58 protein-coding genes and 2 other annotated features (1 of these 60 running past the window's edge) are annotated in these 57,671 nt (G+C 37.0%); of the genes, 50 read left to right on the top strand and 8 right to left on the bottom strand.

All coding sequences use genetic code 11. The features are described from left to right. Nucleotides 1-87: the beginning of a recombinase family protein gene (locus CER22_RS23280; protein ID WP_088609699.1), read on the bottom strand. It extends 477 nt beyond the left edge of the window; only the first 87 of its 564 coding nucleotides appear in the window; its start codon is at nucleotides 85-87; its stop codon lies beyond the left edge, outside the window. Between the two features lie 458 nt (nucleotides 88-545). Here CER22_RS23280 and CER22_RS23275 point away from each other — a divergent pair, with 458 nt between their 5' ends. From CER22_RS23275 to CER22_RS23260, 6 genes are all read left to right on the top strand, one after another. After that, a complete protein-coding gene (locus CER22_RS23275; protein WP_088609698.1) occupies nucleotides 546-911 on the top strand; it encodes a hypothetical protein in 366 nt (121 codons plus the stop codon). Nucleotides 912-1,331: 420 nt separating this feature from the next. Continuing rightward, nucleotides 1,332-1,670, top strand: a complete 339-nt coding sequence (locus CER22_RS23270) for a hypothetical protein (protein WP_142293541.1) — start codon at nucleotides 1,332-1,334, stop codon at nucleotides 1,668-1,670. A 25-nt stretch (nucleotides 1,671-1,695) separates the two neighbouring features. Then, a complete protein-coding gene (locus CER22_RS33195) occupies nucleotides 1,696-1,839 on the top strand; it encodes a hypothetical protein (RefSeq protein ID WP_179211928.1) in 144 nt (47 codons plus the stop codon). 50 nt (nucleotides 1,840-1,889) lie between these two features. Further along, complete coding sequence (locus tag CER22_RS23265) at nucleotides 1,890-2,096, top strand: hypothetical protein (RefSeq protein ID WP_088609696.1); 207 nt, start codon at nucleotides 1,890-1,892, stop codon at nucleotides 2,094-2,096. Nucleotides 2,097-2,354: 258 nt separating this feature from the next. Continuing rightward, nucleotides 2,355-2,522: a hypothetical protein gene (locus CER22_RS33190; RefSeq protein WP_179211929.1), complete on the top strand. Its 168-nt coding sequence runs from the start codon at nucleotides 2,355-2,357 to the stop codon at nucleotides 2,520-2,522. 114 nt (nucleotides 2,523-2,636) lie between these two features. After that, nucleotides 2,637-3,389 (top strand): HNH endonuclease signature motif containing protein, encoded by a 753-nt coding sequence (locus tag CER22_RS23260; RefSeq protein ID WP_088609695.1) that lies wholly within the window; start codon nucleotides 2,637-2,639, stop codon nucleotides 3,387-3,389. Nucleotides 3,390-3,436: 47 nt separating this feature from the next. Here CER22_RS23260 and CER22_RS23255 read toward each other — a convergent pair whose 3' ends face one another. Continuing rightward, entirely contained in the window at nucleotides 3,437-3,643 is a 207-nt protein-coding gene (locus CER22_RS23255) for a hypothetical protein (protein WP_088609694.1), read from the bottom strand. 630 nt (nucleotides 3,644-4,273) lie between these two features. On the opposite strand from CER22_RS23255, the gene CER22_RS23250 reads away from it, so the two are divergent. Beyond that, complete coding sequence (locus CER22_RS23250) at nucleotides 4,274-4,474, top strand: hypothetical protein (protein WP_000124458.1); 201 nt, start codon at nucleotides 4,274-4,276, stop codon at nucleotides 4,472-4,474. An 85-nt stretch (nucleotides 4,475-4,559) separates the two neighbouring features. Here the strand turns inward: CER22_RS23250 and CER22_RS23245 are convergent, their stop codons facing one another. Next, nucleotides 4,560-5,174, bottom strand: a complete 615-nt coding sequence (locus CER22_RS23245; RefSeq protein WP_000473869.1) for a PH domain-containing protein — start codon at nucleotides 5,172-5,174, stop codon at nucleotides 4,560-4,562. 518 nt (nucleotides 5,175-5,692) lie between these two features. On the opposite strand from CER22_RS23245, the gene CER22_RS23240 reads away from it, so the two are divergent. The 7 genes from CER22_RS23240 (at nucleotide 5,693) to ysxC (ending at nucleotide 15,130) form a co-directional block, all read left to right on the top strand. After that, nucleotides 5,693-5,941 (top strand): hypothetical protein, encoded by a 249-nt coding sequence (locus tag CER22_RS23240; RefSeq protein WP_001983650.1) that lies wholly within the window; start codon nucleotides 5,693-5,695, stop codon nucleotides 5,939-5,941. Between the two features lie 197 nt (nucleotides 5,942-6,138). After that, nucleotides 6,139-7,137, top strand: a complete 999-nt coding sequence (locus tag CER22_RS23235) for a hypothetical protein (RefSeq protein ID WP_000358261.1) — start codon at nucleotides 6,139-6,141, stop codon at nucleotides 7,135-7,137. Nucleotides 7,138-7,446: 309 nt separating this feature from the next. Then, entirely contained in the window at nucleotides 7,447-8,724 is a 1,278-nt protein-coding gene (tig, locus tag CER22_RS23230) for a trigger factor (protein ID WP_000729261.1), read from the top strand. A 262-nt stretch (nucleotides 8,725-8,986) separates the two neighbouring features. Further along, nucleotides 8,987-10,246, top strand: coding sequence for an ATP-dependent protease ATP-binding subunit ClpX (clpX, locus tag CER22_RS23225; RefSeq protein ID WP_000472285.1), 1,260 nt, complete (start codon nucleotides 8,987-8,989; stop codon nucleotides 10,244-10,246). A 106-nt stretch (nucleotides 10,247-10,352) separates the two neighbouring features. After that, nucleotides 10,353-12,023 (top strand): ATP-dependent protease LonB, encoded by a 1,671-nt coding sequence (gene lonB / locus CER22_RS23220; protein WP_000119166.1) that lies wholly within the window; start codon nucleotides 10,353-10,355, stop codon nucleotides 12,021-12,023. Nucleotides 12,024-12,206: 183 nt separating this feature from the next. Continuing rightward, nucleotides 12,207-14,537 (top strand): endopeptidase La, encoded by a 2,331-nt coding sequence (gene lon / locus CER22_RS23215; RefSeq protein ID WP_000097312.1) that lies wholly within the window; start codon nucleotides 12,207-12,209, stop codon nucleotides 14,535-14,537. Further along, nucleotides 14,534-15,130: a ribosome biogenesis GTP-binding protein YsxC gene (gene ysxC / locus CER22_RS23210; RefSeq protein ID WP_000869124.1), complete on the top strand. Its 597-nt coding sequence runs from the start codon at nucleotides 14,534-14,536 to the stop codon at nucleotides 15,128-15,130. Before lon ends, ysxC begins: the two co-directional genes overlap by 4 nt. 36 nt (nucleotides 15,131-15,166) lie before the next feature. Here the strand turns inward: ysxC and CER22_RS23205 are convergent, their stop codons facing one another. Both CER22_RS23205 and CER22_RS23200 read right to left on the bottom strand, forming a co-directional pair. Then, nucleotides 15,167-15,583, bottom strand: a complete 417-nt coding sequence (locus CER22_RS23205; RefSeq protein WP_048541345.1) for an organic hydroperoxide resistance protein — start codon at nucleotides 15,581-15,583, stop codon at nucleotides 15,167-15,169. A gap of 2 nt (nucleotides 15,584-15,585) precedes the next feature. Further along, nucleotides 15,586-16,038 (bottom strand): MarR family winged helix-turn-helix transcriptional regulator, encoded by a 453-nt coding sequence (locus CER22_RS23200; RefSeq protein ID WP_088609693.1) that lies wholly within the window; start codon nucleotides 16,036-16,038, stop codon nucleotides 15,586-15,588. Nucleotides 16,039-16,453: 415 nt separating this feature from the next. On the opposite strand from CER22_RS23200, the gene hemA reads away from it, so the two are divergent. The 32 genes from hemA to pheA all read left to right on the top strand — a co-directional run bounded on the left by hemA (nucleotide 16,454) and on the right by pheA (nucleotide 49,889). Continuing rightward, nucleotides 16,454-17,788 (top strand): glutamyl-tRNA reductase, encoded by a 1,335-nt coding sequence (gene hemA, locus CER22_RS23195; protein WP_088609692.1) that lies wholly within the window; start codon nucleotides 16,454-16,456, stop codon nucleotides 17,786-17,788. A 17-nt stretch (nucleotides 17,789-17,805) separates the two neighbouring features. Further along, nucleotides 17,806-18,639, top strand: coding sequence for a cytochrome c biogenesis protein (locus CER22_RS23190; RefSeq protein ID WP_000008998.1), 834 nt, complete (start codon nucleotides 17,806-17,808; stop codon nucleotides 18,637-18,639). Between the two features lie 15 nt (nucleotides 18,640-18,654). Beyond that, the gene (gene hemC, locus CER22_RS23185) at nucleotides 18,655-19,584 is read left to right on the top strand and encodes a hydroxymethylbilane synthase (protein WP_088609691.1); all 930 of its coding nucleotides are present in this window, start codon (nucleotides 18,655-18,657) and stop codon (nucleotides 19,582-19,584) included. Between the two features lie 2 nt (nucleotides 19,585-19,586). Continuing rightward, complete coding sequence (gene hemD / locus CER22_RS23180; protein ID WP_088064513.1) at nucleotides 19,587-20,339, top strand: uroporphyrinogen-III synthase; 753 nt, start codon at nucleotides 19,587-19,589, stop codon at nucleotides 20,337-20,339. A gap of 20 nt (nucleotides 20,340-20,359) precedes the next feature. Continuing rightward, nucleotides 20,360-21,349 carry a porphobilinogen synthase gene (gene hemB, locus CER22_RS23175; RefSeq protein ID WP_088064512.1) on the top strand — a complete coding sequence of 330 codons (990 nt, stop codon included), beginning with the start codon at nucleotides 20,360-20,362 and terminating at the stop codon, nucleotides 21,347-21,349. Next, on the top strand, nucleotides 21,349-22,638 hold the full coding sequence (gene hemL / locus CER22_RS23170) for a glutamate-1-semialdehyde 2,1-aminomutase (RefSeq protein ID WP_088609690.1): 1,290 nt from the start codon (nucleotides 21,349-21,351) through the stop codon (nucleotides 22,636-22,638). The genes hemB and hemL overlap by 1 nt, the downstream gene beginning before the upstream one ends. Before the next feature lie 109 nt (nucleotides 22,639-22,747). Further along, nucleotides 22,748-23,725: a stage VI sporulation protein D gene (gene spoVID / locus CER22_RS23165; protein ID WP_048541357.1), complete on the top strand. Its 978-nt coding sequence runs from the start codon at nucleotides 22,748-22,750 to the stop codon at nucleotides 23,723-23,725. Between the two features lie 62 nt (nucleotides 23,726-23,787). Beyond that, nucleotides 23,788-24,813: a spore coat protein YsxE gene (ysxE, locus tag CER22_RS23160; protein ID WP_088064510.1), complete on the top strand. Its 1,026-nt coding sequence runs from the start codon at nucleotides 23,788-23,790 to the stop codon at nucleotides 24,811-24,813. Nucleotides 24,814-24,971: 158 nt separating this feature from the next. Then, nucleotides 24,972-25,204, top strand: a binding site (T-box leader). Between the two features lie 37 nt (nucleotides 25,205-25,241). Then, the gene (locus CER22_RS23155) at nucleotides 25,242-27,887 is read left to right on the top strand and encodes a valine--tRNA ligase (protein ID WP_088609689.1); all 2,646 of its coding nucleotides are present in this window, start codon (nucleotides 25,242-25,244) and stop codon (nucleotides 27,885-27,887) included. A gap of 91 nt (nucleotides 27,888-27,978) precedes the next feature. Further along, nucleotides 27,979-29,280: a bifunctional folylpolyglutamate synthase/dihydrofolate synthase gene (locus CER22_RS23150; RefSeq protein ID WP_088609688.1), complete on the top strand. Its 1,302-nt coding sequence runs from the start codon at nucleotides 27,979-27,981 to the stop codon at nucleotides 29,278-29,280. 165 nt (nucleotides 29,281-29,445) lie between these two features. Next, on the top strand, nucleotides 29,446-30,408 hold the full coding sequence (locus CER22_RS23145) for a stage II sporulation protein B (RefSeq protein ID WP_088609687.1): 963 nt from the start codon (nucleotides 29,446-29,448) through the stop codon (nucleotides 30,406-30,408). A gap of 221 nt (nucleotides 30,409-30,629) precedes the next feature. After that, the gene (locus CER22_RS23140) at nucleotides 30,630-31,205 is read left to right on the top strand and encodes a Maf family protein (RefSeq protein ID WP_088609686.1); all 576 of its coding nucleotides are present in this window, start codon (nucleotides 30,630-30,632) and stop codon (nucleotides 31,203-31,205) included. A gap of 47 nt (nucleotides 31,206-31,252) precedes the next feature. After that, entirely contained in the window at nucleotides 31,253-31,930 is a 678-nt protein-coding gene (gene radC, locus CER22_RS23135; RefSeq protein ID WP_046958808.1) for a DNA repair protein RadC, read from the top strand. A 157-nt stretch (nucleotides 31,931-32,087) separates the two neighbouring features. Then, entirely contained in the window at nucleotides 32,088-33,107 is a 1,020-nt protein-coding gene (gene mreB / locus CER22_RS23130; RefSeq protein ID WP_000466737.1) for a cell shape-determining protein MreB, read from the top strand. 41 nt (nucleotides 33,108-33,148) lie between these two features. Then, nucleotides 33,149-34,000: a rod shape-determining protein MreC gene (gene mreC, locus CER22_RS23125; protein WP_088609685.1), complete on the top strand. Its 852-nt coding sequence runs from the start codon at nucleotides 33,149-33,151 to the stop codon at nucleotides 33,998-34,000. A 14-nt stretch (nucleotides 34,001-34,014) separates the two neighbouring features. Continuing rightward, nucleotides 34,015-34,560 (top strand): rod shape-determining protein MreD, encoded by a 546-nt coding sequence (gene mreD, locus CER22_RS23120; protein WP_088609684.1) that lies wholly within the window; start codon nucleotides 34,015-34,017, stop codon nucleotides 34,558-34,560. 35 nt (nucleotides 34,561-34,595) lie between these two features. Beyond that, on the top strand, nucleotides 34,596-35,282 hold the full coding sequence (gene minC, locus CER22_RS23115; RefSeq protein ID WP_000391511.1) for a septum site-determining protein MinC: 687 nt from the start codon (nucleotides 34,596-34,598) through the stop codon (nucleotides 35,280-35,282). A gap of 2 nt (nucleotides 35,283-35,284) precedes the next feature. Further along, a complete protein-coding gene (gene minD, locus CER22_RS23110) occupies nucleotides 35,285-36,082 on the top strand; it encodes a septum site-determining protein MinD (RefSeq protein WP_000503312.1) in 798 nt (265 codons plus the stop codon). Between the two features lie 133 nt (nucleotides 36,083-36,215). Then, entirely contained in the window at nucleotides 36,216-36,962 is a 747-nt protein-coding gene (spoIVFA, locus tag CER22_RS23105) for a stage IV sporulation protein SpoIVFA (protein WP_088064478.1), read from the top strand. Then, nucleotides 36,955-37,815, top strand: coding sequence for a stage IV sporulation intramembrane metalloprotease SpoIVFB (gene spoIVFB / locus CER22_RS23100; RefSeq protein ID WP_088064477.1), 861 nt, complete (start codon nucleotides 36,955-36,957; stop codon nucleotides 37,813-37,815). Before spoIVFA ends, spoIVFB begins: the two co-directional genes overlap by 8 nt. A 67-nt stretch (nucleotides 37,816-37,882) precedes the next feature. Continuing rightward, the gene (locus CER22_RS23095) at nucleotides 37,883-39,271 is read left to right on the top strand and encodes an Rne/Rng family ribonuclease (RefSeq protein WP_088609683.1); all 1,389 of its coding nucleotides are present in this window, start codon (nucleotides 37,883-37,885) and stop codon (nucleotides 39,269-39,271) included. Between the two features lie 77 nt (nucleotides 39,272-39,348). After that, nucleotides 39,349-39,426, top strand: a sequence feature (ribosomal protein L21 leader region). Between the two features lie 14 nt (nucleotides 39,427-39,440). Next, nucleotides 39,441-39,749, top strand: coding sequence for a 50S ribosomal protein L21 (gene rplU / locus CER22_RS23090; protein ID WP_000270907.1), 309 nt, complete (start codon nucleotides 39,441-39,443; stop codon nucleotides 39,747-39,749). A gap of 11 nt (nucleotides 39,750-39,760) precedes the next feature. Further along, nucleotides 39,761-40,105, top strand: a complete 345-nt coding sequence (locus tag CER22_RS23085; RefSeq protein ID WP_002001054.1) for a ribosomal-processing cysteine protease Prp — start codon at nucleotides 39,761-39,763, stop codon at nucleotides 40,103-40,105. Nucleotides 40,106-40,108: 3 nt separating this feature from the next. Then, nucleotides 40,109-40,399: a 50S ribosomal protein L27 gene (rpmA, locus tag CER22_RS23080; RefSeq protein WP_000944957.1), complete on the top strand. Its 291-nt coding sequence runs from the start codon at nucleotides 40,109-40,111 to the stop codon at nucleotides 40,397-40,399. A gap of 63 nt (nucleotides 40,400-40,462) precedes the next feature. Further along, nucleotides 40,463-41,011 (top strand): sporulation initiation phosphotransferase B, encoded by a 549-nt coding sequence (locus CER22_RS23075; protein ID WP_001003578.1) that lies wholly within the window; start codon nucleotides 40,463-40,465, stop codon nucleotides 41,009-41,011. Further along, nucleotides 41,011-42,294, top strand: coding sequence for a GTPase ObgE (obgE, locus tag CER22_RS23070; protein WP_000497119.1), 1,284 nt, complete (start codon nucleotides 41,011-41,013; stop codon nucleotides 42,292-42,294). The genes CER22_RS23075 and obgE overlap by 1 nt, the downstream gene beginning before the upstream one ends. A gap of 137 nt (nucleotides 42,295-42,431) precedes the next feature. After that, a complete protein-coding gene (locus CER22_RS23065; RefSeq protein WP_088609682.1) occupies nucleotides 42,432-43,139 on the top strand; it encodes a response regulator transcription factor in 708 nt (235 codons plus the stop codon). Further along, nucleotides 43,129-44,211 carry a HAMP domain-containing histidine kinase gene (locus CER22_RS23060; RefSeq protein WP_088609681.1) on the top strand — a complete coding sequence of 361 codons (1,083 nt, stop codon included), beginning with the start codon at nucleotides 43,129-43,131 and terminating at the stop codon, nucleotides 44,209-44,211. Before CER22_RS23065 ends, CER22_RS23060 begins: the two co-directional genes overlap by 11 nt. Nucleotides 44,212-44,304: 93 nt before the next feature. Continuing rightward, on the top strand, nucleotides 44,305-45,081 hold the full coding sequence (locus tag CER22_RS23055; RefSeq protein ID WP_000114530.1) for an ABC transporter ATP-binding protein: 777 nt from the start codon (nucleotides 44,305-44,307) through the stop codon (nucleotides 45,079-45,081). After that, a complete protein-coding gene (locus CER22_RS23050) occupies nucleotides 45,056-46,978 on the top strand; it encodes an ABC transporter permease (RefSeq protein ID WP_088609680.1) in 1,923 nt (640 codons plus the stop codon). The genes CER22_RS23055 and CER22_RS23050 overlap by 26 nt, the downstream gene beginning before the upstream one ends. Before the next feature lie 49 nt (nucleotides 46,979-47,027). Beyond that, complete coding sequence (locus CER22_RS23045) at nucleotides 47,028-48,941, top strand: ABC transporter permease (RefSeq protein ID WP_088609679.1); 1,914 nt, start codon at nucleotides 47,028-47,030, stop codon at nucleotides 48,939-48,941. Between the two features lie 96 nt (nucleotides 48,942-49,037). Continuing rightward, a complete protein-coding gene (gene pheA / locus CER22_RS23040; RefSeq protein WP_088123453.1) occupies nucleotides 49,038-49,889 on the top strand; it encodes a prephenate dehydratase in 852 nt (283 codons plus the stop codon). A gap of 112 nt (nucleotides 49,890-50,001) precedes the next feature. On the opposite strand, the gene CER22_RS23035 is transcribed toward pheA, so the two are convergent. From CER22_RS23035 to CER22_RS23025, 3 genes are all read right to left on the bottom strand, one after another. Next, on the bottom strand, nucleotides 50,002-50,649 hold the full coding sequence (locus CER22_RS23035) for an MOSC domain-containing protein (RefSeq protein WP_048541383.1): 648 nt from the start codon (nucleotides 50,647-50,649) through the stop codon (nucleotides 50,002-50,004). 83 nt (nucleotides 50,650-50,732) lie between these two features. After that, nucleotides 50,733-51,275: a transcription repressor NadR gene (locus CER22_RS23030; RefSeq protein ID WP_000812272.1), complete on the bottom strand. Its 543-nt coding sequence runs from the start codon at nucleotides 51,273-51,275 to the stop codon at nucleotides 50,733-50,735. Beyond that, nucleotides 51,275-52,417: an IscS subfamily cysteine desulfurase gene (locus CER22_RS23025; RefSeq protein ID WP_000973754.1), complete on the bottom strand. Its 1,143-nt coding sequence runs from the start codon at nucleotides 52,415-52,417 to the stop codon at nucleotides 51,275-51,277. Before CER22_RS23025 ends, CER22_RS23030 begins: the two co-directional genes overlap by 1 nt. Nucleotides 52,418-52,569: 152 nt before the next feature. Between CER22_RS23025 and nadB the strand changes: the two genes are divergently transcribed. From nadB to exsA, 4 genes are all read left to right on the top strand, one after another. Continuing rightward, nucleotides 52,570-54,099 carry an L-aspartate oxidase gene (gene nadB, locus CER22_RS23020; RefSeq protein WP_088609678.1) on the top strand — a complete coding sequence of 510 codons (1,530 nt, stop codon included), beginning with the start codon at nucleotides 52,570-52,572 and terminating at the stop codon, nucleotides 54,097-54,099. Nucleotides 54,100-54,118: 19 nt separating this feature from the next. Continuing rightward, a complete protein-coding gene (gene nadC / locus CER22_RS23015) occupies nucleotides 54,119-54,952 on the top strand; it encodes a carboxylating nicotinate-nucleotide diphosphorylase (protein WP_087985320.1) in 834 nt (277 codons plus the stop codon). A 30-nt stretch (nucleotides 54,953-54,982) separates the two neighbouring features. Then, a complete protein-coding gene (gene nadA / locus CER22_RS23010) occupies nucleotides 54,983-56,089 on the top strand; it encodes a quinolinate synthase NadA (protein ID WP_088609677.1) in 1,107 nt (368 codons plus the stop codon). A gap of 226 nt (nucleotides 56,090-56,315) precedes the next feature. Beyond that, nucleotides 56,316-57,671: spore coat assembly protein ExsA (gene exsA / locus CER22_RS23005; RefSeq protein WP_088609676.1), on the top strand; the 1,356-nt coding region annotated here is incomplete at its 3' end.

Here is a 57,671-nt window from a genome sequence, read left to right as displayed (position 1 = left end):
AGTTGCTCCTTTGTTTGTAAGCTCTTCAATCTGTACTGACAGGTCTTGCCCCTTAGAGGATACACGAGCATATCCGAATACTGTCATTTGTCACCGCTCCTTTTGTCAGTAAGTTTTGTCATGTTAATAAGGTTGATTCTATCACTCTAAAATCATACTGTCAAATCTGTTGAGTTTTGTCATAGTGACAAGTATCATCTATGTATATCAGACGGGAAGCCTAGTCTATAACTCTAAAGTTGATTCATGTAGCTATGAGTTGCTAACTATAATGTATTGCTTATGTACTAACACATATAGTATAACTTCATACAGTCACCATATGAGCTGATACCACCGATACGACCGACCGCACACTCATTGAGCTCCACGAACTTGACGAAAGCCGATGTGGAGGAGGCTGACAGGTCTTATCAACAAAGGAGACACTGATGCATCTCTCACATTGAGGAGAGGGTGACGGAGGAGTCGATGCAGTCTTAAATGAGTCTGTCCAAAGAACTTATTGTTCTGTGCGGTCACGACCTTCATTGCTTTCAGAGAGGATGGGAGCGATTGCGGGAAAGTTTGGAGAAGTGGCGAGAAAGTCGGGAAAGAAAAAAGAATTTGTGGGAGCTTTGAGAAAAACTTTTGAAAATATCACAAAAAGAAATAAAAAATTTGCTGAATCTTATTTGAGCGATTTGCTGACGAAAATTTCTTTGGAGAAGCGGAGAAGAAAAAACTTTCGGGGAAGGCACAGGGGGTGCGATCAGAAAGACAAGCCTTCCGACCATCCACTACCAACCTATAGAATATCCCTTAACGTGATTGGCGAATTTCCCCTAAAATTTTTAGCCTCACGTGTTAGCAATCTTTTTGAAAAGCACTCATTTACGAGATGTGTAGACAGTTGTATACTTAATATGTAAGGTTACTTGATGGATTTACTCACTGTATGGTAGCAGCTGAATACCTACATTCTATCAACTTTAAAGCTTACCGCACATTAACCACCTTGCCCCCTTGTAGAACCCTCGCCGTTTGAGGGCTTCATAAAGTTATTGAGTTCATGTCAAGTGAAGGCTGGCTCTGAATTATCAGCGAAATGTTTGCTCAATAGCTTTATAATGCGTTCAATCGTATCTATATAAACTGAAAAATTATTGTAAACTTCTTCTGAAACTATCAAGCTGACGGATATATCTTTTCTGATTTTTCTTATACACAGATAGGTAAATTTTGTAAGTTATATCCCGTAAGTTTGATGGTTAACTAAAGGCATTCATCACGACCTCGCAAGAGTGTTTTTTATTTAATCTAATCGTAGACAACTGTATATGAGGAAAGGAATGATACACATTAAGACTGATACACGTTTACCCTTCGTACCACCCACTACTAGGAGAAACCTTCGTTTTCTCCTCTTCATGGTTCATCATAACGGATTATCTCTTTCAGAATTACTTCGCAAAGCTGATATTCCAAGACCTTCGTTTTATAAAGTCATTGAAGGGAAAAGTTCACTGATACAAGCGGAAGAGATTACACAGAAGATTATGAGCATAATCCCCGAGCATAATTACACCTATGTTAAACAAGCAAATGAAATTCTTGATAAAGCGGAAGCGGTTGCTGGAAAGATTGATCTTAGATTGAACGGCAACAAAGCAATAATTTCAGAAAGATAAATAACTAATAAAGGATGATTACGAAATGAATTTCAACGACCAACAACTTCAAGATTTTTTTACTGGGACACCGCTAGGGAAGAGGTTACTAGCTGAGGCTAAAAAGAAACAAGCTGAAATAGAAGTGAAAAGAAAATATAAAATAATTGCCGAAATTATATTGACCTAATTGCCGAAATTAGTTAGTATAGACCTTGTAAGGGGAATAGAGGTGATGACATGAATGAGACCACTCAAAAATTTTACGAACGGATTCAAGAAGAGCTCAACTTACAAGACATCAAGCAAGCGAAGAGCGTTTACAGGTTTTATACTTCATTAAAGGGAGTTTCTAAGATCGTAGGCGAGGAAGAATTGCAGCGCCTTGTAGATAGAGCTAAGAAGGGTGAGCCGTTACTTTCTGAAGATAGACGCTTTAAGGGATGATAAGTAGTCCCTTAATCTTATTCGCTAATTGCCGAAATTACAAAACAGTAAAAAAGCCAATCTTCGACCGACCAAAGTAGAGAGATTGACTTGAAAGGAGACAAACAATCATGTCCAACGGAATGTTTTTAATGATTTGCTTCTTAGCTCCATTTTTAAGCATAGCATTAGTGGAATGTATTCGTAAAGTAGTAAGACAGGTTATCTAAAGAGTTAACATTCGTAAATAAAAATATAAATCGAAAGAGGGAAACTAATTTGCATACATTATCGAGATTGCTAGAAGCGCAGGATCAAGTAAGAGAATTGTATAAGGACGGACTTATGGGTGATTACTCATTTGGGGAGATATCTGAATACATCGAGGGATTGATTGAGGACGTATATGAAGAAGAGAAGGAAGCTCAGAAGTTAGGCGTCAGCTAAGTAATGCCTAAAAATTCCTATTCTTTTAGTTGAATTTTACGGGATATGTGTTACTTTAACGGATCTATCCTGTATGTAACCATGTAAGGCTTGTTATTACGAGGAGGTTTTAATATGAAGAATGAACAGTATGAAAGTACACTACTAAAGCTTAAAGGGGTTGAGCCGATAACTACAGCAGAGTTAATGGAGAAGTTTGGCATCGAAAAGGAAAGTTACTTTGTGATCCGTGTAGAAGAGGTGAATTTCTTCAAAGGTGATGTCATGAAAGATGAATGGTTGAAACATCCTTTCTATGAAGGGTACTGGGGCAGTAGTATGGGCAGAGTCTTCCGTGAAGCTTATGAGAGAAAAGGCAGAAAGTATAAGGCTTCACTCTTAGATATTGGAATTCATAATACTGGTAGAAATGGATACTTGGGAGTACATGTGAACAGAAAGAAGAAATATCTTCACCGCTTTATTGCAGAATGTTTCTTACAAGCAGAAATACCGGAGGATTACATTGTTGACCATAAGAATAATAATCCTGAAGACAATAGAGCAGATAACCTTCAGCTGCTAACGACTAAGCAAAATAATCGTAAAGGACTCTTTGAAAACACAGGGCGTACTTGGGCGGAACTTTGGGGGATTTTCGAAATGACAAAGAACGGTCATACACCTGAAAGTATTGCATCTATACGTTACCCTGAAGATGACTTAAAGGACATTATCTCGGAGGTTGAAAGTATTCTAGCTTCTAGTGTGCTTCGTAAGATGTATGAAGCCGTCCCACCTCATGCAGACCCTTTAGAAGAAGTATTTACTTTGTGGGAAGACTTGAAAGAACGTGGTGAGGTTAACGTGACGGATAGAGAAGGGTAAGCGATCTACAGATTGGTATAGCCTTTAGAGAGAAGGCTCCAAAGACTTCATTCTTTGTTATTAGGGGATTCAGTTTTTGGAGTCGTCTTCTTAGATTCCTCCTGATCTATCTCATTCTTTCGTTCCATGTTCCTTAAAATTCGTACAAACTCCTCAACAAAAGCTTTAGTGTCGAATTCTCCTTCAGTCGTTACTATTATATCTCTCTTGACTGTAGTTTTTTGCATCTTTCCGTCTTTTCTTTTTTTACTCATATTGAATCACTCCTTTAGATTTATATTGTGGATTTTACCATTTTGAGTGGAGAGTGGACTTGAGAAAGTTTTGCCTTGACGGTAGCCTATATAATAAGGTAAGATTTTCTCAAAAGGTCACTTGACCGAAAACTGGAATGTTTCAAAACTGAATTGTATTGGCTATTATGACGCAAGTTTTATAGATTGGTTCGGGAGTTCGAATCTCTCCTGGGACGCTAAAAAAACCTTGTTATCTTTTGATAACAAGGTTTTTTGTTTGTTTAAAAATTGATGTATGTGCAAGAGGTGTAAAAAATATAAAGTAACATATGATAATTATTATATACAATAGATTAAAGTGCATTAAGAAAAGAGCGCTATTTATGCGCCCTATTTCTCTTGTTTAATTTAAAGAATCAATAGGCTTATGATGAAACTTAAATCCATATCTATATTATCCCAATTGTTCACTTAGAATGTTATAAAACTTTTTACCATTCTAGTACGATTAAGCAGCCGTTATCGGAACTTATCCCCGACAGTGTGTTACAATTAATAGAAGCGGAAAACGAGAATCTCCAATTGACTGGACGTGTGATTGGTTGGACAGTTTAAGAAGGTTGTATAAAAAAGGGAGATGGCGCAAAGATGGCTAGATCAAATGAGAATGATTTAACAGAGAAATTGGCAGAAGGTCACCGGAAATATGGTGATGGCAACTTTACAGTACAGAACATCGGTGATGAAACTAACCCAGATTGGACTGTCGTAAAAAATGTGAGGAAGGGATCGGCAGGCATTCGTGAAGGAGAAGATATATTAAGACTGCGATCGAAATATATAAAATAGTACGGGAATGGGCGGAGTAGGAGTTCAAATCTCTCCTGGGACGCTAAGAAACCCTTGTTATCTTTTGATAACAAGGGTTTCTTGTTTAGTTATTAATAAACTTCTCAAATACAAAACCATAATCTTTCACGTTATATTGTTTCTTCGTATCAACGAGCCAGTTAAAGGCGATCTCGTTCATTTCTTTAAATTGTTCTGCTAAATTTACTTGTGCGTTTGAAATACGGCTGAAAGCGTTAGATGCCATATCTAGACTTTTATGTGCATACTGTAATGTAATATCGTTGTCGTATGAAATTTCTTCTATTTTAAGTAAAGCCTTATATAAATCTTTTAATTCTTCAATATGTTTTTTATGAACATCAATTGAATAATGCTCATCCCCCATCTGGAACTTAATTTCTACGTCTAAATCAATCGTTCCTGCAGTTTCAAGTGCTACGTTTTTAATTTGATACTTACTATAACTAAAGCGGCGTAGTGTACGTTTTTTACTTGTTGCACTTGTACCATCTAGGTGGATTAATCCTTTGTTTGTGAAACAATATTCATCTGATTTTGATTTGATTAAAAAATAAATTTTCTCCCCATCTTCATGCATCACGTAATCATCAGCATCAACTTTATCGTAATCTTTCGGTGTAATGACAGAACCTACATCGCTTAGCCCTAATACATCTGCAGCCATTTTTTTAAACATACATAATCCCCCTTTTAAATTAAATTCTTAATTGTATAAAAATATATTAACACGATATCAATAAAGTGTTTTCTTATAATTAAAAACATTTGAAGGTAAGTTAAGAAAAGTAACAAATAATTATTTCAACCCTAAGTTATTTAGTAAATCTATCAGTTTAAGAGTGGATTCTCCGAAAAATAACCAGGAGAAAAAGTTAATTTTGCAAGTAATTATAGAGAAATTCCGTGAAAACCTCTCAAGTAATATGAGGTTTTTTTCTATCCATTTTGAAATCTTACAATTCTGTAAGGTAACTGTAAGGAATTTCGATGGTAACAAATTGCTAATCCTCTATAATAAAGGTAACAACGATAAAACGAGGAGGAAGAAATGATGAAAGGATTAATTGTAACGGGTTTAACAGTTGCTTTTGGATTTGTAGCGTATGAGAAATTAACGTATGTAGTTGATGTTGTAAAACATTTAATCGCTTAGTAAAAAAACTGCCATGAGAGGGAAAGGGAATGAGTGAATGAATGGAATGGTTATTTGGAATTATAGGTACTTGTAGTGTAGTGTTATTGTTCTTTGTCCCGAGTGGTATACTTAGTTCGACAACGAGTTTGTTCTTCTTAAGTTTGTTTGCTTGTACGATGCTTATTATTATGTTTTTAATGAAGCGAAGTAAACCAATCTTCTATTTTAGCATGATTGTTATGGCAATTATTGTTCTCCAAATTATTACCCTTGTTATATACCCCACTATTATAAAAGCTTTCCATTAATGATGAATCCTCTGCTTTAATTGCTGAGGATTTTTATTTGTACATTTTTAATTTTTAGTAAGGATTTGTTTATATCGAAATATAAAAATTAAATATTTCCATATTTCAAACAAAGGGTTTTGGGATGTTGTGTTCTTATTACTCATTTGATATATTTACTTTAAAGATAATTAAAATCTAGAAAAAGAGGCGGACGTATGGATAAAAAAGAAAATACGGTCGTATTGTTTCCACAACTATCAGAGCGATATATTGATGAAGGTTTTTTAGCACTGAAAGAGCGGAAATTCGAAGATGCATTGCGCTGCTTTGAAATATTACGTCAGTATAATGCAGAAACGGAACAAACGGAACTCGCTTCTGTTATTTGTTTGTTAGAATTAAAACATATGGAAGAAGCGAAAGACAAATGTGAACAGTTACTTGAAACAGGAGCTGTATTATTTGGTGATATTCTTGAAACATATGTGACGATTTTAGTTCAAACAAATGATTATGAAGGTGTCATTGAAATCGTTGAAAAGGTTTTGCAAACGAAAGATGTAATGCCTGAGCAAAAGGAAAAATTAGCACAGCTCGCTTTATTTGCAGAAGGTATGTTAAGTGAAGTAGATACGTCACTAGTCGATTCGAATTTTGAATTGGATGAGTTTACTAATGAAATGTTTGGAGAAAACTTTGGACAAAAGCTAAGAGCGATTCAGCAACTTTCGTTAAAAGACTTGGATCTTGCATTACCTATTTTAAAGAAATTTTTAATAGACGAAAAACAGCACCCTTATTTGAAAACTTCTATTTTATATAAAATGATAGAAAATCAAATAGAAGAAGAGATAGAGGTAGAAAAGTTTGGGAATACGATTAAGGTGATTCCAGCATTTACAGGTCATAATGAGGAGCAATCCGATAACATTATACATACATTATCAAGCCGATTAGAGCAAAATTATCCCGATATATTTGATGCGATGGTTACATATTGGAAAGAATTGCGAATTAGCGTTTTCCCATTCGCTCTATTAATGGATAAAGTGGAGATTTGGGCTGCTGTTTTAGAGAGAATTGGAAGAAAGCGTTTCGGATTGACTATTGATGAAGAAGAGCTTATGACAGCGTATAATATTGAATTAGAAGAGTTTCATATTGCCTATCAATGGTTATTACGTGTTGAAAGAGAAGGATATTTGCCCGTATAATTATGAAAAAGAATCGTTCGGTTCTTGAAACGAGCATATTCTATGTTATAATGTAAGGGTTGCAAAAGGCAGAAATCTGCCTGTTTGTAAGAGAAGAGAAGTGTAAATCTCTTACTTAATATGTTTCATATTATTCTCGAACAAAATATACCGTAGTTGTCTTTTAGACAATTAGTAGATTGAAACATTATATCTGAAAGCTTTTGCTAGAGGATTATTTGTACTTTTGTTATTTCAAAAAAGAGATAATGAAGATTTTAATCTATAGAGGTATGTGCATACATTATTATAGTTGGAGGGAAAGAATAAATGGCTGCAAAATGGGAAAAATTAGAAGGTAACGTAGGCGTTTTAACAATCGAAGTTGATGCTAAAGAAGTAAACAACTCTATCGACGCTGCGTTCAAAAAAGTAGTACAAACAATTAACGTACCAGGTTTCCGTAAAGGGAAAATGCCTCGTCCGTTATTCGAACAACGCTTTGGTATCGAATCTTTATACCAAGATGCTTTAGATATCATCTTACCAAAAGCATACGGTGAAGCGATCGATGAAGCTGGTATCTTCCCAGTTGATCATCCTGAAATCAACATCGAGAAGTTCGAAAAAAATGCTAACCTTATCTTCACTGCAAAAGTTACAGTGAAGCCTGAAGTTAAATTAGGCGAGTACAAAGGTTTAGCAGTAGAAAAAGTTGAAACAACTGTAACTGACGAAGATGTAGAGAATGAATTAAAATCTTTACAAGAGCGTCAAGCTGAACTAGTTGTTAAAGAAGAAGGAACTGTTGAAAACGGTGATACAGCTGTAATCGACTTCGAAGGTTTCGTTGATGGCGAAGCATTTGAAGGCGGAAAAGGCGAAAACTATTCTCTTGCAATCGGTTCTGGTACTTTCATCCCTGGTTTCGAAGAGCAAGTAATTGGTCTTAAATCTGGTGATTCTAAAGAAGTTGAAGTATCATTCCCAGAAGAGTACCACGCTGCTGAATTAGCTGGTAAACCAGCTACATTCAAAGTAACAATTCACGAAATCAAAACAAAAGAACTTCCTGAGTTAAACGACGAGTTCGCTAAAGAAGCTGACGAAGAAGTTGCAACTCTTGATGAATTAAAAACAAAACTTCGTACAAACTTAGAAGAAGGCAAAAAGCACGAAGCTGAGCACAAAGTACGTGACGAAGTAGTAGAATTAGCTGCTGCTAACGCTGAAATCGAGATTCCAGAAGCTATGATCGACACTGAGTTAGATCGTATGGTTCGTGAATTCGAGCAACGTTTAAGCCAACAAGGTATGAACCTTGAGCTTTACTACCAATTCACAGGTACTGACGCTGACAAGTTAAAAGAGCAAATGAAAGAAGACGCTCAAAAACGCGTAAGAATCAATCTTGTTCTTGAAGCTATCATTGAAGCTGAAAACATCGAAGTTACTGAAGAAGAAGTAACTGCAGAAGTTGAAAAAATGGCTGAAATGTACGGTATGCCAGTAGACGCTATCAAGCAAGCTCTTGGAAGCGTAGACGCTTTATCTGAAGACCTTAAAGTGCGTAAAGCTGTAGACTTCTTAGTAGACAACGCTGCATAATAAAATAACAAGGCGCGATTTTAATCGTGCCTTGTTTTATAAATATAGAAATATTTATAAAACTTTTCGATGAAGAAGGAAAACTTCCTTTACAAGTCGAATATACATATTTCAAAAGTTTTAAAAATTTTTTATTTGTACATAACTAGTCATATTATTTGTATTTCTCGCCACGTAGTGACATAATATGTATTTACATACGATACATTTATCGTGTACATACGAAGGCAAGAGGTTAGCACTTTGTAAGGGGTGTGAAAATATGTTTAAATTTAATGATGAAAAAGGTCAATTAAAATGTTCTTTCTGTGGTAAAACACAAACGCAGGTTCGAAAGTTAGTTGCAGGTCCAGGTGTTTACATTTGTGACGAGTGTATCGAACTTTGTACTGAAATTGTACAAGAGGAGCTTGCGAAGGACGAAGAAGTAGAATTCAAAGATGTACCGAAACCGGTAGAAATTCGTGAAATCTTAGATGAGTATGTCATCGGACAAGATAACGCGAAAAAAGCACTAGCGGTAGCGGTATATAACCATTACAAACGCATTAATTCTAACAGTAAAATTGATGATGTAGAATTAGCGAAGAGTAATATTTCACTTATTGGGCCAACTGGTAGTGGTAAAACATTATTGGCACAAACATTAGCGCGTATTTTAAATGTTCCATTTGCAATCGCGGACGCAACATCTTTAACAGAAGCTGGATATGTAGGGGAAGATGTAGAAAACATCTTACTAAAATTAATCCAAGCAGCTGATTATGATGTAGAGAAAGCGGAAAAAGGAATCATTTATATTGATGAGATTGATAAAGTGGCACGTAAGTCCGAAAATCCATCAATTACACGTGATGTATCTGGTGAAGGTGTACAGCAGGCACTTCTGAAAATTTTAGAAGGTACTGTAGCGAGCGTTCCACCTCAAGGTGGTCGTAAGCATCCGCATCAAGAGTTCATTCAAATTGATACAACGAACATCCTATTCATTTGTGGTGGAGCGTTTGATGGCATTGAGCCAATTATTAAACGTCGCCTTGGTGAGAAAGTAATTGGATTTGGTGCTGAGAAGAAAAATGCTGATGTAAATGAGAAGCATGTTTTATCTCACGTTTTACCAGAGGATCTTTTAAGATTCGGTTTAATTCCGGAGTTTATCGGTCGTCTTCCAGTTATTGCGAACCTAGAGCCGCTTGATGAAGATGCTCTTGTAGATATTTTAACGAAACCGAAAAATGCACTTGTTAAGCAATTCCAAAAATTATTGGAGCTTGACGATGTTGAGTTAGAGTTTGAAGAAGGTGCACTAGTTGAGATTGCGAAAAAAGCAATTGAACGTAAAACAGGTGCTCGTGGACTTCGTTCTATTATTGAAGGCTTAATGCTTGATGTAATGTTCGAACTTCCATCTCGCAAAGATATCGAGAAGTGTATTCTGACGAAAGAAACAGTAGCTGATAATGAACCGCCGAAATTGGTGTTACAAGACGGTACTGTACTTGATACAAAAACATCTGCATAGTGCGAAGAAGAAACAGCAATTTTTATAATTGCTGTTTTTCTTTATGTTTAGCTATGTTCCTCCGCGGAAATACTAAATGATAAAACATTGCGGGAGGAAATAAATTATGAGCTGGACAAATATATTTTTACTTGTTCAACTTGTTTTTGGTGTAATTGTCGGATTGTATTTTTGGCATTTACTTCGAAATCAGCGAACACAAAAAGTTTCAATTGATCGAGAATCGAAAAAAGAATTAGAACAGCTTCGTAAAATGCGTGAGATTTCTTTAACAGAGCCGCTTGCGGAGAAGGTACGTCCTACATCCTTTTTAGATATTGTAGGGCAAGAGGACGGGATTAAGTCGTTGAAAGCGGCTCTTTGTGGTCCGAATCCGCAACATGTAATTATATATGGTCCGCCAGGTGTCGGGAAGACAGCGGCAGCACGCCTTGTATTGGAAGAAGCGAAACGCAATCCGAAATCTCCATTTCGTACGAATGCAACATTTATCGAACTTGATGCGACGACAGCAAGATTTGATGAACGTGGTATTGCAGACCCATTAATTGGTTCAGTCCATGATCCGATTTATCAAGGGGCAGGTGCAATGGGGCAAGCGGGTATCCCACAGCCGAAAAAAGGGGCTGTAACAGATGCGCATGGTGGTATTTTGTTCATTGATGAGATTGGTGAATTACATCCAATTCAAATGAACAAAATGTTAAAGGTGTTAGAAGATCGGAAAGTATTTTTGGAAAGTGCGTACTATAGTGAAGAAAATTCGATGATTCCAACGTATATACATGATATTTTTCAAAAAGGTTTGCCAGCCGATTTTCGCTTAGTTGGGGCGACGACACGTTCGCCAGAGGAGATTCCTCCTGCTATTCGGTCACGCTGTTTAGAAGTGTTTTTCCGTGAGTTAGATACAGAAGAGATTCAAAAAGTAGCGAAGAATGCAGCTGATAAAGTGGAAATGCAAATAGGTAAAAATGGTGTTGAAATGATCGGGATGTATGCAAGAAATGGACGAGAAGCAATTAACCTTGTACAAATTTCTGCTGGTATGGCAATAAATGAAGAACGTTCTTTCATTAAAGATGAAGATATAGAGTGGGTTGTTCACTCTAGTCAACTTACACCGAAATATGAAAAACGTATTTATCCTATTCCGAGAATCGGTCTTGTAAATGGACTTGCTGTATACGGACCAAATACAGGCGCGTTATTAGAAATTGAAGTAACAGCAATCAAGGCGAAAGATAAAGGGTCGGTAAATGTTACCGGGATTGTGGAAGAGGAAAGTATTGGTAGTCAAACGAAATCCATTCGCCGTAAAAGTATGGCGAAAGGTTCTGTAGATAATGTATTAACAGTACTTCGTTCTCTAGATGTGTTGCCAGAAGGGTACGATATACATATTAATTTTCCAGGTGGTATCCCAATTGATGGGCCTTCGGCAGGTATTGCTATGGCAACAGGTGTATATTCAGCAGTGCATCGTACGTATGTGAGTAATGAAGTAGCGATGACCGGTGAGATAAGTATACACGGGGAAGTGAAACCTATTGGTGGTGTGTACGCAAAAATAAAAGCTGCGAAAAAAGCAGGTGCTAAGAAAGTCATCATTCCTGCTGAAAACATGCAACCGTTTTTGTATACAATAAAAGGAATTGAAATCATTCCTGTTCGTAAGTTAAAAGAAGTATTTGAGCTAACATTTATGCAGGAAAATATGCATCGAGACCTTGATATACATACTACTGTAGACGAAACAGATGCACAATCAATGTGAGAATGAACGATAATAAAATTTGCCAGACTTCGTTTAAGTTTGTATGCTTAAGCGGAGTCTTTTTCCTTTTTAAAAGGGAGAAAAAACGAGGGATTTACAATTGCGGAAAATCTCTGCAATTGCATCTAGATGTATTGTAATATAAAATAGTTGAACAGGAGTTTAATTTATTATGGAGGTGCTATGTCTAGTATGAATACGAATGAAAGAATCGTACCCCTCCTACCATTAAGAGGCGTTCTCGTATATCCAACGATGGTTCTGCATCTTGATGTAGGACGTGATAAATCGATACAAGCACTAGAGCAGGCGGCAATGGATGAAAATATCATCTTTTTAGCGATGCAAAAAGAAATGAATATCGATGATCCGAAAGAAGATGACATATATAGTGTAGGTACAGTGGCGAAAGTGAAGCAAATGTTAAAATTGCCGAACGGTACGCTTCGTGTCCTTGTAGAGGGTTTACATAGAGCTGAAGTAGTAGAGTTTATCGAAGAAGAGAATGTAGTGCAGGTTTCTATCAAAACGGTAACTGAAGAAGTGGAAGATGATCTAGAAGAGAAAGCTCTTATGCGTACATTACTGGAGCATTTCGAACAATATATTAAAGTTTCGAAAAAAGTTTCAAATGAAACATTTGCAACGGTAGCTGATGTGGAAGAGCCAGGAAGATTAGCTGATTTAATTGCTTCTCACTTGCCGATTAAAACGAAGCAGAAACAAGAAATCTTAGAGATTGTATCTGTGAAGGAACGATTACATACACTTATTTCAATTATTCAAGATGAACAAGAGTTACTTAGTTTAGAAAAGAAAATTGGACAAAAAGTGAAACGTTCAATGGAGCGCACGCAAAAAGAATATTTCTTACGTGAGCAAATGAAGGCGATTCAAACTGAACTTGGTGATAAAGAAGGTAAGGGCGGGGAAGTTGAAGAACTTCGTGAGAAAATTGAACAATCAGGAATGCCTGAAGAAACAATGAAGGCTGCACTGAAAGAATTAGACCGTTATGAAAAGTTACCAGCAAGTTCTGCGGAGAGCGGTGTTATTCGTAATTATATGGATTGGTTATTAGCACTTCCGTGGACAGAAGCGACAGAAGATATGATTGATCTTGCTCATTCTGAAGAGATTTTGAACAAAGATCATTACGGGCTTGAGAAGGTAAAAGAGCGCGTACTTGAATATTTAGCTGTGCAGAAGTTAACGAATTCATTAAAAGGACCTATCCTTTGCTTAGTAGGACCTCCTGGGGTCGGGAAAACATCGTTAGCGCGTTCGATTGCAACATCATTAAATCGTAATTTTGTCCGTGTATCCCTTGGTGGTGTACGTGATGAATCTGAAATCCGTGGTCACCGTCGTACGTATGTTGGAGCGATGCCAGGACGCATTATTCAAGGTATGAAAAAGGCGAAAACAGTTAATCCAGTCTTTTTATTAGATGAGATTGATAAAATGTCTAACGACTTCCGTGGAGATCCATCAGCGGCATTACTTGAAGTGTTAGACCCAGAACAAAACCATAACTTCAGTGATCATTACATTGAAGAACCGTATGATCTATCGAAAGTTATGTTTGTAGCAACTGCGAATACACTTTCAAGTGTTCCAGGTCCGTTGCTTGACCGTATGGAAATTATTTCAATTGCTGGCTATACAGAACTTGAAAAAGTTCACATTGCCCGTGAACATTTATTGCCGAAACAATTAAAAGAGCATGGCTTACGAAAAGGTAATTTACAAGTACGTGATGAAGCGCTTCTTGAAATTATTCGTTATTATACACGTGAGGCCGGTGTTCGTACGCTAGAGCGTCAAATTGCAAAAGTTTGTCGTAAAGCAGCAAAAATTATCGTTACAGCAGAACGTAAGCGTATTGTAGTAACAGAGAAAAACATTGTTGATTTACTTGGTAAGCACATATTCCGTTATGGGCAAGCTGAAAAAACAGACCAAGTTGGTATGGCAACAGGGTTAGCGTATACAGCAGCAGGCGGTGATACACTTGCGATTGAAGTGTCTGTAGCGCCAGGTAAAGGGAAATTAATTTTAACAGGGAAACTTGGGGATGTTATGAAAGAATCCGCACAAGCAGCGTTTAGCTATATTCGTTCTCGTGCAGAAGAACTTCAGATTGATCCGAATTTCCATGAGAAAAATGATATTCATATTCATGTTCCAGAAGGAGCAGTTCCAAAAGATGGACCGTCAGCAGGTATTACGATGGCAACGGCACTTATTTCTGCACTAACAGGTATTCCTGTAAGTAAAGAAGTGGGGATGACAGGTGAAATTACACTTCGTGGTCGTGTATTACCAATTGGTGGTTTAAAAGAAAAAACATTAAGTGCTCACCGCGCAGGCTTAACAAAAATTATTTTGCCAGCAGAAAACGAGAAAGATTTAGATGATATTCCAGAAAGCGTAAAAGAAAACCTTACGTTTGTGCTTGCATCTCATTTAGATGAAGTATTGGAGCACGCATTAGTAGGAGTGAAACAATGAAAGTAACAAAAGCAGATATTGTAATTAGTGCTGTTAAACCAGAACAATATCCAGACAGTGATTTACCAGAAATTGCATTAGCAGGTCGTTCAAATGTCGGGAAGTCTTCCTTTATTAATAAAATTTTAAATCGTAAAAAGTTAGTACGTATTTCTTCTAAACCAGGGAAAACGCAAACGTTGAACTTTTTCTTGATCAATGAGATGATGCATTTTGTTGACGTTCCAGGTTATGGATATGCGAAAGTATCTAAAACAGAGCGCGCAGCATGGGGCAAAATGATTGAGACTTACTTTACAACACGTGAGCAATTAGACGCAGCTGTATTAGTAGTTGATTTACGTCACCAACCAACAAATGATGACGTGATGATGTATGATTTCTTAAAGCATTATGAAATCCCAACAATTATTATTGCGACGAAAGCTGATAAAATTCCGAAAGGGAAATGGCAAAAGCATTTAAAAGTTGTAAAAGAAACGCTTGCTGTTGAAATTGGCGATGAAATCGTTCTATTCTCTTCTGAAACAGGACTTGGAAAAGAAGAAGCGTGGAAGGCAATTCATAGAATGACAAAAACAAAAAACGCGTGACGAATGTCGCGCGTTTTTTTTATTTACTAAATTTTTTTATCGTACGTTTAATGTAACCTCAATATTACCTCTTGTTGCTTTCGAATAAGGACATACACCGTGAGCGGCTTCTACAAGTTCTTGTGCTTCGTCATGAGAGACGCCAGCAACATGTACATCAAGTACAGCAGATAGGCCGAAACCACCATCTGTATCTTTTCCGATAGAAACGTGAGCAGTTACTTCTGTACTTTCTACTTTCACACGTTTTGTACGAATGACAAGTTGTAATGCACTATCAAAACAAGCGGCATAACCAGCAGCAAATAGTTGTTCTGGATTCGTTGCCTCTCCGCCTGCACCACCTAGTGCTTTCGGCATTTTTACATCAAGATTTAATATGCCATCATCTGAAATTACTTTTCCGTTTCTTCCACCTGTAGCAGTTACTGAAGCAGTATATAATTTATCCATGTTTATTCCCCTTTTCTATCATTAATTGTTTTCATTGTTTCAATTAGTTTATTTAATTGAATTAATAAAGAACGATATTCTTGTTCTGTAATTCCTAAATTTGTTGTCATTGTTGTCGGCAATGAACAAGCCTTTTCTTTTAAGTCTTTACCTTGTTCTGTTAATTTAATACAAACTTTGCGCTCATCTTCTTTGGAACGAACGCGTTTTACAAGTTTTAATGATTCCATTCGTTTTAACATAGGTGTTAACGTACCGGAATCTAAAAATAGACGTTCTCCAATTTCTTTTACTGTTAGTCCATCTTGCTCCCATAGTACGAGTAAAGTAATGTACTGGGGATACGTAATACCCATATCTTCTAAATATGGTCGATAAAAGCGGGTAACTTCTTTAGAACAGGCGTAAATAGAAAAACAAAGTTGGTTATCTAGATGTAAAGAATTCTCTGTCATACATAACTCCTTTCTAGTTAAGTTGTGCACAATTTAATTTTATAAAATCAATATAACGAAAAAGAAATACAATGTCAAATACATTGTATTGAGAAAGTTTGTGCTACAATTTGGAACAATCATACATATTTTTCTTCATGATGAAAGAAGATAGGAAAGATGATGTTATAATTCATATGGAATAGTTTCCATCACTTGATTATGAGGGCTTTTTTTGGTAACGTACAAATAGAGTTATTAATTTATAATCATTATAAAGTAGAAAGTCTTTATTAGTTTTACTGAATCTCCTTTATTACATACGGAGAATAAATAAAAAATAATCGGTTGTTCACACGATTGTCAGATTCATAAGAGGAAAGTTGTATTATGATAGTAGATAAAGTGATAAAACGGGTGAAGGGGGACATGCTGCGTGCATATTCTTGTTGTTAGTGTAAATTATCGAACAGCCCCTGTAGAATTTCGTGAGAAACTCACATTTCAGGCAGCAGAGCTAGAGCAAGCAATGACTACATTACAAAATCAAAAGAGCGTGTTAGAGAATGTCATTGTATCAACTTGTAATCGCACTGAGATTTACGCTGTTGTCGATCAATTACACACGGGACGGTATTATATTAAGAAGTTTTTAGCTGATTGGTTTCAGCTTGAAATAGAAGAAGTCGCACCATATTTAATTATTTTTGAACAAGACGGTGCAATAGATCATTTATTCCGCGTGACGTGCGGTTTAGATTCTATGGTAGTTGGAGAAACACAGATTTTAGGCCAAATAAAAGATAGCTTTTTAGAAGCGCAACAAGTAAAAGCGACAGGCACAATTTTTAATGAGTTGTTTAAGCAGGTGGTTACGTTAGCGAAACGTGCGCACTCAGAAACGACGATTGGTGAAAGTGCGATGTCTGTTAGCTATGCTGCTGTTGAGCTCGGAAAGAAAATATTTGGTGAGTTAACAGATTGTCATGTGCTTATTCTTGGTGCTGGTAAGATGGGTGAGCTGGCACTGCAAAACTTATATGGAAGCGGTGCTCGAAAAGTAACCGTCATGAATAGGACGTTTACGAAAGCGGAAGTAATGGCTGAGAAATATATGGGACATGCAAAGCCTTTAAGTGAATTGCAATGTGCATTATTAGAAGCAGATATTTTAATTAGTTCAACTGGTGCATCTGAATATGTCATTACGAAAGAGATGATGACAAAGGTAGAGAAAATGCGCTCTGGTCGTCCGTTATTTATGGTGGATATTGCAGTGCCACGTGATATTGATCCAGCGATTGATGAACTAGAAGGTTCTTTCTTATATGACATTGATGATTTGCAAGGAGTAGTGGAAGCAAATCGTGCTGAGCGTTTGAAAGAAGCAGAGAAAATTCAATTTATGATTGAAGAGGAAATTGTTTTATTTAAAACGTGGTTAAGTACACTTGGTGTTGTTCCGTTAATAGCAGCTCTTCGTGATAAGGCACTTGCTATCCAAAGTGAAACGATGGAAAGCTTGGAACGAAAAATACCGAATCTTAGTGACCGTGAGAGAAAAGTAATTAGTAAGCATACGAAAAGTATTATTAATCAATTATTAAAAGACCCAATTTTAGTAGCGAAAGAAATTGCTGCTGAAGAGGGAGCAGACGAAAAATTAGCGTTATTTGCAAAGATTTTCGACTTAGAAATGGAAGATGTAGAGAGTTGTGCGGAAGAAGTAGAACATAAAAGAGCGTGGACACCATCCGTTCCATCTTTATAATTTGGAAGGATGATCGGATGAGTTTTTTAAATAACAGTATTATTTATCATATTGCAATTATTTTATATGCTTGTAGCATTAGTTTATATTTTATAGATTATTTCCAAAGTAACCGAAAGGCGAACCGATTTGCTTTTTGGTTACTTTCGATTGTATGGGTTCTGCAGTCTATCTTTATGTTACTTAGGGCTACAGATTCAGAAACGAACCCTATATTAACTTTATTATCAGGGATTTATTTTTATGTTTGGCTATTGATTACGATGTCGTTAGTCATTAATCGATTTATGAGAATTGACTTTCTAGTCTTTTTTACAAATGTTGTCGCATTTGGCGTAAGCGCTTTTTCTATTTTTACACCGCTCGGAAAGATGTCGCCGGTACTGGCAGAGCAATTAGTTTCAGAACTTGTATATGTACATGTCGGTATGGCTATTATTTCTTATGCAACTTTCACTGTATCGTTCATTTTTTCTATTATGTATTTATTGCAATATCGCCTATTAAAAAAGAAAAAATGGAATGCGAGATTAAGAAGGTTAGGGAATTTACCGAAGCTAGAATCGATGTCTTACGGATTAAATTTATTTTCTGTTCCATTTTTCTTATTAGCTATTTTATTAGGATGCATATGGGGATATACGAAATTGGATAATTTCCATTGGTATGATACGAAAGTGATTGGGTCTTTTGTCGTTCTATTTGTATATTGTGCTGGCCTATATTTACGAGTGGCAGATGTGTTGCAAGGGAAGAAAATCGTGCAGTGGAACATCGGAGCATTTCTCGTAATGCTAATCAATATTTTTCTATTAAGCAGTTTATCCAACTTCCACTTTTGGTATTTATAATGAGGAGAGAGAATTATGCGCAAAATTATTGTAGGGTCACGAAAGAGTAAATTAGCATTAACGCAAACAAACTGGTTTATTGATCAGTTAAAAGCACTAGGTTTACCATATGAATTTGAAGTGAAAGAAATCGTCACAAAAGGTGATGTTATTTTAGATGTTACTCTTTCAAAAGTAGGCGGAAAAGGCTTGTTTGTTAAAGAGATTGAACATGCGTTACTTACGAAAGAAATTGATATGGCTGTACATAGTATGAAAGATATGCCGGCCGTACTTCCAGAAGGATTAATGATTGGTTGTACACCGAAGCGTGTTGACCCTCGTGATGCTTTTATCTCAAAAAGCGGAGCAGCGTTTAAAGAGTTAGCAGAAGGCGCTATTTTAGGTACGAGTAGTTTAAGACGCAGTGCACAATTATTAGCTGCGAGACCAGATTTACAAGTGAAGTGGATTCGAGGAAATATCGATACACGTTTACGTAAATTACAAGAAGAGGATTACGATGCAATCATTTTAGCAACAGCTGGATTACAAAGAATGGGCTGGGATAATGAAGTTATTACAGAACATTTAGATGAGACGTTATGTGTACCTGCTGTAGGACAAGGTGCATTAGCGATTGAATGCCGTGAGGATGATAAGGATTTACTACAGTTGTTAGCGCATATGAATGATGCAGTAACAGAAAGAACAGTGGCGGCAGAACGAGTATTTCTTCATAAACTTGAAGGTGGCTGCCAAGTTCCGATCGCTGGATATGCAACTCTTACAGAAAATGATGCAATCGAATTAACAGCTCTTGTCGGTTCTATGGACGGTTCTATTTTATTGAAAGAGATAGTAGTAGGAACTAATCCAGAGGAAGTAGGATTAGAGGCTGCGGACCGTTTAATTAAACAAGGCGCCAAAGAACTCATTCTTGCTGCAAATAAGGGGCAACAATAAATATGAACGCTCTCGCTGGCAAAACGGTATTAATTACACGTGCCCAGCATCAAGCGAAACAAATGAGTGTAGCGGTGAAAGAAAAGAGCGGAATTCCATTGGAAATTCCGCTTTTGCGTATGGAAGGTATGTCTCATAGGCAAATTCAACATATAGCAGGGCACCTGCATTCGTATGACTGGGTTATTTTTACGAGTAAAAATGGAGTAGCTTTTTTTCTAGATAGTTTGAGAAAGAAGCTACCCGCAAAGACTAAAATTGCTGCAGTAGGCGTGAAAACAAGGTTAGAGTTAGAAAAGCGGGGCTATCAAGTGGACTTCGTTCCAACTGCATTTGTTGCAGAAGTATTTGCAGAAGAGTTTGTAAAAAGACTAAGTGGAAACGAGTGCATTTTATTTCCGAAAGGGAATTTAGCAAGAGATGTAATTCCAGTTGCACTTCGCGAAATTGGTGTTTCTCTAGATGAGCTAATCGTATATGGTACGAAAGAGAATGTAGGGAAAAGGCAAGAGCTTATAGTAGCGTTAGAAGTAGGGAAAGTAGACATTATTACATTTACAAGCCCTTCAACTGTTACTAGTTTTGTTCGTTTACTTGAGGGTACAAACTGGAGAGAATGGACAAAAAACTGTACAATTGCTTGTATAGGGCCTATTACGGAAAAAGAGGCGATCCTTTATTTTCCACATGTTATTATGCCGAAAGAGTACACTGTAGAAGCATTACTACAATGCATTTGTGAATCTATAAAATAAAAGAATGGGGATAGAAATCTATGAACTCTTTACAATTTAATCGTCATCGTCGCTTAAGACAAAGCGGTAATATGCGTGCGCTTGTGCGTGAAACGTTTTTACATACGGAAGATTTTATTTACCCTATTTTTGTATTAGAAGGAGAAAATGTTCGTAATGAAGTGCCTTCTATGCCAGGCGTATATCAAATATCTTTAGATTTATTGCAAGCTGAAATGCAAGAGGTTGTTGATTTAGGTATTCGTTCTGTTATTGTATTTGGTTTACCTGCTGAAAAAGATGAAGTTGGATCATCAGCATATTGTGATCATGGAATTGTGCAACGTGCAATTAAGCAAATTAAAGGTGAATTCCCTGAGCTAGTAGTAGTTGCAGATACATGTTTATGTCAATTCACAAGCCATGGTCATTGCGGTGTAATTGAAGATGGTATTATTTTAAATGACGAGTCTCTTGCAGTTCTTGCGAAAACAGCTGTAAGCCAAGCGAAAGCAGGAGCGGACATTATTGCGCCATCAAACATGATGGACGGATTCGTAACAGCAATTCGCCATGCATTAGATGAAAATGGTTTTGGACACGTACCAGTAATGTCGTACGCTGTGAAATATTCATCAGCATTTTACGGACCATTCCGTGATGCGGCGCACGGTGCTCCGCAATTTGGTGATCGTAAAACATATCAAATGGATCCAGCGAACCGTATGGAAGCATTCCGTGAAGCAGAATCAGATGTAATGGAAGGGGCAGATTTCTTAATTGTAAAGCCAGCTCTTTCTTACTTAGATATCGTTCGTGATGTGAAAAATAACTTTAATTTACCAGTCGTTGCTTATAACGTAAGTGGTGAATATTCGATGATTAAAGCAGCAGCGCAAAATGGTTGGATTAATGAAAAAGAAGTTGTACTTGAAAAATTAATTAGCATGAAACGTGCAGGAGCAGATTTAATTATTACGTATCATGCAAAAGATGCAGCAAGATGGTTACAAGAAGGAGGCGCTAAATAATGAAAAAGTTTGATAAGTCGATTGCGGCGTTTGAAGAGGCGCAAGATTTAATGCCTGGTGGCGTAAATAGCCCCGTTCGTGCTTTTAAGTCTGTTGGTATGAATCCGTTGTTTATGGAGAGCGGAAAAGGCTCTAAAGTATATGATATCGATGGAAATGAATACATCGATTACGTATTATCATGGGGTCCTTTAATTCATGGTCATGCGAATGATCGTGTTGTTGAAGCTTTAAAATCTGTTGCTGAAAGAGGAACAAGCTTCGGTGCCCCAACGGAAATTGAGAATAAATTAGCGAAACTTGTTATTGAGCGCGTACCATCAATTGAGATTGTACGTATGGTTAACTCTGGAACAGAAGCGACAATGAGTGCGCTACGTTTAGCTCGTGGTTATACAGGACGTAATAAAATTTTGAAATTCATCGGTTGTTACCACGGTCATGGTGATTCGTTATTAATTAAAGCCGGTTCTGGTGTGGCGACGCTAGGTTTACCAGATAGCCCAGGTGTACCAGAAGGTGTAGCGAAAAATACGATTACCGTAGCGTATAACGATTTAGAAAGTGTGAAATACGCTTTCGAACAATTTGGTGATGATATTGCTTGTATAATTGTAGAACCAGTAGCAGGAAATATGGGGGTTGTTCCTCCGCAACCAGGATTTTTAGAAGGTCTTCGTGAAGTAACAGAGCAAAATGGTGCATTGCTTATTTTTGATGAAGTCATGACAGGATTCCGAGTTGCTTATAATTGCGGACAAGGTTATTACGGTGTAACACCTGATTTAACTTGTTTAGGTAAAGTAATCGGTGGTGGCTTACCAGTAGGAGCATACGGTGGTAAAGCAGAAATTATGCGCCAAGTTGCACCGAGCGGACCGATTTACCAAGCAGGTACTTTATCAGGTAACCCACTTGCAATGGCAGCAGGTTATGAAACGTTAGTACAGTTAACGCCAGAATCATATGTAGAATTTGAGCGTAAAGCTGAAATGTTAGAAGCTGGTTTACGTAAAGCGGCTGAAAAACATGGCATTCCGCATCATATTAACCGTGCGGGTTCTATGATTGGTATCTTCTTTACAGATGAACAAGTTATTAATTACGATGCAGCAAAATCTTCAAACTTAGAATTCTTTGCGGCTTACTATCGTGAAATGGTAGAACAAGGTGTATTCTTGCCACCATCTCAATTCGAAGGTCTATTCTTATCGACAGCACATAGTGATGCAGATATTGAAGCGACGATTGCAGCAGCTGAAATTGCAATGTCAAAATTAAAAGCTTAATTGTTGAAAGAAAATCGCTCTCCATAAGGGGAGCGATTTTTTTTATTCATAAAGTCAGCTTTCCATACATAAATCTGTAATGACATATAGTTTGGGAGGGGGAAAAGAAGTGGCAACAGATCATTCATTACGTTTTTCATTAAAAGAATCTGTTTGGTTCCAAAAAGGACAGGAAGTCGAAGAACTTTTGTCAATTTCGTTAGATCCAGACGTTGAGATAGAAGAGCTTGATCATGAAGTTATCGTGAGAGGGCAATTAGATTTAACGGGAGAGTATGTTGCGCGGCAAGATGATTCGGCTTATTCATTAAGAGATTTATCGCCAGCGAAGTCGATTGATTATGTAGAAACAAGGGAAGATGGGGTTAATGAACTTGTTCATTCCTTTCCGCTTGAAATATCAATTCCGAGAAACCGTGTGAAAGTAATTGAAGAACTATATGTATCTATTGAGGAATTTGATTATGAATTAAAGGAAAATGGTTGCTTACAATTATTAGCGGATATATCTATCACTGGTTTATGTGATGAAGAAAGAATCGAGGATGAAGAGGAAGAAACAGCGTATGCTGAGTTAGAGGCTGATTCCGCACAAGAAGATGAAAATAGACCCGCCATGCACGTAGAAGAACCAGTCTATAAGGAATCAGATGAGTGGGAAGATTACGCATTTGAACCGTTTCAACTAGAGGAAAGAAAAGAGCAGGAAGTAGAGGAAGAGGAAATAGAAGAACATGAATTTGTGGAGCGTGAAGAGGAGAAAGAATCAACGCCACAATTTGAATTGTTCGGAAGAAAAGATTTCAAGAAAGAAAAAGCGAAAAAACAAGAAGAGCAAGAAGAAGAAACGTATTCACAGCGAGATGAAAATGCACTTTATTTAACGAAAATATTTACGAAAGAACCGGAAGAAGAATTTACAAAGTTAAGAATGTATTTCGTGCAAGAAGGGGATACAATCGAATCTGTTGCAGACCGTTATGAAACGTCTGTACAAAACTTATATCGTGTCAATCAAACAGAAGATATATATTTAACTGCGGGACAAATTATTTATATTCCTGTTTCAAGGGCAAAAGCGAAATAAGTGAGTGTTTTCACTCACTTATTTTCCTAAAGGCAATGTTTTGAATAGAAAGGGTTATTCGTATGGATATTGAATTACGAAATCGCTATGAACCCATTGTAAGGCAATATAGATTGGATACACAGCATATGGAAGAGCACGGAAGTGTAACGAAAATTTACACGAATCAAGGTCCGTATGCGCTCAAGAAAATAGAAGACGGGAAGTTAGAGAGGAATAACTTTTTGCACCATATTCAATATTTGAAGGAGAACGGTTTTTCAAATTATGTACCTATATACCATGCGACGGATGGAAATTATATTTTAAGTGACGGGACGTATAATTATTATTTAATGCCTTGGTTAGAACGTGCGGAAGGCAACGGCGAGGATAATGATCAATACCATAAAATGTTTCAAACTCTCGGGACGTTACATCAAAAAACGGTGAAAGAAGAAACGTATACAGAAGAAGATTTAGAAAAACATTATACAAATATATCCGATCGCTGGGAGAATGATGGTGAGATGTTAGAAGAGTTTCTCGTAGAATCTGAAGCGAAGTGGTATATGTCTCCGTTTGAATTGCAATATTGTACGTACTATCATCATGTAATGAGGGCGCGTGAGTTTGCAATGAAGCAATTAACTGAGTGGAACGATGCGATGAAAGAAAAAGAAAAAACACGTATTACTTTTGTACATGGTAACGTATCGCTTAATCATTTCTTATTTGATTATGAACGGAATGGCTATTTTATTAGTTTAGAAAAATCTAAGTTTGCCACACCGGTGCAAGATATAGTAGGGTTTTATTCTCGGTCTTTAAATACGTATCCAATTGCGCGAAGTGATCGGTTTGAATGGTATCAAATGTACCAAAAAAATTTCCCTTTTACGAAAGAAGAGCAACTACTCATGTTTGCATATATGACGTATCCATCGCAATTTATTCGGCAAATCCAGTCTTATAAGAAAAGAAGAGAGAGTCGCAATGAGGAAAATGAACTGCTCGGAGTAAAGAGCTTACAACAATCGCATTGGCTCGTTAGCAATATAGAATATTTCCTTTCGCAATTACAAGCTGCTCAGCAAGGGAGCGGATAAAGTGATGGGGTCTTACTGCCCGCAAATAGCGGGAGAAAGAAGATAAGTAGAGGATGCTACTTATCTTCTTTTTTTGCCCAAAAAGCCGTAGTATTAAATTTATCTTGACGAATAGGGTTTCGTTTTTTACACTATTGTATATAATAATTAACAATCATATAAATGCCTTGAAGGGGAAGAGTATAACAAGAAACGTCTTCAGAGAGGAGAATCATTAGCTGGGAGATTCTCTAGATAGTTATGTTAGAAGGTAGCCCTGGAGCATCTTTTCTGAACGGAATAGTTCTCATTAGGAAAAGACGGATTTGTCCGTTATCAAATTAAGAGTATAAGCAAATTCCTGAATTTGTTTGTAAATAAAGGTGGTACCGCGATGTCCCTCGTCCTTTTTGGATGAGGGGCATTTTTTATTTTAAGGAGGGAAAATAATGTCAAACACGGAAAAGAATTTACCAACTAAATATGATCATATGTCCGTTGAAGAAGGCCTTTATCAATGGTGGCTTGAAGGCAAATATTTCGAAGCAACAGGAGATGAGGAGAAACAACCATACACAATTGTAATTCCACCTCCGAACGTAACTGGTAAGTTACACTTAGGTCATGCTTGGGATACAACTCTTCAAGATATTTTAACTCGTACGAAGCGTATGCAAGGTTACGATGTATTATGGCTTCCAGGAATGGACCATGCGGGTATCGCAACACAAGCGAAAGTAGAAGGGAAACTTCGTGAAGAAGGTATTTCACGTTACGATCTTGGCCGTGAGAAATTCCTTGAAAAAGCTTGGGAATGGAAAGAGGAATACGCGTCTCACATTCGTCAACAATGGGGGAAAGTTGGTTTAGGATTAGACTATTCTCGTGAACGTTTCACATTAGACGAAGGTTTATCTGATGCGGTTAATAAAGTATTCGTTCAATTATACGAAAAAGGCTTAATTTACCGCGGTGAATATATTATCAACTGGGACCCAGCAACACGCACAGCTCTTTCTGATATTGAAGTAATTCATAAAGAAGTTCAAGGTGCATTCTACCATATGAACTATCCGTTAACAGATGGTTCTGGTCATATTCGTCTTGCTACTACTCGTCCAGAAACGATGCTTGGTGATACAGCAGTAGCAGTTCATCCAGAAGACGATCGTTACAAACATTTAATCGGGAAAACAGTTACACTTCCAATCGTAGGCCGTGAGATTCCGATTATTGCTGATGAGTACGTAGAAAAAGATTTCGGAACAGGCGTTGTAAAAATTACACCAGCTCATGACCCGAATGACTTTGAAGTAGGTAACCGTCATGACTTACCACGTATCTTAGTAATGAACGAAGATGGATCAATGAACGAAAAAGCTGGTAAGTATAACGGTATGGATCGTTTCGAATGCCGTAAAGCGTTAGTGAAGGACTTACAAGAAGCGGGCGTATTAGTAGAAATCGAGCCTCATATGCATTCAGTAGGTCATAGTGAGCGTAGTGGTGCAGTTGTTGAGCCTTACTTATCAACACAATGGTTCGTAAAAATGGCTCCACTTGCTGAGAAGGCAGTAGAGCTTCAACAAAAAGAAGAAGAGAAAGTAACGTTCGTACCAGAACGTTTTGAAAACACATACTTACGCTGGATGGAAAACATTCACGACTGGTGTATTTCTCGTCAATTATGGTGGGGACACCGTATTCCAGCTTGGTATCATAAAGAAACTGGTGAAGTATACGTAGGTACAGATGCACCAGCAGATATTGAAAACTGGAATCAAGATAACGACGTACTTGATACATGGTTCAGTTCAGCGTTATGGCCGTTCTCAACACTTGGTTGGCCTAATGAAGATGCAGCAGACTTTAAACGTTATTATTCAACAGATGCATTAGTAACGGGGTATGACATCATCTTCTTCTGGGTATCTCGTATGATTTTCCAAGGTTTAGAGTTTACAGGCGAGCGTCCATTTAAAGATGTATTAATTCACGGTTTAGTTCGTGATGAGCAAGGACGTAAAATGAGTAAATCTCTTGGTAACGGTATTGATCCAATGGATGTTATCGAGAAGTACGGTGCAGATGCAATGCGCTATTTCTTATCAACAGGAAGCGCACCAGGTCAAGATTTACGTTTCAGTATGGAAAAAGTAGAGTCTACTTGGAACTTCATTAATAAAATTTGGAACGCATCACGTTTCGTATTAATGAACATGGATGATATGAAGTATGAAGAAATCGATTTAACTGGTGAAAAATCAGTTGCGGATAAGTGGATTTTAACTCGCTTAAACGAAACAATCGAAAGCGTAACGCGTAACATGGATAAATATGAGTTCGGTGAAGCTGGTCGTTCATTATACAACTTCATTTGGGACGATTTCTGTGACTGGTACATTGAAATGGCGAAACTTCCACTATACGGTGAAGATGAAGCAGCTAAGAAAACAACTCGTTCTATTTTAGCTTACGTATTAGACCAAACAATGCGTCTATTACACCCATTCATGCCATTCGTAACAGAGAAGATTTGGCAACATTTACCGCATGAAGGCGAATCTATTACAGTAGCAGCATGGCCAACAGTTCGTGAAGATTTGCAAGATACAGAAGCTGCGGCAGAAATGCACCTTCTAGTTGATATCATTCGCTCTGTTCGTAACATCCGTGCAGAAGTTAATACGCCAATGAGCAAAAAAGTTCAAATGCAAATTAAAGCAAAAGATGAGGCTGTACTTGCTCAACTTACGAAAAACAGCTCTTACATTGAGCGTTTCTGTAACCCAAGCGAATTAATAATTCAAACGGATTTACAAGCACCAGAAAAAGCAATGACTGCAATCGTATCAGGTGCAGAGTTATTCTTACCGTTAGCTGATCTTATCAATCTTGATGAAGAGAGAGCACGTCTTGAGAAAGAATTTGAGAAGTTCGACAAAGAAGTAGAACGTGTACAGAAGAAACTTTCAAACCAAGGTTTCGTAGCGAAAGCTCCTGCAGCAGTTATTGACGGAGAGCGTGCGAAAGAGCAAGACTACCTAGAAAAACGTGAAGCAGTTCGCCAACGTCTGGCAGATCTTGAAAAGTAAAATATTTTTTAGAGGCTCACTATATTGGTGAGTCTCTTTTCTTTGCGTATAATAGGAGTATGAAGGTTGTCTTTTGAAAGGGGAAGCATACGTGATACATACATACGAAGAAGCGATAGGGTGGATTCATAGCCGATTGAAGTTTGGTATTAAACCGGGATTAGAAAGAATGAAATGGATGCTAGAAGAGCTCGGAAATCCAGAGCGTCACATAAAATGTGTTCATCTTGCTGGTACAAATGGAAAAGGTTCAACGTTAACATATATGCGCTACATGTTAGAAGATGCAAAATATAAGGTAGGAACATTTACCTCTCCATATATTGAAACATTTAACGAACGTATTAGTGTGAACGGGACACCAATTGCAGATGAAGAGATTACTGAACTTGTAAAGATGGTAAAGCCAGTCGTTGAAAAACTAGATGGGACGGATTTAGGGGAAGCGACTGAGTTTGAAATTATTACTGTTATGGCAATTTGTTATTTCGGTAAAGTTAATTTCTGTGATGTTGTTTTATTTGAAACAGGGCTTGGAGGACGCTTTGATTCTACGAATGTTATTCATCCTGTTCTCACGATTATTACAAATATCGGCCACGATCATATGCATATTTTAGGGAATACACTAGGAGAAATTGCATATGAAAAGGCGGGGATTATTAAGTCTGGTGTTCCGGTTATTACTGGTGTACAAGATGAGGAAGCATTGCAAGTCATTCAAAAAGTTGCAAAGGAAAATCATGCAAACTTATACGAGATGGGCAAGCATTTTACAGCGTTACATAAACAGTCTGGCGAAGATGGAGAACGGTTCGATTTCACTTGTCCTTTCGCCACTTTTGAAGATGTGCGAATCTCAATGAAAGGTGTTCACCAAGTAGGAAACGCAGCACTTGCACTTATGGCAGTCATGTATGTCAAAACATACTTATCATTTTTAATTGAGGAAGTAGAAATAAGAACTGGATTACAGGAAGCGTATTGGATTGGTCGATTTGAAAAACTGCAAAGCAATCCAGATATTATTATAGATGGTGCCCATAACCCAGAAGGTATCGAAAGTCTTGTGAAAACAGTAGAATCACATTACAAAGATAAAAATGTAATAGTTTTATTTACTGCCCTAGGTGATAAACAATTGCATAATATGGTAGATCAATTAGAAACCATTGCCGATGAAATTATTTTTACAACATTCGCCTTTGATCGTGCTATTTCTGCTGACAAGCTTGCATCGTATTCAAAGAAAGAGTCAAAACTAGTTTTTGAAAATTGGAAAGAGGCGATTGATACGAAGGTTGAAATGATTGGAGAAAATGATGTTTTTATCATAACAGGTTCTCTTTATTTCATTTCGGAAGTTCGAAAATATATTCGCGAGAAAAACTAGATAGTCTTTGCTATCTAGTTTTTTTGTTCTACAAATGAAGTCAAATGCATACATATAAGATAAATATATAGGGTTATTTGGCGAATTCCTCTGACAAATATCTCGTTTTTTTGTGAAATCAATATGATATGATGCGGACAATGATAAGAGGTGAGGTGTGAGTGTATGGACAAGCAATCACGAACGATCTCAGTGAAAGTGAATGGAACAGAAGCGAAGTATGAGGAGAAGAAGAAAGATGAATTTGAATGGATGGTAGTAGAAAGTGAAAGACCGAAAAACGTTGTTCCGTTTCAAAAAGCGAAATTGGTGTCTAAGGAAAAAAAACGAAAGAAGTGGAGCAATACGTTAATTGCAATCGTTGCCACTGCGATTGTTATTGGTACGGCTTTTGGGATGGGAATGCTACAGTTACTTAAAGGACAAGGTGCGACAGGGGGAAGCGAAGTAACAGCTTCGAAGCAGATGCGAAATGAAGAATCAAAGGTGGGCGGAACGGCAGAACAAACACCGGCACCAAAAGAGGAAAAACAAAAAGCACAGACAGGAACGTCATTAAATCCAATGAAATTATTTTTTGTGCAAGGAGGGATTTATTCTTCCGAAGAAAAGGGACAGGCCGCTCTTGAAGAGTGGAAAGGTAATGGAGGCGTTGCAGCTTTAAAACCGAGCGGTGATAAGTATGCATTAGTTGTTGGTATTGCTAGCGATGAACAAGGCATAAATCAATTAATGACGCAGTATAAAAATGATAATGTCTCCGTATTGAAAAAGAACTGGGATATAACAGATAAAGCGTTACTTAAAGATGATAAAGAAGTTGGGGCATTTTTAACAAAAGTACAGCCATTATATACTCATTTAGCAAAATATGCTTCCAGCGTACAAGCTAGTGGAAAAAGTAATGCGAAAGATATAGGGGCGATTGAAAAAGAGTGGAAAGCGATTGAAAAAGAAGGGAAAAGTATGAAGCAAGAAGAAGCGAAGAAATTGTATATGTATACGTCAGTAGCTGTGCAAACAGTGAAGGACGGAAAAGATGATAAGGAATCTTTGGCGAAACTAAATCAAGTTATTATTGATGGTATGCTTTCGTATGAAAAAATTGTTTCACAAAAGGCGAAATAATAGGATAATGAAATGACGAAGGAAGAAGTGTAGGTGCTTCTTTCTTTTCTTTTGAATTTATAGTAAAGTGCTTTCTCTATGGCAGAAATATAATTGTATGTTAGTAAAGAGGTATTATTTTATATAGAGAAGATAATATTTCTTTCATTTGTGGACAAACTATTCCTTTGATACGATTGTTGTAAATGATTCTGCTTCATGTGAGAAAGGAAGGAGAAAATATGAAAAAAATTATTTTAGCTTCAGGGTCACCTCGCAGGAAGGAATTACTTGAGTTAGCTGGTGTGCCATTTGAAATTATTGTAAGTGAAGTAGAAGAAAAGATTGGTGCGTATTCCTCACCTTCTGATATTGTTATGTCACTTGCTTTGCAAAAAGCATCTGCGGTAGCAGAAACGAATAGTGATCACATTGTGTTAGGTGCAGACACAATTGTTACATATGAGTCGCGTATACTTGGAAAGCCTTCTAATGAGGCTGAGGCGAAAGAAATGTTGCAATTATTATCAGGGAAAACACATGAGGTGTATACGGGTGTTGCAATTATAGCGAAAGACAAAACAGTCACTTTTTACGAGCGTACAGAAGTTACGTTTTGGGAATTAACAAAAGAAGAAATTGACGCATATGTTGCATCGAAAGAGCCTCTTGATAAAGCAGGAAGTTATGGGATTCAAGGTAAAGGGTCTATTTTTGTTCAACATATTCAAGGGGACTACTATAGTGTAGTCGGGTTACCAATTTCCCGTCTTGTTCGGGAATTAAAACAATTCAATATTGATGTAACCCATGCGTAAAATTGCATGGGATTTTCTTTGAGAGAACAAATAAAAGGGGTGGAGAAATGAACGGTATTCGTGATGTTGTCAAAGAAGAACAGCCACGGGAGCGTTTATTGTTAGAAGGAGCTGGAAGTTTATCGAATCGGGAGCTTCTTGCAGTGTTACTCAGAACAGGTTCTAAAGAAGAAACAGTTTTAAAGTTATCAGATAAAATTTTACATCACTTTGACGGTTTACGTATGTTGAAAGATGCAACGTTAGAAGAGCTTGTCAGTATACATGGTGTTGGGATTGCAAAGGCAGCCCAGCTTATAGCTGCTTTTGAACTCGGTAGAAGAATGGTACGTTTAGAATATCAAAATAGATATAGCATTCGAAGCCCAGAAGATTGTGCGAGATATATGATGGAAGAAATGCGCTTCCTGCAGCAGGAGCATTTTGTATGTTTATATTTGAACACAAAAAATCAAGTTATACATAGGCAAACGGTTTTCATTGGAAGTTTAAACACATCAATTGTACATCCAAGAGAAGTTTTTAAAGAAGCGTTCCGCCGCGCGGCAGCCTCTATCATATGTCTTCATAACCACCCTTCAGGAGACCCCACGCCGAGCCGAGAGGATATTGAAGTAACGAAACGCTTAGTAGAATGCGGCCAGATTATAGGAATTGAAGTGCTTGACCATATTATAATAGGCGACCATAAATTCGTGAGTTTAAAGGAAAAAGGTCATATTTAAGACTATGCTTTTTACTTATTTTGTTTTATAATGTGATTTATGAGTTTTTTGTAGAAATTTATCTACAAAAAGGATAAAGATATAAAAAACGTACTGTTTTTATAATATAAATTAAGAAAAAATGAGTCCGTGAAAACAAGAAAGGAAGATAAATAATATGTTTGGATTTGGTGGATTTACTCGCGATCTTGGAATAGATTTAGGAACTGCGAACACGCTTGTATATGTAAAAGGAAAAGGTGTAGTTTTACGTGAACCTTCAGTAGTAGCGTTACAAACTGATACGAAACAAATCGTTGCTGTAGGTAGCGATGCAAAACAAATGATTGGTCGTACACCAGGAAACGTTGTGGCACTTCGCCCGATGAAAGACGGTGTAATTGCTGATTACGAAACGACAGCAACAATGATGAAATATTACATTCAACAAGCTCAAAAATCAAATGGATTTTTCTCACGTAAACCATACGTAATGGTATGTGTACCATCTGGTATTACAGCTGTCGAAAGACGTGCAGTAATTGACGCGACTCGTCAAGCTGGTGCTCGTGATGCTTATCCAATTGAAGAACCATTTGCAGCAGCAATTGGTGCAAACTTACCTGTTTGGGAACCAACTGGTAGCATGGTTGTTGATATCGGTGGCGGTACAACAGAAGTTGCAATTATTTCTTTAGGTGGTATTGTAACAAGTCAATCAGTTCGTGTTGCTGGTGATGATATGGACGATTCAATCATTCAGTACATTAAGAAAAGCTACAACTTAATGATTGGTGAAAGAACAGCTGAAGCATTGAAATTAGAAATCGGTTCTGCAGGCGAGCCAGAAGGTATTGAGCCTATGGAAATTCGTGGTCGTGATTTAGTAAGTGGTTTACCAAAAACAGTACTAATTCAACCAGAAGAAATTGCAGATGCATTAAAAGATACAGTAGATGCAATTGTAGAATCTGTTAAAAATACGTTAGAGAAAACTCCACCTGAATTAGCGGCAGACATCATGGATCGTGGTATTGTATTAACAGGTGGCGGAGCATTACTACGTAACTTAGATAAAGTGATTAGTGAAGAAACAAATATGCCAGTTCTTGTTGCAGAAGATCCATTAGATTGCGTAGCAATTGGAACAGGTAAAGCATTAGACAATATCGATCTTTTCAAAACTGCTGCTCGATAATATTGCAAAATAAAAATCAATGAAATTAAGAGGGTGTGAACGTGCCACAGTTTTTCTTAAACAAAAGATTAATTGTTTTGTTAGTTAGTATTATTCTTCTCGTGGCATTGATTGGAATCTCATTGAAAGAACGGAACAGTTTAACATGGCCAGAGCAGTTTGTTAAAGACACTGTCGGTGTTGTAGAACGTGTATTCCAAAAGCCAGCGAAATACGTAGCTGGATTCTTCGAAAATGTAGAGGATGTAAAGCGCACGTATGAAGAGAATAAAGAATTAAAAGCAAAATTAGATAATTACGGAAAGTTATCAAGTCAAGTAAAACAATTAGAAGATGATAAAAAGAAGTTACAAGAGTTAACGGGGAAAAAAGAGTTGAATAGCGGTTATACTGAAATTCCAGCGACTGTCGTTTCTCGTAATCCAGATAAATGGTACGATTTAATTGGAATTGATAGAGGGGCACAGCAAGGAATTAAAAAGGATATGGCTGTAGTAACTTCACAAGGTTTAGTTGGACGAGTGAAAAGTGTATCCCAGTTTACATCATCAGTAGAATTGCTAAGCTCTATGAGCCGAACAAATCGTGTTTCTGCTATTGTACAAGGTGATGAGAAAATCTTTGGATTGATTGAAGGTTATGACAAAGAAAAGCACTTACTTCTTTTCACAAAGATTGGCTCTGATGCTCAGGTAGCGAAAGATCAATTAGTTGTAACATCTGGACTTGGTGATATTTTCCCGAAAGGTCTTGTAATTGGAACAATCGTTGATGTTCAGCCGGATCCATACGGCTTAACAAAAACAGCTTATGTAAAACCTGCCGCTGATTTGAATGACGTAGAGCATATTACGGTTGCGAAACGTGAAACGCCTTCAGCGCCATTAGAATAGGAGGGGGAGAAGAGATGATGAAGATTTTAAAAAGAGCAGCTCTTCCTCTTTTGCTCCTTTTTGTTTTTCTATTTGAAAATATGTTTGCTACTATTGTTCCAACAGAGGTTTTTTGGAAAAACAGTATAGCAGCACCTCATTTCTTTATAATTGTATTATGTTTTATTACTGTGTACTATAGTCCGGTCCAAGGGATTTACTACGGACTATTATTTGGGTTCTTATTTGATACCGTATACACAGAACTTGTCGGTATATATATTTTTGCGTATCCGATTTTAGCTTATTTAGTTTATAGTGTGATGAAGATACTACAATTGAATTTATTTATTGTTGCTTCTATTGTACTAGCTAGCATTGTAGCACTAGAGTATTATGTGTATGGATTTTTAACTTTGTTAGGACGTACTCATATGTCAGCGTATGTCTTTTTCACAGATCGTCTCCTGTCTACTGTATTGCTAAATGCAATTTTCTTATTGATAGTTTGTTTCCCACTGAGACGATATTTAGTGCGTCTTTCAAAAGCGATGGAAGAAAAAGAAAAAAGGATTTTCTAATTTTATGTCGAATTGAATCGGTGGGGTGAACTTTAGTGGAAGAAAAAAAGCAACAAAATGTAACAATAAAAGGGACAAAAGACGGAATAACGCTTCATTTAGATGATTGTTGTTCATTCTCTGAATTACTGGAGGAATTGGATGAAAAGCTTTCTACACATTACTATGATGGTGATGGGCGCTCGTTAATTGAAGTGCATGTGAAAGTGGGAAATCGTTATTTAACAGAAGTCCAACAAGAAGAGATTCGTACGTTAATTCGTAATAAAAAGAATCTTGTTGTGGATTCAATTGAAAGTGATGTTATAACGAAAGCAGAAGCAATAGCTTGGAAAGAAGAAACAGAAATTGTCCCTATTTCCAAAATTGTTCGCTCTGGACAAGTTTTACATGTAAAAGGAAATTTATTGTTAATTGGAGATGTTAATCCAGGCGGAACGGTTATCGCTGGGGGGAATATTTTTGTCGTAGGATCATTAAGAGGAATTGCGCATGCTGGTTACTATGGGGATTCGGATGCTGTAATCGCTGCATCTGATATGAACCCGATGCAACTTCGAATTAGTGATGTGGCAATGCGGGCTCCGGAAGAGAAAGAAGACGGAGCGGAGGCGGCAGAATGTGCGTATATTAATGAGAACAATCACATTGTTGTCGATCGACTGCAACTTCTCACTCATCTTAGACCTAATTTAACAAAGTTAGAAAGGGGAATTGTATAGCTGTGGGAGAGGCAATAGTAATTACATCTGGAAAAGGCGGAGTAGGTAAAACTACAACGTCTGCGAACATTGGTACAGCCCTGGCGTTATCTGGAAAGAAAGTGTGCTTAATTGACACAGATATCGGTCTTCGAAACTTAGACGTAGTAATGGGGCTGGAAAATCGTATTGTATTTGATCTTGTTGATGTCGTTGAAGGGCGTTGCCGTTTACCTCAGGCGCTTATTAAAGATAAGCGTTTTGATGATCTTTATTTATTACCTGCAGCACAAACGAGTGATAAATCAGCGGTAACACCTGAACAAATGGATGAATTAATACAAGTATTACGTCAAGATTATGATTACATATTAATTGATTGTCCTGCGGGGATTGAGCAGGGATTTAAAAATGCGGTAGCTGGTGCGGATAAAGCAATCGTTGTTACGACGCCAGAAGTATCCTCAATGCGCGATGCGGATCGTATTATCGGGCTTTTAGAAAAAGAGGATATTGAACCACCAAAACTTGTTATTAATCGTGTGCGTAGTCATATGCTTCATGAGCAGGATATGTTAGATGTTGATGAAATCGTACGTACATTGTCAATCGAGCTTCTTGGTGTTGTCGAGGATGATGATGAAGTTATTCGTGCTACAAATACAGGTGAACCTGTAGCGTTGCAACCGAGCGGAAAAGCAGCGTTAGCTTATCGTAATATTGCAAGACGCTTGTTGGGTGAGAATGTACCATTGCAAGCATTTGGACAAGAAAAGGTATCGGTATTTACAAAGATGAAAAACTTCTTTGGAATCCGTTAAAAGCACTTCGCACATATGCGAAGTGCTTTCTTTTTTCTTCACACGAATATCTTCCTTTCCTAGCTCATACATATGTACAAACTGTATACAACTGTTTCTATGTAAATTAGCTTAACGAAAGAAAGGAGACAGTATGAAGAATAGACGTGTAGAAGAAATTAAAAAACGGATTGCGAAAAGGAAGGCAGAGCAAGAAAGGATGGAGGAAGAGCAGTATTTTGCTGGAGGGAATTTTGATAGTGAAACAGTATTTATTGAAGAAGGAGAAAAGGAAATTCATCCTTTATTTCGAAAAGAAGTATTTTTCTTCAAATTTTTGTTATCAGCAATATTAGTTCTTTCTGTCGCTATTTTATATAAGAATGCACCCTCTTCTTTCGACGGTGCTAAAGCTGTTACAGAAAAAGTGATGAAAGAAGAATTTCAGTTTGCTACTGTAGCGAAATGGTACGAAAAGCAGTTTGGAAAACCACTCGTATTTTATTCACCTACTGAGAAAAAAGAAGGAACGATTCAGCAAAAAGATTATGCCATCCCTGCTTCTGGAAAGGTAATGCAAGGGTTTCAAAAAAATGGCCAAGGTGTATTTGTTCAAACAGCTACAAATGCAACTGTTGAGTCAGTGAATGAAGGGCTAGTTGTTTTTGCAGGTAAGAAAGAGGAACTTGGTAATACGGTTCAAATTCAGCATGCAGATGGAACAGAATCGTGGTATGCGAATTTAAATGACATGACAGTGAAATTATATGATTACGTTTCAAAGAAACAAAAAATTGGAACGGTGAATAATGATGCAAATAATAAAAATGGTAAGTTTTATTTCGCGATAAAAAAGAATGAAAAATTTATTGACCCGATTCAGGTGATTTCATTTGATTAAATATAGAGAAGTTTTAACGAAGATTTCAGTGCATCCGTTGTTTTGGGTTATTATTGTTATTGGTATTTTTACGGCTCGTTTTAAAGAGTTAATACTGTTATTTTGTATCGTTCTTATCCATGAACTTGGGCATGCCTTTGCGGCGGCACACTACAATTGGCGTATTAAAAAGATTCAACTTTTACCGTTTGGTGGTGTGGCTGAGCTTGAGGAACACGGGAATAAGTCATTGAAAGAGGAACTTGTTGTTGTAATTGCAGGGCCTATACAACATATTTGGATGATGGTGGTAGGTTATATAGTGTTTGAAGCTGGTTGGCTGGGTGCGGATTTATATTATTTCTTTATATGGAATAATATAATTATTTTAGCATTTAATTTACTACCTATTTGGCCGCTTGACGGTGGGAAAGTATTGTTTAACGTATTATCATATCGTTTTCCTTATTTACAAGCACATGAAAAGATGATGAAATTATCATGTGTTTTTTTTAGTGTAATACTAGTGTGGCAGTTACTTTGGAATAGTAACAATATTATGATGTGGGTACTACTCATATTTTTAGCGGTGTCGTTATATCAAGAGTGGAAACAAAGACAGTATTCTTTTATGCGTTTTTTATTGGAACGTTATTATGGGAACAAAAGAGGAATTGAAAAGATTGCACCTATTGAAGTGCAATCAGAAGATCATTTATATAAGATATTCACAAAATTTCGTAGAGGGTATAAGCACTCTATTATCGTCCATGGAAAATATAAAGAACATTACACATTGGATGAAAATGAATTACTCTATGCGTATTTTACTGAAAAACGAACAACTTCATCTGTTGAAGAATTAATCGGTTAGTGTTGACGATAGCACTAACCTTTTATTATTGTAAAAGCAAAGAAGATTATAAAGTGAGGAAAGAATTTTGAAAACGTTATATATGAACTATGCAGGATCGGAAAAACGCGTTGCAATTGAAGAGAAGAAAAAAATTGTTGAGTTTTTATGGAAACGAAATGAAGAACAAGAGATTGTTGGGCATATTTATGTTGGACGTATCGTAAGAACGATTGCTGGAATGAACGCAGCTTTTGTAAACATCGGTTTAGAAAAACATGCGTACCTTTCATACGATGATGTACCATCTTCTTATCGTATACATGAAGGGCAAGCGGTACTCGTGCAAGTTGTGAAAGAGGCAATTGATACGAAAGGGCCGAAATTGACGGCAAACATAGAATTTACCGGGAAATATGTCGTTTATATGCCATATGATGAAATGCGTGCGATTTCTCGAAAAATAAAAAATAATAAAAGAAGGCAACAGCTACTCCAAATTGAGGTAGAAGGGACAGGAGGTTATATTTTCCGCTCTGCTTCTGAAAAAGGAGAAATTGAAGAAATACAAGCTGAAATGCAAAGGTTACAGCAGTTATATGAAGAGCTAAAAAGAAAAGAGGGGCAAGGAAAGGCACCGTTACTACTTCATCGACCGGCGACCTTTTTAGATCGTGTATTCCAAGAGAATCCGATTGAAACGATTGAAAAAGTAGTTGTAGATACAAGAAGTATAGTAAAAGAATTAGAAGAAAAGGTCGGAAAAGAAAAAGTATCTTTTTATAATGAAAAATCTTCAATGTTTAACCATTTTGGAATAGAGCGTGAGATCGAGAAAGCACTTCAAAAAATTGTGTGGCTCCCGAATGGTGCTTATTTAATTGTGGAACAAATGGAGACGATGACTGTAATTGATGTGAATACGGGCAAGTTTACTGGAAAACAGAATTTACAAGATACAGTCCTTCGTACAAATGAAGTGGCAGCTGAAGAGATTGCACGTCAATTAAGACTGCGTGATATCGGTGGTATGATATTAATTGATTTTATTAATATGAAAAGAAGAGAAGATAAAGAAAAGGTAAGAGAATGTCTGATGGCTGCTATGCAAAATGATCGCACATATACAAGAGTGCTCGGTTTTACAGAGTTAGGGATTTTGGAGATGACACGTAAACGTAAGAAACATTCTTTACGCGACGTATTACTAGAAGAGTGTGTACCTTGCAAAGCGACGGGGTATGTAATGTCATATGAAACAATTGCGTATGAGTTAGAGAGAGAGCTAATCACATATGGAAATATAGAGGATGAGGCAGTATTAATCGCTGCGCCTAAAAATTTGCAAAAACAATTTTTGCAAAAAGAATTACAAAAAAATATTCCATTTGAAATTTATTTCAAAGATGATATGATCGAAAAGTACGCAATTATTCGTTTTGGAAGTAAAATAGAAATTGTAGAACGGAAAAAATAGTTAGCAGAACATTTATTGACAACCGTCTATGATTCATGATAACATCTTTATGTTATAGTTTATAGCACCTAAACGGCTATATGCTACAACCGCACAAGACAGGTTCCCTAAAGACATTTATGTCTACCTCGTTTTTGGCGAGTCTTAGTAATTAAGAGGAGGTGCAAGTATGTACGCAATTATCGAAACAGGTGGAAAACAAATTAAAGTTGAAGCTGGTCAAGCAATCTACATTGAAAAATTAGATGTTGAAGCTGGTGAAACTGTTACTTTTGACAAAGTTCTTTTCGTTGGTGGCGAAAACGTTAAAGTTGGTAGCCCAGTTGTAGAAGGTGCAACAGTTACTGCGAAAGTTGAAAAACAAGGTCGCGCTAAGAAAATCATCGTTTTCAAATACAAAGCGAAAAAGAACAATCGTAAGAAACAAGGTCATCGTCAACCTTACACTAAGCTAGTTGTTGAAGCTATCAACGCTTAATCCAGGTTAACATGATTAAAATTACGATAAGTCGCACGAAATTAGGAAGTATCCAATCATTTAAAATGACTGGACATGCCGATTATGCGCCACATGGACAAGATCTTGTCTGTGCTGGAACTACAGCGGTTGTGTTTGGTTCTATAAATGCAGTGGAAGAACTTTGTAATGTGCAGGCAACTATTGAACTCGGAAGTGATGGCGGATTCTTAACGTATGAATTGCCTAATGATTTAGACGTTCATACAGCAGAAAAAGCACAAACGCTTTTAGAAGGATTGGTTGTTTCGCTTAAGACGATCGAACTTGATTACGGAAAGTATATCCGTTTAATAGAAAAAGTGCAGGAGGTGTAACGTATGTTAAGATTAGATCTTCAGTTTTTCGCATCTAAGAAAGGTGTAGGTAGTACAAAGAACGGTCGTGACTCTCAGTCAAAACGTCTTGGTGCTAAACGCGCAGATGGTCAAACGGTTTCAGGTGGTTCAATTCTTTACCGTCAACGCGGTACAAAAATTTATCCAGGTGTTAACGTTGGTCGTGGTGGCGATGACACTTTATACGCGAAAGTTGACGGCGTAGTACGCTTTGAGCGTCTTGGCCGTGACCGCAAACAAGTGAGCGTATATCCTGTTGCTCAAGAAGCATAAGAACTCACGGAAAACTCTAACCTGAGTGCAGGTTAGAGTTTTTCTATATTAAGGGGTATCTAAATGAATGAAAAATGGACAATTATAGATGCATTGCGTCATTCAAGACATGATTGGCTCAATCGTATGCAGATGGTGAAAGGAAACCTTTCCCTTGGAAAAGTGGAAGAGATTCATAGTCTCATCGATCGTTTTGTCCAAGAAGCGAGACAAGAATCCAATCTGATAGGGCTATCAATGCCTTTATTTTCAGAGTGGATTTTAACATATAATTGGAAACAGCAGCCGTGCTTATTGGAGTACGAAGTATTAGGGAAATTACATAACTTATCTCACTTAGATGAGACTGTATGTATATGGACGAATCAATTTTTCTCAATACTTCAGCATAGTTTAGACGTATATGTTGAAAATTATGTTTGTATCACAATTGAATGTGACGCGGAGAATGCTCGTTTCTTTTTTGATTTTCGTGGTAAGCTAACGAGTGTAGAAGAACTACAGAATTGGCTTGCGAACCAAAACAATAAATGGTATTCCATTTCTTATACAGTACGAGACGAAGAAGTCTCAGTTATATTACAACCAATCGAAAAAAGTGTGGTGAAATAATGTTTGTAGATCAGGTCAAGATATATGTAAAAGGCGGCGACGGTGGTAACGGAATGGTTGCGTATCGTCGTGAGAAGTATGTACCTAAAGGTGGCCCAGCAGGTGGCGACGGTGGTAAAGGTGCAGATGTTGTTTTTGTTGTTGAGGAAGGCTTACGTACATTAATGGACTTCCGCTACCAACGTCATTTCAAAGCTGATCGTGGTCAGCATGGAATGAGTAAAGGTCAGCATGGTCGTAAATCTGAAGATTTAATCGTAAAGGTTCCACCGGGAACAATAGTAAAAGATGAAAAAACAGGTGAAATTCTTGCCGATTTAGTAACGCATGGACAAACAGCTGTAATCGCAAAGGGTGGCCGCGGTGGTCGTGGTAACTCACGTTTCGCAACACCGACGAACCCAGCGCCAGAAATCGCTGAGAACGGTGAACCAGGTCAAGAACGTGATGTCACGCTAGAACTTAAAGTGCTAGCAGATGTTGGACTTGTTGGATTCCCAAGTGTAGGTAAATCTACATTATTATCTGTTGTATCATCAGCGCGTCCGAAAATTGCAGAGTATCACTTTACAACAATCGTTCCGAATCTTGGTGTTGTTGAAACTGGTGATAACCGCAGCTTCGTTATGGCTGACCTTCCTGGACTAATTGAAGGTGCACATGCCGGCGTCGGACTTGGACACCAATTCTTACGTCATATTGAGCGTACACGTGTAATCGTGCACGTTATCGATATGTCTGGTTTAGAAGGCCGTGAGCCATATGAAGATTATGTAACAATCAATAGTGAACTAAAAGAATACAATATGCGTTTAACTGAGCGTCCACAAGTTGTTGTTGCAAACAAAATGGATATGCCAGGTGCAGAAGAAAACTTACAAGCATTTAAAGAAAAATTGGGAGACGAAGTGAAAATTTTCCCAATCTCAGCTGTAACGAAACAAGGTGTTCGTGACTTACTATTTGAAGTAGCGAACTTATTAGAAACAACACCAGAATTCCCAATGTACGATGATGTAGAAGAATCTGAAGCAAGTGTAATGTACAAATTTGAATCTGAATCTAATTTTGAAATTACACGCGAAAGTGATGGCACATTTGTTATTTCTGGTTATGATATTGAGAAAACATTCAAAATGACAGACTTCTCACGTGATGAATCTGTACGCCGATTTGCTCGTCAAATGCGTGGAATGGGTATTGATGAAGCCCTTCGTGCACGTGGTGCAGTAGACGGAGATATTGTAAAAATTCTTGAATATCAATTTGAATTTATCGATTAAGACTGCCGAAATATGGCAGTTTTTTTTTATTGTAAATGTCTGATTCATATAGGAAAAAATACCCACTAATTAAATTTTCAATTTATAATAGAACAAGGAGTGGCTTTGGAAGAATTTTTTATGGGGAGAAAACGGACATGTATAAAATATTAATTGTAGAAGACGATGAAAAAATAGCGGGAATATTAGAGGAGCATTTAGAAAGGTATGGCTATCAATCATTTAGAGCAAGTGATTTACGTCATATAAAAGATGAGTTCGTGAAAATAAATCCTCATCTCGTATTACTGGATATTAATTTACCATATTTTGATGGTTTTTATTGGTGTCGTCAAATTCGTACTATATCGAATGCGCCGATTATTTTTGTTTCTGCAAGAACAGGGGAAATGGATCAAGTAATGGCGATCGAGAATGGCGGAGATGATTACATTACGAAGCCATTCCATTTAGATATTGTAATGGCTAAGGTGAAAAGTGCACTTCGTCGTGGCTATGGTGAGTATGCCTCTGTTGCTGAGAGTGATTGTTTAGGTGTAAATGGACTGTTGTTATTTCCGTCCCAGCACATTGTTGAGTGGCAGGGGCAACAAACGGAGCTGACAAAAAATGAATTTTACTTATTAGAATGTTTAATGAAACAAGCAAATCAATATGTAACGCGTGAAGAACTGTTAGAAGCCCTGTGGGACGAGGTAGCTTTTGTTGATGATAATACATTAACCGTAAATGTAAAACGCGTAAGGAAGAAACTAGAGGAGCTAGGCATTCAAAATGCAATTGTAACGAAACGCGGATATGGTTATGCGCTTCTTACAGAGTGGGGCGAAGGGCATGAAGGTTAAAAATTACCTCATGGACCGTTTTTCTTTACTTCTTTCTTATATTATTAGCCTTTGTTTATTTGGGCTCGTTTTGCAGTTGCAAAGTCTTTTAGAAAAAAGATCCATTGATTGGAGTACGTGGTTATATGGGCTTTTATTAGGGACAGTTGTATTTACTGTATACCTCATTTACGATTATCGAAAACGAAGTGTATTTTTAAAAAGAATCGAAAAATATGTTGCTAGCGGAAATACATTACACGACTCTTTACTTATTGATACTTCTTATACGTCAGAGCAAGAGATGGTTGTTGAATCGTTTACGCTATTAAGACAGCAATATATGAATGAAGTTCATAAACAACATGCGAAAGAACAACAGCAAATGATATTTATGAACCAATGGATTCATCAAATGAAAACACCAGTATCGGTTATAGAATTGCTATTGCAAAAGTTTGGTAAAGAGCATCGTGAAGCAAGAGCAACAGTTGAAAGTATTCGTGAGGAAAATAATCGTATACTAAATGGTTTAGATTTAGCGTTACATATGGCAAGGTTAGAGCAATTTGCGAAAGATTATAAAGTAGAAGTAGTAAATGTGATAGATATCATCAGGGGTATTATTAATGAAAATCGAAAATCTTTCATTCAATCGTCGGTATTTCCGAAAGTAATGTTTGATGAAGATACTTGTATAGTTGCATCTGATAGAAAATGGCTCAGTATTGCTATAGGGCAAATTGTTGTAAATGCAATTAAGTATACGAAAATTTCAGAAGCAGAGAAAAAGGAAATTCAATTTCAAATTGAAGAGAAAGATCAAAAGGTGTTACTACATATTAAGGACAATGGAATTGGTATTCCAGAGCAAGATGTAAAACGTATATTTGATCCATTCTTTACGGGAATAAATGGCCGTAAAACGAGAGAAGCGACTGGAATGGGTTTATATATTACGAAGGAAATTTGCGATAATTTACATCATGGAATGTATGTGCAATCGGCTGAAGGGGAAGGGACAACATTCACGTTCCAATTTGCAAAAGATGAAGAATATCATACATTAATGAGAAAAATGACAAAACTGTAAGATAACAAAACGTTTTGTAAGGGAAATCACTCGTTTCTTTTTCTTATTTTTCTTATAGTAAGTGTAAGAAGAAAACACATAGGGGGATTAGAAATGAGTGTTCTTGAAGTAAAAGGATTAACAAAAGTGTACCAATCAAAAGGTTCAGTAGCGACGACTGCTTTAAACGATATAAATTTTAAAATAGAAGAAGGCGAATTTGTAGGAATTATGGGGCCTTCAGGGAGCGGGAAAACAACGCTTTTAAATTTATTAGCAACAATTGATAAGCAAACTTCAGGTCATGTGCTTGTAAATGGTGAAGAAATTAATCAAATGCGTGCTGCAAAATTAGCGGAGTTTCGCCGTACACATTTAGGATTCATTTTCCAGGATTTTAACTTACTTGATACGTTATCGATTAAAGAAAATATCATTTTACCACTTGTAATGGCGAAGAAATCTGTAAATGAAATCGATGCGAAAGTGCTTGAGATTGCAAAATTTTTAAATATCGAAGAAATTTTAAATAAAAAAGTATATGAAGTGTCAGGCGGACAACAACAACGTGCAGCAGCAGCGAGAGCGATCATTCATGAACCTACGCTAATTTTAGCGGATGAGCCAACTGGAAACTTAGATTCGAAGTCAGCAAAATCATTAATGAGTGCATTGCAAGATTTACATGAACAAAAGAAAGTGACAATTGCAATGGTAACGCATGATCCAGTAGCGGCGAGTTATTGCGAACGTATTCTTTTCATTCGCGACGGAGAAATTTTCTCAGAAATACATAAAGGAAGAACGAAACAAGCCTTTTTCCAAGAAATTCTGGACGTACTTGCGATGCTAGGAGGAGAATATCATGAACTTTCGCCAGCTCGCGCTTAATAACGTAAAAGGAAATTGGCGTAATTATAAAGCTTTCCTTATTAGTAGCTGTTTATCGATTGTCGTATTTTTCATGTATGCTTCCTTTATTTATCATCCAGATGTCGTAAGTGGTAATATTAGTATGAGAGAGATGATTTCAAAAGGGCTAGAATCGATGAATTATATTGTAGTCATCTTCTCAGCACTCTTTATTTTATATGCAAATTCAACATTTTTACGAGCAAGAAAAAAAGAGTTTGGTCTATTAACATTAATAGGTGGAACAAAATCTCAACTTGGCCGAATGATTATATTAGAACAGCTTATGTTAGGTAGTATTGCAATTGTAGTAGGTATTGGGCTTGGTATGCTTTGTTCGAAATTATTTTTCCAAGCATTAAGCGTAATATTGAAAATAGATAAAACACTTCCACTCGTATGGAATAGTAAAGCAATTCTTATTACAGCAGGTGTATACTTTATTCTATTTTTAATCCTATCATTGTTTAGCGTTTGGACGGTAGGACGCTTGCAAATTATTGATTTATTAAGAGAAGCAAGAAAACAAAAAGTAGAACCTTTTGCATTTACATCGTTATGTGTAGTTGGTATAGGATGTATTATTGTTGCATATGTACTTAGCTTCCAAGTGACATTTATGAATTTTATCATTCTGTTTTTACCGATTGTAGGGCTGACGATAGGCGGAACTTATTTACTGTTTACACAAGGTAGTACAGTCGTATTAAAGGCGTTACAAAAACGAAAAAAATCTTTTTATATATATCCAAATATGTTCGTACTTAGCAATCTTATTTATAAAATGAAAGATAATGCTCGTTTTCTATTTGTAATTTCTATTATTACGGCGGTTGTATCTTCAGCAGTTGGTACACTGTACGTGTTTTTTGAGGATATGAGTTATAAGGCAGCAACTAGTACCCCGCATGCTATTTCGTACGAGGAAAAGGGAATAAATACGCATAATGTCATAAAAGAAGGAAAAGCAAAAGAATTAATAAAAAAACACGGATTTGAAGATGTGCGAGAAGTAACGTACGTAAAACTTCCTGGAAGTCAAAAAATCACGATGTTTAACGGTGAACATGAAGTGCCGATGGCGATTATTTCAGAAAAAGAATATAACGCTGAAGTACGTAAACAAAAGAGAGAGCAAGTTAGAGAAGTTCATAATGCACCAGGTAGTGCAACGATGGTCATAATGGATATAGCGAACGACATGATGAAGATAGATCGTTCAAAACCGTATGAATTTAAAATGAACGGCCAAACGCAGTCTGTTCAATTAAATGAGCCAACTCCATTTTCTGTTTTTAATGATAGTGAATATCTCATTGTGAATGATCAAGATTTTGAGAAATACGCAAAGCTTGTACCAAATGAAGAAAAGACGAAATATTACGGTTATTATATAGAAGACTGGAAAAGTACGGAAGACCTTGTGTTAGATTTGAAAAATGAAATTGCACCAGATAAGCAAATGGAACTAAACAACTCAGTGCTTGCTTATAAAGATATAAGGGAATCAGGAGCAATTACGATGTTTATCGGTTTCTTCGTAGCTGTGCTGTTCTTTTTCTTCGCTTGTAGTATGACATACTTTAAATGGTTTAACGATAAAGAACAAGATCGTATTCAATTTAAATCGTTAAAGAGAATCGGTATGACAGATAAAGAAATTCGCAAAATTGCAATTCGACAAATGGGCGTTATCTTCTTTATCCCAATTTTAATCGGTGCAATTCATAGTGGATTTGCTCTTCATACGTTAGGGAAAATGCTTTATATCGATTTGTGGAAATCAGGAGCGATTGTAATTGGGGCATACGTTGTAGCTTCTGCGATTTACTTTATAATCGCGCAAAGAGGATATTTGAAACATGTGCAAAGCTAGAGAAATCTCTAGCTTTTTGCCTATGTAGTAAGTTATAGGGGGACGATAGATGAACATTCGGCAACTAGCGCTGCAAAATATAAAAGGAAATTGGCGTAATTATAAAGTGTTTTTCTTAAGTAGTTGCTTTGCAATATTCGCGTCTTTTGCATACATGTCTGTCATTGTACATCCGTATATGCAGGAGACGATGTGGTATCAAAACGTACGCTGGGGACTTATTATATGTAATATTATAATCATTTCTTTTTTCGTCATATTTATTTTGTACTCTACTTCTATTTTCATAGAAGCGCGTAAGAAAGAATTAGGGTTATATATGTTAATGGGAGCAACGAAGTCTAACGTAATAGGAGTAATTATGACCGAGCAAATATTGATCGGGGTATTTGCTAATATTTTCGGTATTGGGCTTGGTATGATCTTTTTAAAGCTCTTCCTCATGGTGTTTAGTATGTTACTGGGGCTTCCGAAAGAACTCCCTGTCATATTTGACGTGAGAGCGATTGGGGTAACGTTTATTACATACATGGTTGTTTTTATTCTGTTATCTTTTATAAGTGCTTTACGTATATGGAATATAAAAATCATTCGGTTATTAAAAGAATTTCGCAAGGATAGAAAAGAGAAGAAAACATCAATGCGGCTTTGTATATTCGGATTTATTTGCTTAGGTATAGGATATGCGTTAGCGTTACAAGCGACTATACCAACGATAGCATTCTATTTTTTTCCTGTGTCTATACTTGTCTTTTTCGGAACTTATTTTTCTTTTACACACGGCACTGCTCAAATATTAGAAATAATAAAACGAAATAAAAAGATTATGTATACATATCCGTATTTATTTATAGTGAATCAATTGTCACATCGAATGAAGGAAAATGGTCGTTTTTTCTTTCTAATGTCAATGGCAACGACGTTTGTAGTTACGGCAACAGGTACGGTGTTCTTATATTTTTCTGGTATGCAAGATATGTGGCGGAGCGGGGGCGTACACTCATTTTCTTACATAGAAAAGGGTACTTCTTCTCATGAAGTCTTTGCGGAAGGCACGGTTGAACAATTATTGCACCAATATGGATATAATGACTTTCAATCTATGAGTTTTGTTGGAGTGTATGCATCTTTTCAGTCCAATAAGGGAGAAATAGAAGTAGCGCCGCTCATTAAAGAAAGTGAATACAATCAAGAGGCAAGAAAACAAAAACAGAAAACGTATCATCCTAAAAAAGGAACAGTTATACTCGTTTATTATAATAAATACAATAATTCGAATGTATATAATCAAAAAGAGATTCAATTGCAAGTAACGAATCAACCATATCAATTCGTATTTAACGGTCAGAAAGAAGGGGTTCAATTTAACCATCATCCTTCGCACATTAATGGTCTGTTCTTCGTCATGCATGATGAAGACTTTGACAGTATAGCAAATAAGGTTCCTGATTCTGAAAAAATGATATATAGAGGCTATACATTACCAAATATCGAAAATACGAAAGAATTAAATGAAGATTTACGGAAACATATGAAACAAGATAAAGATAATGCATTTCGAAGTAATATGGAGTTATATGTGAATATGAAATCGTTCGGTGATATTACTCTATTTATAGGATCATTCATTAGTATATTATTCTTTCTTACTTCATGTAGTATCGTATATTTTAAATGGTTTCATAATATTGCATCTGATCGAAAGCAGTACGGGGCACTTGCTAAGCTTGGAATGACGAAGGAAGAAGTGTGGAAAATTTCTCGTTGGCAATTATGTATGTTATTTTTTGCGCCAATTCTAGTTGGGAGTATGCATAGTGCAGTTGCGTTATATACGTTCCATAATACGATCTTTATGGATGGTTCATTACGAAAAGTAGGTTTGTTTATTCTGTATTATATCGCTGCATGCATCATGTATTTCTTTTTCGCTCAAAGAGAATATAGGAAACATTTAGACTAGCGAATGCTAGTCTTTTTTTAATATTCGAAATTTACATAGAAGAATATAAAAAAGTATGGTATAACAGTAAGAAAACGAAAAAGAGGGGAAAAGACGATGATTCGAGTAGGATATTTAGGACCAGAAGCAACATTTACAAATATGGCGGTGAGTCGTTTTTTTCCGGAAGCAGAGCATGTACCGTATCGAACGATTCCAGATTGTATGGATGCAGCTGCAAATGGAAATGTAGATTATGCAGTGGTACCACTAGAAAATGCGATAGAAGGTTCAGTGAATATAACAGTTGATTACCTCGTACATGAGCAACCACTTTCTATTGTAGGAGAAATTACAGTACCAATTCAGCAGCATTTACTTGTACATCCGCAGTATGCAGAAGTTTGGGAAGAAGTATATGCAGTGCACTCTCATCCACACGCTATTGCACAATGTCATAAGTTTTTAAATGAAGAATTAAAAGGGGTAACCGTCCGAGATATGACATCAACAAGTGCAGCTGCGCAATATGTGAAAGAACATCCTGAAGAAAAAATCGCTGCCATTGCAAATGAAGCAGCTGCAGAAAAATATGGATTAACGATCGTAAGACGTAGCATTCATACGCACAAAAATAATCATACACGCTTCCTCGTGCTCCATAAGAAAAAGAAAGCAATACTCCCAAATAACGGAGAAAACCGAGGGGAGAAAACGACGCTTATGATAACGTTACCCGCTGATTATGCAGGAGCGCTATATCAAGTGTTATCAGCTTTTGCATGGAGAAAATTAAACTTATCAAAAATCGAATCGCGTCCGATGAAAACAGGTCTTGGAAATTACTTTTTCTTGATCGATGTCGATAAAGCATACGATGATGTATTATTGCCAGGCGTAACGATGGAGCTTGAAGCGCTCGGTTTTTCTGTTACTGTGCTCGGGAGTTATTGTTCTTATTGGTTGTAAGAGAGGTGGATGAACTGTCGATATTTCCCTTCTAATTGCTGATATAATTTCATCGGATAATACATTTTGTGATAGATAAATAGAGTCCCACCTATAAATGGTGGGATTCTATTTATTTTAACTTCGCAAGACGATCCTCTAACTGCCCACGCCAAATATCGGCTAGTTCTGGAACAGCAAGAATCTTTTCGATGCCATCTTTATCTTTTCTATTATGAAAATAAATTTCGTTAGAGAACAAAACAGAAACATTGCGCGGTTGACGTTCTAGTAATGTAATTTTAGAATCTTTACGTACAGTACCTTCTTGAAGAACGCGACATAGATAACCAGTAAATCCAGTTGCTACAATGCGCGGCAGTATGCCAGGAATACCAAGGCGTTTTGAAATTGTGCTACAAGGTACTCTCGCTTGTGTCACTTGAATGATTGCTTCACCTAGTTGATATGTATCTCCGATGCAAACATCACGCTCTAACATATTTGTTACGGTAATGTTTTCGCCAAATGTGGAAGCTGGAAGCGTAGTTTGAAATTCTTCTTCCCATAGTGCGTAATGTTCGTGTGGGTACACACAAACTGCGCGGTCAGGTCCCCCGTGGTGTTTTAAATCGGCTACATCATCACCACGAAATCCATCTTTTGAGAGAAAAGCTTCTTCTGCAAGTTCTTTACATATACCAGTAATCATTTCTTTATCTTCGCTATATTTCATTTGTTTTGGTTTGCCAATGCTAAAGTGAACGAGTTCAATTCCCATGTTTGATCCCCTTTACAATTGATTACAATATTATATCACTAAAAAAGCACAGAGAATGATAAAAACTCTGTGCTTTACATGAATTAATAAACGAGAAATCCTGCTTTATCTAGTGCCTCGCAAGCAGCGTCTAATTTCTCTTTTGAATCTGCCTCAATTGTATGTAAGTGAATACCATCTGTTAGTTGCGAAAGATAGGAAGCATTCGTGTTTTCAATTTTTTGTAAATATTGCTCTACATCAAAGCGATTACTTACCATGATGGACGCTGTTAAGTCACCGTATACAGGATGCTCAACTTTTACATCTTTAATCGTAACGCCGTGGTCAACAAGCATTGTAAGTTCTTGACGTACTTCCGCTGGTTTATGTTGGCATACAATTACGCGTTCGAAAGCTTGTTGTTTTTCTTGTGGTTTTAAATATAAATACCCTTGAGCAGTCGCAATAATTGGTTCGTTTCGTGCTTTAAGCAAGGAAATATCTTGCACGATAACTTGTCTACTTACATTTGTCTTTTTCGATAGTTCATTCCCAGATAACGGTTCATTTGCAGCAAGAAGCCACTGAAGGATAAGTTGTCGTCTTTCTTCACCTAAAATCTTTTTTTGTTCATTTTGTTTCATTATGATTTAACACCTCTATAAAATTGATTTCCAATTGTGTGTAGTGCATGAATAGTAGTATCAATTTGATCTTTCGTTGTTTGTTGTCCGAAAGAGAAGCGAACATATTGTTTTGCCTCTTCATACGTTTTTCCAATTGCAAGCATTGTTTTCGAAGGTTCTTGTTTACCGACTTGGCAAGCACTTCCAGTGGAAATGGCAATACCATGGCGATTACATTCTAGCATTGTATATTGACCTTCTATTCCTTTTATTGTAACCCCAACAATATGTGGTAAACAAGAAGTAGAATGACCTTCTACTTGAATTTCTAGAGGAAGCGCTTGTAAATGTCTTAAAAAGTAGGATCGTAACTCTTTAAAACGTAAGCTCTCTTCTTGTTGATTTTTTAATATATTCTCAGCAGCTGTTAAAAAAGATGCGATGCCAGGAACGTTTACTGTACCTGGGCGAAATCCTTTTTCATGAGAAGTTCCTGGAAATATTTGTGCCCAGCGAACTTGGGGATTTATATAGCAAGCGCCAACACCCTTTGGTCCGTATATTTTATGTGCTGAAACAGAGAGACTATCAATTCCCATCTCAAAAACATTGATAGGAAGTTTACCAAATGTTTGTACACAATCTGAATGAAATAAAACGTTATATTTTTTTAAAAGTGCCCCGATCTCTGTGATGTTTTGAACGGTTCCGATTTCAGAGTTTCCATGCTGTATGCTTGCTAGAACAGTATTTTCTGTAATAGCTGTTTCTAAATCTTCTAAATGAATTAGCCCGTCTTCATCAACAGGTATTTCAGTAATGGTATACCCTTCTGATTGTAAGGATTGAAAATAACTTCGAATGGATGCGTGTTCCATAGGTGTCGTAATAATGTGCTTCTTATTTCGAGCATTGAGAAGGGATTGAATCGCAAGGTAGTTGGATTCCGAGCCACCGCTTGTGAAGAATGCCCCTTGTTCCTTTCCACCAATCATTTCAGCAAATGTTTTTCGGCAAACTTGTAATAAAGAAGAGGCTGTTCCTCCAATATCATGTAAACTTTGTTCATTTCCGAAGTATTGCGATGCTGCTTTCATATATGTGTGTAATGCTTCTTCACTCATAGGTGTAGTAGCTGCATAGTCAAGATATATCATCATGTAAGTTCCTCTCCCTAGTAAGAGTTACATTTCTTGTATTTTTTAAATGGTAGTGAAAATAAGAATTATAAAAAAACTCTTGTCATTATTTTAAAACTATGTAAATATAGGTGTCAAGACAGTTGAAAAGTGTAAAGTAGGAGGCAACAATTATGCCAAGTGCAGATGTCTTAATTATTGGAAGTGGCGTTGCGGCACTTCGTGTTGCGAAAGAGATTTGTCACGAAAAGAATGTGATTATTATCACAAAGGAAACAAATCGTAATAATAATACATATTTAGCGCAAGGTGGAATTGCCGCAGCAGTTGCTACATATGACAATCCAAATGATCATTTTGAAGATACGTTAGTAGCAGGATGTCATTATAACAATGAAGATGTGGTCCGTTATTTAGTCGAGGAAGGACCGAAAGAAATGAATAATCTCATTGAAAATGGAATGAAATTTGATGGAGATGAAACGGGTCCTCATCTTGGAAAAGAAGGCGCACATCGAAAGCGTCGTATTTTACATGCAGGTGGCGATGCAACAGGAAAGAATTTATTAGAGCATTTCATTCAAGAAGTAGCTCCGCACGTTACGGTAGTGGAACAGGAAATGGTGCTCGATTTTATTATAGAAAATGATAAATGTGTTGGAGTTTTAACAAGAACTAGTGAAGGGAAGTTGAAGCGTTACGTTGCAGATTATACGGTGTTAGCAACAGGTGGGATTGGCGGTTTATACGCCTTTACTTCTAACGATAAGACAATTACGGGTGATGGACTTGCGATGGTGTACCGCGCAGGCGGGGAGCTCGTAGATTTAGAGTTTGTACAGTTTCATCCAACAATGTTATACGCGAACGGGCGATGCTGCGGCCTCGTCTCTGAAGCTGTCCGTGGTGAAGGAGCTGTCCTTATGAATGGAAAAGGGCAGCGTTTTATGATGAATATACACCCTGATCACGATCTCGCACCACGTGATGTAGTAGCAAGAGCGATTCATGAGCAGCTTTTGGCGGGTGAACAAGTGTATGTAAATATCGAGTCTATTCAAAATTTCGAAGGACGTTTTCCGACTGTATCATCATTGTGTGAAAAGAATGGTGTCGATATAAATGAAAAACGCATTCCAGTCGTACCCGGTGCTCATTTTCATATGGGCGGCGTGAAAACGAACTGTGATGGGGAGACGTCCATTCCAAATTTATATGCGGTCGGTGAAGTAGCTTGTAATGGTGTTCATGGAGCAAATAGATTAGCAAGTAATTCATTATTAGAAGGTCTTGTGTTTGGAAAAAGAATAGGAAAACATATTTTAACGAAAGCGACAAAAGAAAGCTGGAACAACGTGGCTGGGAAGGAAAAGAAGTTTATCGTTCTGAATCATTTGCCGGCGAAAGAAGAAATACAAGAATGCATGATGAAATATGTTGGGATTGTGCGAACAGAGAAAAGTTTATCTTATGCAAAGAGATGGCTTAGTAAGTACGGTGTTCGAAATATGATATTACAACATGATGCTCTTACAAATGAAGAGATAACGCTTATTAATATGTTAACAGCCTGTGAGCTTATAGTCGTGTCAGCTTTGCAAAGAGAAGAAAGTATTGGTGGCCATTATCGAAGTGACTATCCAGATAGAAATAGCGTAAAAAAAGAGATCGTTCGAGTGAAAAGAAAACTACAACTTGTGTGATGAAGGGAAGAGGGGCTCTATGAACACGATAAAAGTGAAAGAAGCATTAAATCGATTTTTTCTAGAAGATATAGGAGAAAGAGATGTAACATCTCAGCTTATTTTTCCAGACAATTTACTTTCAAAAGGAACGTTTCTTGCGAAGGATACAGGTGTCTTTGCGGGGCGTTTAGTAATTGAAGAAGGATTTAAATTAATTGATGAAAGAATTGAAGTGGAGCTTCATAAAAAAGATGGAGATCTTGTAGAAAAGGGCGAAATAATAGCAACTGCGCAAGGACCAATTGCTTCGTTATTGACGGCAGAGCGCGTTATATTAAACGTTATCCAGCGTATGAGCGGGATAGCTACGATGACACATAAAGCTGTTCTTGCTTTAGCTAGCGGCCATACACGTATTTGCGATACTCGAAAAACGATGCCAGGGCTACGCATGTTTGATAAGTATGCAGTCGTGTGCGGAGGCGGATTTAATCACCGTTTCGGTTTATATGACGGTGTCATGATTAAAGACAATCATATTGCTTTTGCTGGTTCTATTACGAAAGCTGTTACATCGGTGAAAGAAAAATTAGGACATATGGTGAAAGTAGAAGTGGAAACAGAAACGGAGGAGCAAGTGAGAGAGGCTGTAGCTGCTGGTGCAGATATTATTATGTTTGATAACCGTACGCCAGATGAGATCCGGGAGTTTTCAAAGATTGTACCAAGTGCCATCGTTACGGAAGCATCAGGAGGCATTACAATTGAAGATTTATCGAAATATGGAAAAACAGGGGTCGATTATATTTCACTTGGAGCGTTAACACATTCAGTGAAAGCACTTGATATTAGTTTCAATATTGAGGCGTAAGGAAAGTGGCTTAGAGGGGGAGAAAGGAATATGAGTATTTTAGAAAAAGTGCAACCGATTGAAACGATGTTACCAGAGCGTTATTACACGATGACAACAGAAGAAATGGAAAAGCGTGTTCGTGAAATTAAAGTGAAAATGGGGAAAACACTATTTATTCCAGGACATCATTACCAAAAAGATGAAGTGGTACAATTTTCTGATGCAGCAGGAGATTCACTTCAGCTTGCACAAGTTGCAGCGAGCAATAAAGAAGCGAAATATATTGTATTTTGCGGTGTACACTTTATGGCAGAAACAGCAGATATGTTAACGACAGATGATCAAATCGTTATTTTGCCAGATATGCGTGCAGGTTGTTCGATGGCAGATATGGCAGATATTGAACAAACAGAAAGGGCATGGAAAGAGCTCGCAAAATTATTTGGAGATACGATGATTCCGTTAACATATGTTAACTCTACAGCTGCAATTAAAGCGTTTTGTGGTCGTAATGGCGGAGCAACAGTAACTTCTTCTAATGCAAAACAAATGGTGTCTTGGGCGTTTACACAAAAAGAGCGTCTTGTCTTTTTACCGGATCAACATTTAGGAAGAAATACAGCTTACGATTTAGGTATCCCATTAGATAAAATGGCAGTATGGGACCCACATACAGATTCATTAGAGTACGATGGAGATATAGAAGAAATTCAAGTGATTTTATGGAAAGGGCATTGTTCGGTTCATCAAAACTTTACAGTGAAAAACATTGAGAACGTACGGAAAAATCATCCGGATATGAATATTATTGTACATCCAGAATGTTGCTATGAGGTCGTTGATGCTTCGGATTACGCAGGATCAACGAAATATATTATTGATATGATTGAAGCAGCGCCACCTGGAAGTAAATGGGCAATTGGTACAGAGATGAATTTAGTGAACCGAATTATTCAGCAACATCCAGATAAAGAGATTGTTTCACTTAATCCATTTATGTGTCCGTGTTTAACGATGAATCGAATTGATCTGCCGCACTTATTATGGGTGCTTGAAACGGTAGAAAGAGGAGAAGAAATTAACGTTATTAGCGTAGATAAACAAGTGACTGAAGAAGCGGTTCTTGCATTAAATCGTATGTTAGAGCGTGTGTAAAGCAACGGTATTTCTGTTGCTTTTTTTCATGCATATAATCATAACGAGAACGAAATGGGCATACATTGTTTTGAAGAAATCATTGTGATTTTCTTATGCTTATTCCACTTCTAATCATATTGAAAATCGAAGAAGTGATACAAGTGAAAAGAAGTTAGCGTTATTTAGAAAGGGTTACTTCATGAGATTTGTTACTTATAGATAAGTTATACAGGAGGGGGAAAATTTGAAAATTCATATCGTGCAAAAAGGGGATACCCTTTGGAAAATTGCGAAAAAGTACGGAGTAGATTTTGATACGTTGAAAAATACAAATACACAACTTAGTAATCCAGATTTAATCATGCCAGGTATGAAAATTAAAGTACCATCAAACAGCGTTCACGTGAAACAACATGCTGGAGCAGGTTCATCACCTCCAAAACAATACGTAAAAGAAGTGCAACAAAAAGAATTTGCAGCAACGCCAACTCCGCTTGGAATAGAGGATGAGGAAGAAGTTACGTATCAATCAGCGCCGATTACACAGCAACCTGCTATGCAACAAACACAAAAAGAAGTGCAAGTAAAACCACAGAAGGAAATGCAAGTGAAACCACAAAAAGAGGTACAGGTAAAACCACAGAAGGAAATGCAAGTGAAACCGCAAAAAGAAGTGCAGGTAAAGCCACAAAAAGAGGTGCAAAAAGAAAAGCCAATTCAAATAGAAAAACCAGTTGAAAAACCGTCTGTTATTCAAAAACCAACTGTTATAGAAAAACAAAAACCAGCAGAAAAAGAAAACACAAAGTTTTCGGTAAATGTATTACCACAGCCGCCGCAACCACCAATAAAAGCAAAAAAAGAATATAAAATTTCAGATGTAATTAAAAAAGGAAGTGAGTTAATTGCTCCTCAAATTACTAAAATGAAACCTAATAACATCATTTCTCCGCAAACGAAAAAAGATAATATCGTGTCACCGCAAGTAAAGAAAGAAAATGTAGGAAATATCGTGTCACCACAAGTAAAGAAAGAAAACATAGGAAATATCGTGTCACCGCAAGTAAAGAAAGAAAACATAGGAAATATCGTGTCACCACAAGTAAAGAAAGAAAATGTAGGGAATATCGTGTCACCGCAAGTGAAGAAAGAAAATGTAGGGAATATCGTGTCACCGCAAGTAAAGAAAGAAAATGTAGGAAATATCGTGTCACCGCAAGTGAAGAAAGAAAATGTAGGGAATATCGTGTCACCAAATGTAACGAAAGAGAATGTAGTTATTCCACAAGTAATACCGCCAAATATTCAAATGCCAAACATCATGCCAATGTTGGATAATAATCAACCACCAAATATAATGCCAATCATGGATAATAACCCAATACCAAACATCATGCCGATCATGGATAACAACCAAATGCCGAATATGGATAATAATCAAATGCCAAATATGATGCCAATCATGGATAATAATCAAATGCCGAATATGATGCCGATAATGGATAACAATCAAATGCCAAATATGATGCCGATAATGGATAACAATCAAATGCCAAATATGATGCCAATCATGGATAACAATCAAATGCCAAATATGATG

Origin of the sequence: Bacillus sp. K2I17 (assembly GCF_002209985.1) — a bacterium.
GTDB lineage: Bacteria > Bacillota > Bacilli > Bacillales > Bacillaceae_G > Bacillus_A > Bacillus_A wiedmannii.
Note: the sequence above shows the minus strand (reverse complement) of the source record. Positions and strands in the feature narration are given on the sequence as shown.

Excerpts from the sequence above, each read along its gene's own strand:
- hemB (WP_088064512.1), top strand. The coding sequence starts at position 20,360 with ATGAACTCTTTACAATTTAATCGTCATCGTCGCTTAAGACAAAGCGGT.
- mreB (WP_000466737.1), top strand. The coding sequence starts at position 32,088 with ATGTTTGGATTTGGTGGATTTACTCGCGATCTTGGAATAGATTTAGGA.
- nadB (WP_088609678.1), top strand. The coding sequence starts at position 52,570 with ATGCCAAGTGCAGATGTCTTAATTATTGGAAGTGGCGTTGCGGCACTT.
- CER22_RS23065 (WP_088609682.1), top strand. The coding sequence starts at position 42,432 with ATGTATAAAATATTAATTGTAGAAGACGATGAAAAAATAGCGGGAATA.
- CER22_RS23075 (WP_001003578.1), top strand. The coding sequence starts at position 40,463 with ATGAATGAAAAATGGACAATTATAGATGCATTGCGTCATTCAAGACAT.
- lon (WP_000097312.1), top strand. The coding sequence starts at position 12,207 with ATGTCTAGTATGAATACGAATGAAAGAATCGTACCCCTCCTACCATTA.
- CER22_RS33195 (WP_179211928.1), top strand. The coding sequence starts at position 1,696 with ATGAATTTCAACGACCAACAACTTCAAGATTTTTTTACTGGGACACCG.
- CER22_RS23205 (WP_048541345.1), bottom strand. The coding sequence starts at position 15,583 with ATGGATAAATTATATACTGCTTCAGTAACTGCTACAGGTGGAAGAAAC.
- CER22_RS23260 (WP_088609695.1), top strand. The coding sequence starts at position 2,637 with ATGAAGAATGAACAGTATGAAAGTACACTACTAAAGCTTAAAGGGGTT.
- CER22_RS23190 (WP_000008998.1), top strand. The coding sequence starts at position 17,806 with ATGAGTTTTTTAAATAACAGTATTATTTATCATATTGCAATTATTTTA.
- radC (WP_046958808.1), top strand. The coding sequence starts at position 31,253 with ATGAACGGTATTCGTGATGTTGTCAAAGAAGAACAGCCACGGGAGCGT.
- CER22_RS23055 (WP_000114530.1), top strand. The coding sequence starts at position 44,305 with ATGAGTGTTCTTGAAGTAAAAGGATTAACAAAAGTGTACCAATCAAAA.
- hemL (WP_088609690.1), top strand. The coding sequence starts at position 21,349 with ATGAAAAAGTTTGATAAGTCGATTGCGGCGTTTGAAGAGGCGCAAGAT.
- ysxC (WP_000869124.1), top strand. The coding sequence starts at position 14,534 with ATGAAAGTAACAAAAGCAGATATTGTAATTAGTGCTGTTAAACCAGAA.
- CER22_RS23255 (WP_088609694.1), bottom strand. The coding sequence starts at position 3,643 with ATGAGTAAAAAAAGAAAAGACGGAAAGATGCAAAAAACTACAGTCAAG.
- CER22_RS23270 (WP_142293541.1), top strand. The coding sequence starts at position 1,332 with ATGATACACATTAAGACTGATACACGTTTACCCTTCGTACCACCCACT.
- CER22_RS23140 (WP_088609686.1), top strand. The coding sequence starts at position 30,630 with ATGAAAAAAATTATTTTAGCTTCAGGGTCACCTCGCAGGAAGGAATTA.
- hemC (WP_088609691.1), top strand. The coding sequence starts at position 18,655 with ATGCGCAAAATTATTGTAGGGTCACGAAAGAGTAAATTAGCATTAACG.
- nadA (WP_088609677.1), top strand. The coding sequence starts at position 54,983 with ATGAGTATTTTAGAAAAAGTGCAACCGATTGAAACGATGTTACCAGAG.
- CER22_RS23235 (WP_000358261.1), top strand. The coding sequence starts at position 6,139 with ATGGATAAAAAAGAAAATACGGTCGTATTGTTTCCACAACTATCAGAG.
- tig (WP_000729261.1), top strand. The coding sequence starts at position 7,447 with ATGGCTGCAAAATGGGAAAAATTAGAAGGTAACGTAGGCGTTTTAACA.
- CER22_RS23265 (WP_088609696.1), top strand. The coding sequence starts at position 1,890 with ATGAATGAGACCACTCAAAAATTTTACGAACGGATTCAAGAAGAGCTC.
- CER22_RS23250 (WP_000124458.1), top strand. The coding sequence starts at position 4,274 with ATGGCTAGATCAAATGAGAATGATTTAACAGAGAAATTGGCAGAAGGT.
- CER22_RS23050 (WP_088609680.1), top strand. The coding sequence starts at position 45,056 with ATGAACTTTCGCCAGCTCGCGCTTAATAACGTAAAAGGAAATTGGCGT.
- mreD (WP_088609684.1), top strand. The coding sequence starts at position 34,015 with ATGATGAAGATTTTAAAAAGAGCAGCTCTTCCTCTTTTGCTCCTTTTT.
- CER22_RS23245 (WP_000473869.1), bottom strand. The coding sequence starts at position 5,174 with ATGTTTAAAAAAATGGCTGCAGATGTATTAGGGCTAAGCGATGTAGGT.
- nadC (WP_087985320.1), top strand. The coding sequence starts at position 54,119 with ATGAACACGATAAAAGTGAAAGAAGCATTAAATCGATTTTTTCTAGAA.
- ysxE (WP_088064510.1), top strand. The coding sequence starts at position 23,788 with ATGGATATTGAATTACGAAATCGCTATGAACCCATTGTAAGGCAATAT.
- obgE (WP_000497119.1), top strand. The coding sequence starts at position 41,011 with ATGTTTGTAGATCAGGTCAAGATATATGTAAAAGGCGGCGACGGTGGT.
- pheA (WP_088123453.1), top strand. The coding sequence starts at position 49,038 with ATGATTCGAGTAGGATATTTAGGACCAGAAGCAACATTTACAAATATG.
- CER22_RS23035 (WP_048541383.1), bottom strand. The coding sequence starts at position 50,649 with ATGGGAATTGAACTCGTTCACTTTAGCATTGGCAAACCAAAACAAATG.
- CER22_RS23145 (WP_088609687.1), top strand. The coding sequence starts at position 29,446 with ATGGACAAGCAATCACGAACGATCTCAGTGAAAGTGAATGGAACAGAA.
- spoIVFA (WP_088064478.1), top strand. The coding sequence starts at position 36,216 with ATGAAGAATAGACGTGTAGAAGAAATTAAAAAACGGATTGCGAAAAGG.
- CER22_RS23060 (WP_088609681.1), top strand. The coding sequence starts at position 43,129 with ATGAAGGTTAAAAATTACCTCATGGACCGTTTTTCTTTACTTCTTTCT.
- hemD (WP_088064513.1), top strand. The coding sequence starts at position 19,587 with ATGAACGCTCTCGCTGGCAAAACGGTATTAATTACACGTGCCCAGCAT.
- CER22_RS23155 (WP_088609689.1), top strand. The coding sequence starts at position 25,242 with ATGTCAAACACGGAAAAGAATTTACCAACTAAATATGATCATATGTCC.
- CER22_RS23240 (WP_001983650.1), top strand. The coding sequence starts at position 5,693 with ATGGAATGGTTATTTGGAATTATAGGTACTTGTAGTGTAGTGTTATTG.
- lonB (WP_000119166.1), top strand. The coding sequence starts at position 10,353 with ATGAGCTGGACAAATATATTTTTACTTGTTCAACTTGTTTTTGGTGTA.
- CER22_RS23085 (WP_002001054.1), top strand. The coding sequence starts at position 39,761 with ATGATTAAAATTACGATAAGTCGCACGAAATTAGGAAGTATCCAATCA.
- rplU (WP_000270907.1), top strand. The coding sequence starts at position 39,441 with ATGTACGCAATTATCGAAACAGGTGGAAAACAAATTAAAGTTGAAGCT.
- CER22_RS23025 (WP_000973754.1), bottom strand. The coding sequence starts at position 52,417 with ATGATGATATATCTTGACTATGCAGCTACTACACCTATGAGTGAAGAA.
- CER22_RS23045 (WP_088609679.1), top strand. The coding sequence starts at position 47,028 with ATGAACATTCGGCAACTAGCGCTGCAAAATATAAAAGGAAATTGGCGT.
- CER22_RS23275 (WP_088609698.1), top strand. The coding sequence starts at position 546 with ATGGGAGCGATTGCGGGAAAGTTTGGAGAAGTGGCGAGAAAGTCGGGA.
- rpmA (WP_000944957.1), top strand. The coding sequence starts at position 40,109 with ATGTTAAGATTAGATCTTCAGTTTTTCGCATCTAAGAAAGGTGTAGGT.
- clpX (WP_000472285.1), top strand. The coding sequence starts at position 8,987 with ATGTTTAAATTTAATGATGAAAAAGGTCAATTAAAATGTTCTTTCTGT.
- CER22_RS23200 (WP_088609693.1), bottom strand. The coding sequence starts at position 16,038 with ATGACAGAGAATTCTTTACATCTAGATAACCAACTTTGTTTTTCTATT.
- CER22_RS23030 (WP_000812272.1), bottom strand. The coding sequence starts at position 51,275 with ATGAAACAAAATGAACAAAAAAAGATTTTAGGTGAAGAAAGACGACAA.